At 60.3% G+C, this 57,671-nt stretch carries 42 protein-coding genes, 8 pseudogenes and 1 riboswitch (1 of these 51 cut by a window edge); of the genes and pseudogenes, 23 read left to right on the forward strand and 27 right to left on the reverse strand.

Going from position 1 to position 57,671, the window contains the following annotated elements; translation table 11 throughout:
• Nucleotides 1–32 precede the first annotated feature (32 nt).
• The 5 genes and pseudogenes from tnpC to HAP41_RS45015 all read left to right on the forward strand — a co-directional run bounded on the left by tnpC (nt 33) and on the right by HAP41_RS45015 (nt 6,092).
• Nucleotides 33–1,597: pseudogene (gene tnpC, locus HAP41_RS44995) on the forward strand (IS66 family transposase).
• Entirely contained in the window at nt 1,594–2,196 is a 603-nt protein-coding gene (locus tag HAP41_RS45000) for a plasmid pRiA4b ORF-3 family protein (protein WP_166055583.1), read from the forward strand. Before tnpC ends, HAP41_RS45000 begins: the two are co-directional and overlap by 4 nt.
• Nucleotides 2,197–2,272: 76 nt before the next feature.
• The gene (locus HAP41_RS45005; RefSeq protein WP_321576658.1) at nt 2,273–3,091 is read left to right on the forward strand and encodes a tyrosine-type recombinase/integrase; all 819 of its coding nucleotides are present in this window, start codon (nt 2,273–2,275) and stop codon (nt 3,089–3,091) included.
• Nucleotides 3,092–3,111: 20 nt separating this feature from the next.
• Nucleotides 3,112–4,338: an IS91 family transposase gene (locus tag HAP41_RS45010; protein WP_166061603.1), complete on the forward strand. Its 1,227-nt coding sequence runs from the start codon at nt 3,112–3,114 to the stop codon at nt 4,336–4,338.
• 407 nt (nt 4,339–4,745) lie between these two features.
• Nucleotides 4,746–6,092 carry an IS5 family transposase gene (locus tag HAP41_RS45015; protein ID WP_166053956.1) on the forward strand — a complete coding sequence of 449 codons (1,347 nt, stop codon included), beginning with the start codon at nt 4,746–4,748 and terminating at the stop codon, nt 6,090–6,092.
• A gap of 639 nt (nt 6,093–6,731) precedes the next feature.
• Here HAP41_RS45015 and HAP41_RS45020 read toward each other — a convergent pair.
• Nucleotides 6,732–7,322, reverse strand: a complete 591-nt coding sequence (locus HAP41_RS45020) for a hypothetical protein (RefSeq protein WP_166071931.1) — start codon at nt 7,320–7,322, stop codon at nt 6,732–6,734.
• Nucleotides 7,323–8,128: 806 nt separating this feature from the next.
• Between HAP41_RS45020 and HAP41_RS45025 the strand changes: the two genes are divergently transcribed.
• Entirely contained in the window at nt 8,129–9,472 is a 1,344-nt protein-coding gene (locus HAP41_RS45025; protein ID WP_166071930.1) for an IS1380 family transposase, read from the forward strand.
• Between the two features lie 583 nt (nt 9,473–10,055).
• On the opposite strand, the pseudogene HAP41_RS45030 reads toward HAP41_RS45025, so the two are convergent.
• The 5 genes and pseudogenes from HAP41_RS45030 to HAP41_RS45050 form a co-directional block, all read right to left on the reverse strand.
• Nucleotides 10,056–10,148: pseudogene (locus tag HAP41_RS45030) on the reverse strand (IS5/IS1182 family transposase); the annotation flags it as partial.
• Nucleotides 10,149–10,367: 219 nt separating this feature from the next.
• Nucleotides 10,368–10,904 (reverse strand): annotated as a pseudogene (locus tag HAP41_RS45035) (IS701 family transposase); the annotation flags it as partial.
• The gene (locus HAP41_RS45040; RefSeq protein ID WP_166060442.1) at nt 10,859–11,701 is read right to left on the reverse strand and encodes an IS5 family transposase; all 843 of its coding nucleotides are present in this window, start codon (nt 11,699–11,701) and stop codon (nt 10,859–10,861) included. The gene HAP41_RS45040 and the pseudogene HAP41_RS45035, both read right to left, overlap by 46 nt.
• Nucleotides 11,702–11,784: 83 nt before the next feature.
• Nucleotides 11,785–12,545: pseudogene (locus HAP41_RS45045) on the reverse strand (IS701 family transposase); the annotation flags it as partial.
• Nucleotides 12,546–12,661: 116 nt separating this feature from the next.
• A pseudogene (locus HAP41_RS45050) lies at nt 12,662–13,828 on the reverse strand (IS3 family transposase).
• 964 nt (nt 13,829–14,792) lie between these two features.
• Between HAP41_RS45050 and HAP41_RS45055 the strand changes: the two are divergent.
• The gene (locus tag HAP41_RS45055; protein WP_166071929.1) at nt 14,793–16,124 is read left to right on the forward strand and encodes an MFS transporter; all 1,332 of its coding nucleotides are present in this window, start codon (nt 14,793–14,795) and stop codon (nt 16,122–16,124) included.
• Between the two features lie 768 nt (nt 16,125–16,892).
• Here the strand turns inward: HAP41_RS45055 and HAP41_RS45060 are convergent.
• A complete protein-coding gene (locus HAP41_RS45060) occupies nt 16,893–19,994 on the reverse strand; it encodes an efflux RND transporter permease subunit (protein ID WP_166071928.1) in 3,102 nt (1,033 codons plus the stop codon).
• An 877-nt stretch (nt 19,995–20,871) separates the two neighbouring features.
• Between HAP41_RS45060 and HAP41_RS45065 the strand changes: the two genes are divergently transcribed.
• From HAP41_RS45065 to HAP41_RS45090, 6 genes and pseudogenes are all read left to right on the forward strand, one after another.
• Complete coding sequence (locus tag HAP41_RS45065; protein ID WP_321576400.1) at nt 20,872–21,189, forward strand: Dabb family protein; 318 nt, start codon at nt 20,872–20,874, stop codon at nt 21,187–21,189.
• Between the two features lie 227 nt (nt 21,190–21,416).
• Nucleotides 21,417–21,710, forward strand: a pseudogene (locus HAP41_RS45070) (IS21 family transposase); the annotation flags it as partial.
• A 554-nt stretch (nt 21,711–22,264) separates the two neighbouring features.
• The gene (locus tag HAP41_RS45075) at nt 22,265–22,870 is read left to right on the forward strand and encodes a hypothetical protein (RefSeq protein ID WP_175617978.1); all 606 of its coding nucleotides are present in this window, start codon (nt 22,265–22,267) and stop codon (nt 22,868–22,870) included.
• A 1,979-nt stretch (nt 22,871–24,849) separates the two neighbouring features.
• The gene (locus HAP41_RS45080; RefSeq protein ID WP_029083933.1) at nt 24,850–25,539 is read left to right on the forward strand and encodes a response regulator; all 690 of its coding nucleotides are present in this window, start codon (nt 24,850–24,852) and stop codon (nt 25,537–25,539) included.
• Between the two features lie 26 nt (nt 25,540–25,565).
• A pseudogene (locus HAP41_RS45085) lies at nt 25,566–27,019 on the forward strand (type II and III secretion system protein family protein).
• Nucleotides 27,020–27,029: 10 nt separating this feature from the next.
• On the forward strand, nt 27,030–27,692 hold the full coding sequence (locus tag HAP41_RS45090) for a CpaD family pilus assembly lipoprotein (RefSeq protein WP_166071926.1): 663 nt from the start codon (nt 27,030–27,032) through the stop codon (nt 27,690–27,692).
• A gap of 36 nt (nt 27,693–27,728) precedes the next feature.
• On the opposite strand, the gene HAP41_RS45095 is transcribed toward HAP41_RS45090, so the two are convergent.
• Genes HAP41_RS45095 through HAP41_RS45145 form a run of 11 tightly spaced genes read right to left on the reverse strand, consistent with a single transcriptional unit; the run spans nt 27,729 to nt 36,156 of the window.
• Nucleotides 27,729–28,766, reverse strand: coding sequence for an EscU/YscU/HrcU family type III secretion system export apparatus switch protein (locus HAP41_RS45095; RefSeq protein WP_166071925.1), 1,038 nt, complete (start codon nt 28,764–28,766; stop codon nt 27,729–27,731).
• Entirely contained in the window at nt 28,763–29,584 is an 822-nt protein-coding gene (sctT, locus tag HAP41_RS45100; RefSeq protein ID WP_166071924.1) for a type III secretion system export apparatus subunit SctT, read from the reverse strand. The genes HAP41_RS45095 and sctT overlap by 4 nt, the downstream gene beginning before the upstream one ends.
• 10 nt (nt 29,585–29,594) lie before the next feature.
• Nucleotides 29,595–29,870, reverse strand: coding sequence for an EscS/YscS/HrcS family type III secretion system export apparatus protein (locus tag HAP41_RS45105; RefSeq protein WP_166071923.1), 276 nt, complete (start codon nt 29,868–29,870; stop codon nt 29,595–29,597).
• Nucleotides 29,867–30,538 carry a type III secretion system export apparatus subunit SctR gene (gene sctR, locus HAP41_RS45110; RefSeq protein WP_166071922.1) on the reverse strand — a complete coding sequence of 224 codons (672 nt, stop codon included), beginning with the start codon at nt 30,536–30,538 and terminating at the stop codon, nt 29,867–29,869. Before sctR ends, HAP41_RS45105 begins: the two co-directional genes overlap by 4 nt.
• Complete coding sequence (sctQ, locus tag HAP41_RS45115) at nt 30,531–31,640, reverse strand: type III secretion system cytoplasmic ring protein SctQ (RefSeq protein ID WP_166071921.1); 1,110 nt, start codon at nt 31,638–31,640, stop codon at nt 30,531–30,533. Before sctQ ends, sctR begins: the two co-directional genes overlap by 8 nt.
• Complete coding sequence (locus HAP41_RS45120; protein WP_166071920.1) at nt 31,640–32,176, reverse strand: hypothetical protein; 537 nt, start codon at nt 32,174–32,176, stop codon at nt 31,640–31,642. Before HAP41_RS45120 ends, sctQ begins: the two co-directional genes overlap by 1 nt.
• Complete coding sequence (gene sctN, locus HAP41_RS45125) at nt 32,152–33,501, reverse strand: type III secretion system ATPase SctN (protein ID WP_173643973.1); 1,350 nt, start codon at nt 33,499–33,501, stop codon at nt 32,152–32,154. The genes HAP41_RS45120 and sctN overlap by 25 nt, the downstream gene beginning before the upstream one ends.
• Nucleotides 33,502–33,503: 2 nt before the next feature.
• Nucleotides 33,504–34,127, reverse strand: a complete 624-nt coding sequence (gene sctL, locus HAP41_RS45130; RefSeq protein WP_166071918.1) for a type III secretion system stator protein SctL — start codon at nt 34,125–34,127, stop codon at nt 33,504–33,506.
• Nucleotides 34,124–34,744, reverse strand: coding sequence for a nodulation protein NolU (locus HAP41_RS45135; RefSeq protein WP_224580563.1), 621 nt, complete (start codon nt 34,742–34,744; stop codon nt 34,124–34,126). Before HAP41_RS45135 ends, sctL begins: the two co-directional genes overlap by 4 nt.
• 23 nt (nt 34,745–34,767) lie before the next feature.
• A complete protein-coding gene (gene sctJ, locus HAP41_RS45140; protein WP_166071916.1) occupies nt 34,768–35,628 on the reverse strand; it encodes a type III secretion system inner membrane ring lipoprotein SctJ in 861 nt (286 codons plus the stop codon).
• Nucleotides 35,629–35,637: 9 nt separating this feature from the next.
• Complete coding sequence (locus tag HAP41_RS45145; protein ID WP_321576667.1) at nt 35,638–36,156, reverse strand: nodulation protein NolB; 519 nt, start codon at nt 36,154–36,156, stop codon at nt 35,638–35,640.
• A gap of 174 nt (nt 36,157–36,330) precedes the next feature.
• Between HAP41_RS45145 and HAP41_RS45150 the strand changes: the two genes are divergently transcribed.
• On the forward strand, nt 36,331–37,029 hold the full coding sequence (locus HAP41_RS45150; protein WP_166071915.1) for a nodulation protein NolW: 699 nt from the start codon (nt 36,331–36,333) through the stop codon (nt 37,027–37,029).
• Between the two features lie 953 nt (nt 37,030–37,982).
• Here HAP41_RS45150 and HAP41_RS45155 read toward each other — a convergent pair.
• Both HAP41_RS45155 and HAP41_RS45160 read right to left on the reverse strand, forming a co-directional pair.
• Nucleotides 37,983–39,056: a ribonucleotide-diphosphate reductase subunit beta gene (locus tag HAP41_RS45155; protein WP_175617977.1), complete on the reverse strand. Its 1,074-nt coding sequence runs from the start codon at nt 39,054–39,056 to the stop codon at nt 37,983–37,985.
• Nucleotides 39,047–40,840 (reverse strand): ribonucleoside-diphosphate reductase subunit alpha, encoded by a 1,794-nt coding sequence (locus HAP41_RS45160; protein WP_224580562.1) that lies wholly within the window; start codon nt 40,838–40,840, stop codon nt 39,047–39,049. Before HAP41_RS45160 ends, HAP41_RS45155 begins: the two co-directional genes overlap by 10 nt.
• Before the next feature lie 254 nt (nt 40,841–41,094).
• A riboswitch (cobalamin riboswitch) is annotated at nt 41,095–41,308 on the reverse strand.
• 680 nt (nt 41,309–41,988) lie between these two features.
• Between HAP41_RS45160 and HAP41_RS45165 the strand changes: the two genes are divergently transcribed.
• The 7 genes and pseudogenes from HAP41_RS45165 to istB (HAP41_RS45190) all read left to right on the forward strand — a co-directional run bounded on the left by HAP41_RS45165 (nt 41,989) and on the right by istB (HAP41_RS45190) (nt 48,636).
• Entirely contained in the window at nt 41,989–42,186 is a 198-nt protein-coding gene (locus tag HAP41_RS45165) for a hypothetical protein (protein WP_166071913.1), read from the forward strand.
• A gap of 95 nt (nt 42,187–42,281) precedes the next feature.
• Nucleotides 42,282–43,386, forward strand: a pseudogene (locus tag HAP41_RS45170) (IS3 family transposase).
• Between the two features lie 116 nt (nt 43,387–43,502).
• Nucleotides 43,503–43,625: a hypothetical protein gene (locus HAP41_RS50200; protein WP_256478490.1), complete on the forward strand. Its 123-nt coding sequence runs from the start codon at nt 43,503–43,505 to the stop codon at nt 43,623–43,625.
• Between the two features lie 369 nt (nt 43,626–43,994).
• Complete coding sequence (gene istA, locus HAP41_RS45175; protein WP_166065845.1) at nt 43,995–45,536, forward strand: IS21 family transposase; 1,542 nt, start codon at nt 43,995–43,997, stop codon at nt 45,534–45,536.
• A gap of 16 nt (nt 45,537–45,552) precedes the next feature.
• Nucleotides 45,553–46,314 carry an IS21-like element helper ATPase IstB gene (gene istB / locus HAP41_RS45180; RefSeq protein WP_166063422.1) on the forward strand — a complete coding sequence of 254 codons (762 nt, stop codon included), beginning with the start codon at nt 45,553–45,555 and terminating at the stop codon, nt 46,312–46,314.
• Nucleotides 46,315–46,408: 94 nt separating this feature from the next.
• The gene (istA, locus tag HAP41_RS45185; protein ID WP_166071912.1) at nt 46,409–47,869 is read left to right on the forward strand and encodes an IS21 family transposase; all 1,461 of its coding nucleotides are present in this window, start codon (nt 46,409–46,411) and stop codon (nt 47,867–47,869) included.
• A gap of 14 nt (nt 47,870–47,883) precedes the next feature.
• Nucleotides 47,884–48,636, forward strand: coding sequence for an IS21-like element helper ATPase IstB (gene istB / locus HAP41_RS45190; RefSeq protein ID WP_166057122.1), 753 nt, complete (start codon nt 47,884–47,886; stop codon nt 48,634–48,636).
• Nucleotides 48,637–48,700: 64 nt separating this feature from the next.
• Here the strand turns inward: istB (HAP41_RS45190) and HAP41_RS45195 are convergent, their stop codons facing one another.
• Nucleotides 48,701–48,943, reverse strand: coding sequence for a hypothetical protein (locus HAP41_RS45195; RefSeq protein ID WP_166071911.1), 243 nt, complete (start codon nt 48,941–48,943; stop codon nt 48,701–48,703).
• Between the two features lie 707 nt (nt 48,944–49,650).
• On the opposite strand from HAP41_RS45195, the gene HAP41_RS45200 reads away from it, so the two are divergent.
• A complete protein-coding gene (locus HAP41_RS45200) occupies nt 49,651–50,328 on the forward strand; it encodes a Crp/Fnr family transcriptional regulator (protein WP_166071910.1) in 678 nt (225 codons plus the stop codon).
• Nucleotides 50,329–50,516: 188 nt separating this feature from the next.
• Here the strand turns inward: HAP41_RS45200 and HAP41_RS45205 are convergent, their stop codons facing one another.
• The 3 genes from HAP41_RS45205 to HAP41_RS45215 all read right to left on the reverse strand — a co-directional run bounded on the left by HAP41_RS45205 (nt 50,517) and on the right by HAP41_RS45215 (nt 53,762).
• Nucleotides 50,517–51,671: an AI-2E family transporter gene (locus HAP41_RS45205; protein ID WP_166105378.1), complete on the reverse strand. Its 1,155-nt coding sequence runs from the start codon at nt 51,669–51,671 to the stop codon at nt 50,517–50,519.
• A gap of 570 nt (nt 51,672–52,241) precedes the next feature.
• Nucleotides 52,242–52,997: a DUF1236 domain-containing protein gene (locus HAP41_RS45210; protein WP_224580561.1), complete on the reverse strand. Its 756-nt coding sequence runs from the start codon at nt 52,995–52,997 to the stop codon at nt 52,242–52,244.
• A gap of 132 nt (nt 52,998–53,129) precedes the next feature.
• Entirely contained in the window at nt 53,130–53,762 is a 633-nt protein-coding gene (locus HAP41_RS45215) for a hypothetical protein (protein WP_224580560.1), read from the reverse strand.
• On the opposite strand from HAP41_RS45215, the gene HAP41_RS45220 reads away from it, so the two are divergent.
• Nucleotides 53,752–54,114, forward strand: coding sequence for a hypothetical protein (locus tag HAP41_RS45220; protein ID WP_166071909.1), 363 nt, complete (start codon nt 53,752–53,754; stop codon nt 54,112–54,114). The two genes, HAP41_RS45215 and HAP41_RS45220, sit on opposite strands and share 11 nt — an antisense overlap.
• A gap of 121 nt (nt 54,115–54,235) precedes the next feature.
• Here the strand turns inward: HAP41_RS45220 and HAP41_RS45225 are convergent, their stop codons facing one another.
• From HAP41_RS45225 to HAP41_RS45235, 3 genes are all read right to left on the reverse strand, one after another.
• On the reverse strand, nt 54,236–54,589 hold the full coding sequence (locus HAP41_RS45225) for a phasin family protein (protein ID WP_166071908.1): 354 nt from the start codon (nt 54,587–54,589) through the stop codon (nt 54,236–54,238).
• A gap of 771 nt (nt 54,590–55,360) precedes the next feature.
• Complete coding sequence (locus HAP41_RS45230) at nt 55,361–55,525, reverse strand: hypothetical protein (protein WP_166071907.1); 165 nt, start codon at nt 55,523–55,525, stop codon at nt 55,361–55,363.
• A 260-nt stretch (nt 55,526–55,785) separates the two neighbouring features.
• A protein-coding gene (locus HAP41_RS45235; RefSeq protein WP_166071906.1) for a glycosyltransferase crosses the window boundary here: on the reverse strand, nt 55,786–57,671 show its 3' portion. The gene runs 58 nt beyond the window's last position; 1,886 of the gene's 1,944 nt are visible here — the last part of the coding sequence; the start codon falls outside the window, past its right edge — the gene reads right to left on this strand; it ends in the stop codon at nt 55,786–55,788.

A 57,671-nucleotide genomic window follows, 5' to 3' on the forward strand; every position in this document is an offset into this window, starting at 1 on the left:
ATCGTGACGCGAAGCATGGCAAGCTCGGGCCAATGAGTGATTTGCCTGATGAGCTACCGAGCGATCCAGCCGAGTTGCGTGCCTTTGCCGCGGCTCTGCTGGATCGCTGCGCCCGGCTCGAGCGGTTGCTCAAGCTTGCGAAAGATGCGCAGTTCGGTCGGTCCTCGGAAAAGCTGGACGCTGATCAGCTGCAGCTTGTTCTGGAGGATATCGATCAGGCCGTTGCGGCTCTCGAAGCCGCCGAGAATCGTGCCAATCCCAAAACAGGCGAGAAGAGAGCTGCCGCGCGCAGAGCCAACCGTGGTCAGCTGCCGGAGCATTTGCCGCGCGTCATCGAGACTATGATGCCGGCCGAGAGCTGCTGCCCGTCTTGTAAGGGCAACCTCTTCGAGATTGGTCAGGATGAGAGCCAGAGGCTCGACGTCGTTCCGGCGCAGTATCGCGTCATCATCACCCGCCGTCCCAAGCTGGCCTGCCGCGCCTGTCATGGCGTCGTCCTGCAGCACGCGGCTCCCGAGCGATTGATCAGGGGAGGATTGCCCACCGAGCGGCTGGTCGCGCATGTGATCGATGCCAAGTATCACTGGCATTTGCCGCTTTACCGCCAGGCGCAGATGCTGGCGACGCACGGAATAGCGCTGGATCGTTCCACGCTCGCCTTCTGGGTCGGCTATGCCGCCCAGGAATTGAAGCCCGTGTGGCATCGTCTGCGCCAGCTTCTGCTCGCCTCCTCGAAGCTCTGTGTCGATGAGACCCCGGCGCCGGTGCTGGATCCGGGGCGCGGCAGAACAAAAACCGGCTACTTCTGGGCGCTGTCACGCGATGACAGGCCTTGGGCCGGACCTGATCCGCCTGGGGTAGTCTATGCCTATGCACCGGGCCGCGGCGCCGTTCATGGCTTGCGGCTGCTGGAGGGCTATCGCGGCATCATCCACTGCGACGGCTATCAGGCTTACAAGACCATGACCCGAGAGACGCGTGCGGACGCCCTGTCCGGGACGCTCGCCTTCTGCTGGTCGCATCTGCGGCGCCAGTTTGTGAAGATCGAGCGGGAGGCTGCGCCTGCGCCAGCTCCGGTTGCCCGCGAGGCTCTTGAGCGCATCGCCCAGCTTTACGCGGTCGAGAAGGCCTCCGCGGCCGATCTGCGGACGAGCGCCGTGCTGGCCGACAAGCGCATACCCGGCCTCTGGTTGCAGCCTTGAAGCAGTGGTTTGAGGCCAAGCTCGATCACCTTGCGCAGAAGAGCGACACGGCGAAGGCTTTGCGCTATGCACTACGTCATTGGGACGGCCTGACGCTCTATCTTGATGATGGGCGCATCGAAATGGACACGAATGCTGTCGAGCGTGCGATGCGACCGATCAAGCTCAACGCCAAGAACTCTCTTTTTGCCGGTTGCGACGAAGGCGCCGGGAATTGGGCATTGCTGGCTTCGCTCATTGAGACCTGTAAGCTCAATGGCGTCAGTGCCGAGCACTGGCTCGCTGACGTTCTCGCCAAGCTCGTCAATGGTTGGCCTGCAGCGCGACTGGACGAACTGCTTCCCTGGGCGTCGACCTATACGATGCATACACGCGATCCGAGGCTGGCGGCATGAGCCTGAACACGACCGCGGTCCGGATCAAGGTGACCCTCAAGGATGTGAAGCCGGAGGTGATGCGTCGCCTTGTCGTACCCGTCACCCTGCGCCTTGATCGGCTGCATCTGACGCTTCAGGAGGCATTCGGCTGGACGAACAGTCACCTCTTCGAGTTCTTTGCTGGTGAGGCACATTGGGGGATTCCCGACCCCGACAATGATTACGGTCACCAGCCCATGGATGCCCGCAAAGCGCGGCTGTGCGATATCGTTCGCGAGACCGGCGCCAAGACGATCCACTATCTCTATGACTTCGGCGACAGCTGGGACCATGTGATCAAGCTCGAAAAATGGTTCGAGAACACCACGACGGAGGGGCTTCCCTTCCTGCTCGAGGCCGCCGGTCGTTGTCCTCCGGAAGACGTCGGCGGTGCGCCAGGCTATGCCGAATACCTCGCCGCCATCAGCGACCCCGCCCATCCCGAGCACGGACACATGCGCCTCTGGGGCCCGGAGCGGTTCGATCCCAACGTCGTCGACCGGAAGGCACTCGAAGCCGCCGTCAACGCGTTGTCCGACACAAGGAAGCCGCGGCGACGCGCCACGCGAACAAAATAGGCGTCAAGCGCCATTCAAAAGGGCCGCAGAGCTACGCTTACATTTGAGCCCTCTTCGCCGCCGCATGATCGAAGACATGACCGTCCGCAATCTGTCGCCGGCGACGCAAAGATCCTACATCAGCGCGGTTTCGAAGTTCAGCCGCTATTTTGGCCGATCGCCTGACCGGTTAGAGCTGGAAGACGTCCGCGCCTTCCAGGTGCATTTGGTCTCGACCGGCATCTCATGGCCGGCGCTGAACCAGATCGTCTGTGCGCTACGGTTTTTCTACGGCGTCACGCTCGGCGAGGCGCTCATCCCAGAGCGCATTCCCTATGCGCGAGAACCGCGCAAGCTGCCGGTCGTTCTCAGCGCCGACGAAGTGGTTCAGTTTCTTGAAGCGGTATCGAGCCTGAAGAGCCGCGCCGCGCTCACCACCGCCTATGCGGCCGGGCTCAGGGCCTCGGAGGTTGCGGGACTGCGGATCGAAGACATCGACAGCGCCCGCGGCGTCATCCAGGTGCGCCACGGCAAGGGCGCGAAGGATCGCAACGTGATGCTGTCGCCCCAGCTGCTGGGCATCCTGCGCACCTACTGGCGGCTCGCCCGGCCGCGGCTTTATCTGTTCCCTGGTCGTGACGAAGATCATCCGATCGATCAGACCGTGCTGCATGCCGCCTGCCGGTCGGCGGTGAAGGCTGCGGGCCTGACCAAGCGCGTCACGCTGCACACGCTGCGCCACAGCTTCGCGACACATCTTCTCGAGAACGGAACCGATATCCGGATCATCCAGGTCTTGCTCGGGCACAATAATTTGTCGTCGACAGCGCGCTACACGCAGGTCGCCACCGATACGATCCGAGCGACGCAGAGCCCGCTCGATCGCCTGTCGCTGGAGGTGACGCCACCTGGATGACCCGCAGCGGGATGCGGGTCATGACCCGCTCCGACATCCGCTCCAACAGGCCCGCCATCGAGATTGCCGATATTCTGCGCCGGCATGGCGACGCCTATCGCCGTGTACATGCCGGTCATCTGGGGCGGGTCGAGCGGCGCGTGATGAGCGCGATCGTTGCGTGCCGGACCGAGGCGCTCGGCGGCCACATGCAGGCTTGCGACGACTGCGGCACGACACGCGTTGCCTATAATTCCTGCCGCAATCGGCACTGTCCGAAGTGTCAGGGGAGAGCCCGAGCCGCGTGGCTCGCCGCGCGTCAAGCCGACCTGCTTCCGGTTCCCTATTTCCACGTCGTCTTTACACTTCCCGCACCGATCGCCGCGATCGCTTTCCAGAACAAGGCCGTCGTCTATGCCATCCTGTTCAAGGCTGCCGCCGAGGCGATGACGACGCTCGCCGCCAATCCACGCCGGCTCGGCGGTGCGATCGGCGGCGTCGCCGTCCTCCACACCTGGGGACAGACGCTGATGCATCATCCCCACGTCCATTGCGTCGTTCCGGGTGGCGGCCTCTCGCCCGATGGCGCGCGCTGGACCGCTTGCCGACCGAACTTCTTCCTGGCCGTCAAACCGTTGTCCAGACTATTTCGCACACTTTTTCTCAAACGTCTGTCGGCAGCCTTCAACTCCGGTGCCTTGCGTTTCTTCGGCGATCTCGGAGCTCTGGCCGAGCCGGCTGCCTTTGCGGCCCACCTCGACGCCATGCGACGCATCAACTGGGTTGCTTACGCCAAGCGGCCCTTCGGCGGACCCGCACAGGTCCTGGCCTATCTCGGCCGCTACACCCATCGCGTCGCGATCGCCAACAGCCGGCTCGTCGCACTCGACGACGATCATGTCGCCTTCTCATGGAAGGACTATCGCCAAAACAGCGCGACAAAGATCATGAATCTCAAGCCCGATGAGTTCATTCGCCGTTTCCTGCTTCATACGCCGCCTGACGGCTTCCACCGCATCCGCCACTTCGGCTTCATGGCCAACCGCCATCGCGCTGCCAAGCTCGCCCTTTGCCGCGAACTTCTCGATCATGAGCGAACAGCCCCAAACGATGGCCAGCCGTCGCCTGTGGATTCGGAGGCTCAAACCTGGGCCGAGGTTCCTGCCTGTCCCGATTGTGGTGGCGTCATGCGCATCATTGAGCGCTTTCGACATAGCTTCAGACGCCCCAGCCCTCGAACATCACCGTTCCGATGCGACACATCGTGAGCCAAGTCATGTCGTGCACGACGATCATCATTCGTCATTTCGCTCCCAGCGTCTCGATCATCGCGGACGATGTCGAATCCGTGCTGTCACACTGCGCGACAACAACCGTCCGATGCAGCAAAAGGCCTATCGCGATCTCAGGCGAAGCGCGTCTGATCTCAACTCTTCCAGGATGCGCACTCCTGTGTCTCTGCCTCACGCGCCGAGCCAGCAGATCGGGCATGGCGATCTCGAACAATCCCCATAGCTGCAAAACCGCGAATAGCCTCCCGCGCCTTCGTTCAATCCGGCTTCAATGAGGTCGCGTCATAAGCGCCTGCCGCGCCCTCGCGTGAGCGCGACCTCACAGAACCCTCCAGATTCCCTTTCGCAGCGGACCATGATTCTGTGTTGCATCGGAGGGGACGATGCGACCGAAGAAGCACAAGACGACGGGATCGAACGACCTGTTCCGGGCGCGGCTGGACCAGATCATCAATCTGAAGCACGAGCTGGTTCTGTTGGCCGGCAAGATCGATTGGGACTGGATCGACGGCGAGATCGCGCCGCTCTACAGCGAGAACGGCCGGCCGGGGATCGAGACCCGCTTCATGATCGGGCTGCTGTTGCTCAAGCAGATTTACGGGCTGTCCGATGAGGGGATTTGCGAGCGCTGGGTCCACGACCCGTATTTCCAGTACTTCACCGGCGAAGAGTTCTTCCAGCACGCCTTCCCGCACGAGCGATCGGACCTGAGCCATTGGCGCAAGCGGCTCGGCGACAAGCTGGAACTGCTGCTGGCCGAGAGCCTGCGGGTGGCGCACGAGGCCGGCGCGTTACGCGGCCAGGACCTCAAGCGGGTCACGGTCGATACCACGGTGCAGCCAAAGGCCATCACCTTTCCGACCGACGCCAAGCTGCTGCATGCGGCCATCAAGGGGCTCAATCGCCTGGCGAGAAGGCACGGCGTCAGGCTGCGGCAGTCCTATTCTCGGATCGCCAAGGCCGCCGCGATGATGGCGGGCCGCTACGCCCATGCCAAACAATTCAGGCGGCATCAGCGGCAGTTGCGTATCCTGCGCTCAAGGCTCGGCCGGATCATCCGCGATATCCGCCGCAAGATCGACGGCCAGCCAGCCCTGGAGGAGGCGTTCGCCCTTCCGCTTGGCCGGGCCAGCCAGATCCGCTCGCAGCAGCAGCGCCAACGCGGCTGGAAGCTTTATTCTTTCCATGCCCCGGAGGTGGAGTGCATCGGCAAGGGCAAGGCCTCCGCGCCGTACGAGTTCGGCGTCAAGGCTTCCATCGTCACCAACAACCGCCGAGCTCCCGGCGGTCTGTTCGTGCTACACGTCAGGGCGCTGCCCGATAATCCGTATGACGGTCACACCCTGCGCGACGTCATCGACCGCACCGAGGCACTCACCGGCTGTCCGATCGAGCGGGCCTATGTCGACAAGGGGTATCGCGGCCACGACGCTCAAAATCCACGTCGCGTCTTCATCTCCGGCCAGAAGCGCGGCGTCTTCGGGATCATCAAGCGCGAGTTGCGCCGCCGATCCGCCATCGAGCCCATCATCGGACACCTGAAGGCCGAAGGTCACCTCGGGCGCTGCTACCTCAAAGGCCGCGCAGGAGACGCCGCCAACGTCGTCCTCTCCGCCGTAGGCCACAACTTCCGCCGCATCCTCGCCTGGCTGAGAGATTTCTTGGACCTGTTCCTGATCCGGATATGGCGCACGTTCACATGTCCCATCCCGCTCAATTCGGATTCTTAACGGACGACTACCAACGGCTGGCAAAACAGGATGAGACACTTATGCCATGGAACCACGCCGCCTGAACGGCCTCAGTTTGCCGCTTACCGCTGGGCTTCGCTGCGCATAAAGACGATCGCCCACTGGAGCCGCCGTGTCGGCTATTGGCGCCTCCATATTTGCTCGCGCGGGTGGGCTCCGGATCGACTAAAAAAGCTGTTCCGCCGTTGCCGGGAGAGCCCGCAAGTGCGCTTGAGCAACAGCAGCCCGATCATGAAGTGCGTCGCGAAATCCGGCCAACATTCTCGCGATAAGCGGCACGACTCGCTGTCGATCCAATCCCATCGATCTGGCCGGCGAGCAGAACCAATTCGCGCTTTGCTGATCCGGTCCAGCCTGGCCCAGAACAGATCGCCTGATCCCATCGTTGGGTACATCTTCGGCGCATCCCTCCTCGGACGTGGATAGGGAGACATGCTTCATCCGCGAAGGGCGTTTGGAAAGCGGAATTGCGAGGTTCTGAGGCTCAAAGCCTCAGACCCTCGCATTCTCAAAGCAGCCTGCAACAAGAATTGCCGCTCTAACCCGGTTGCTTAGCTCTGGCGACCATGTAACAGGCAGGACGCTAGCCACGGGCTGGTTCAGTCATCGTCTGCAGTCTCACCCTTGCCGCGTAAGTCTGACGAACCCTCCTTCGATTAATTCGGCTTTGTGCAGCTTGCCGTCGAGCGCGATGGTTGTTGGGTGGTTAGGGGTAGGCATGTAACCCGCCTCGCGCAGCTTCTCGATCAGGGCCAGCGGGGCCCACTGCTCCGGCAGCGGGACGTTGCGACGGCAGGTCTCCCGGAAGAATGCTCCGAAATCTGGTACGCCCTGCGGCCCCTCGCCCATCCTCTGGTCCTCCGGAGGATTGTGGATGAGACGAGTGCCGCTGGTCGGGTCCTGCGTGGCCGTATAGCGGTGACCCCGGATCTCGTAGGACATCGTCGGCTGGTCCGCGTCCGGCAAAAGACCGTGGTGGGACAGTCTCTCGATCATTCGTTGCGGGGCGGGTTGAGAACCATGGGAAAATCTCTCGGGAACCGCCCATGAGACATCATATGTTTCCTCAGGGGCAGCCGATGATGGCCCCGCCTCGTTCGTCCTTGCTTCATCCAGGAACTGACGAAGGTAATCTTCATCCTCTTGATTCCAGGCGTACTCCTCTGGGGACCTTGACGGCCCGGCACCGCCGATTCGGTTGAAGTCCATGCTGCTCTCCTTGTTGCCTTTGGGAACATGGTCTCTTGCAGGTCCGCCCAATGGATAGCTCAGCGTCAGCAGTTCCTTCGGCGAGAGACCCGATTGCTATCGTAGGAGAGTCGGCTGTCCAGAAGCTGACGAGCTGCCAGGAAAGCAGCTATGTCAACTCGCATGCTGTGGCCTGCCGCACCTAGGCACTGACGCTGATATCCGTCATATCGGATGTAGGAGAGGCGGCGGCTCTGCCGCGTTCGCGAGGTTCTCCCTCGACTTCGCTTGTCTGGCCTCGAGCCGCTTCATATCATCGATGATGGCTTTGATCTTCCCGCCGGCTTTGATGGCAGGCAACAGCTTTCCAAAGTTCCACACTTGATGCGCGTGGGCGGAAGCTTATCCTATCGAACGTTACCATCTCTGTTGAATGGTCAGAGGTGCGTCAGCGGTGAATAGCGATCGCAGCGCGAGAGGTTTCCATGTACCCGCGGCGGGGAATGTTGTGGCCTTCCGCAGATAAAGGCGCCTGCATAGCTGCCGGTTCTCAAGGATTGCCGTCACGGCGGATGCCGGCGCGGGCTGCAAGCATATCGTTATGGCGGCCGCGGTCATGATGCAGTTGACTATCCCGCACCTGTCGATTTGGATTTCCTTGTGAATCCGAGAGAACGCTTTTCGTCGGCCAGGCGGCCCATCTAGCCCGTCTTATTCGTCAGAGGGCGCCTGAGAGGCTGGCGAGCGTGGTGTAAAGCGCTGATGCGGCGTAGGATTCGGTTGCAAAGCCAACCCCATCACCTTCAGCCGCGAACACCACGCCCGCCATGACCGACGATACGATTCTGCCCTTCTCGTTTCCAGCCGTTCACGCCAAGAAAGTCACAGCTGCCTTCGATGGCGGTCGGCTGACCTCGAACGGGGGCGTGATGCTTCTGGCGATGGCCGAGCGGCGTCTCGGCTTGGCCGACAATTTGGCCCGGGTGTTCCCGGATCGGCGCGATCCGACGCGGGTCGTGCACAGCCTGGTCGATATGTTCCGCGCGCGCATGTTCGCGATCTGCTGCGGCTACGAGGACGCCGACGACCTCGATCATCTGCGGTCCGATCCCGCATTCAAGCTGGCCTGCGGACGGCTGCCGGACACGGGTCGCGATCTGTGTTCCCAACCGACGCTGTCGCGTCTGGAGAATGCTCCGCGCCTGCGCGACGTGATCCGACTGACCTACACTTTGGTCGACGCATGGATGGATAGCTACCCGCGCGAGCCGGCATCCGTCACGCTCGACATCGATGATACCTGCGATGTCGTCCACGGCCATCAGCAGCTCTCGCTGTTCAACGCTCATTATGACGAACGCTGCTTCCTGCCGATCCACGTCTACGACACGGAGAAGAGCCGGCCCGTGGCGGTCGTGCTGCGGCCCGGCAAGACGCCGGGCGGCGTCGAGGTGCGTGCCCATCTGCGCCGCCTGGTACGGCATATCCGGACGCGGTGGCACAACACGCGAATTACGTTCCGTGGCGACGGGCACTATGCCCGGCCGGAGGCAATGGCGTGGTGCGAGACCAACGGCATCGACTACATCTTCGGTCTGTCCGGCACCAAGCCGCTCGCCAGAAAAGTCGACGCGGTCGCCGACGACATCCGCACGCGACGCGCCATCGAGAACCTGCCGGTTCTGCGCGGCTATACCGAGACGCGCCACAAGGCAAAGTCCTGGGATCGCGAACGACGCACCGTCGCCCGTATTGAGGCGACGATGCTCGGCCTCCACATCCGCTTCGTCGTCACCAGCCTCGATGTCGGCTCGGCCGAGTGGATCTACGACAGCCTGTATTGCGCGCGCGGCCAAGCCGAGAATCTGATCAAGCTGCATAAGACGCAGCTCGCCTCCGATCGCACCAGTTGCCGTTCGGCGCTCGCCAATCAAGTCCGCCTCGTTCTCCATACCGCCGCTTATTGGCTGATGCTGACCGTGCGCGACGCCATTCCCAAAGTCCGGGAATTGGCCACTGCCGAGTTCGCGACGCTGCGTCTTCGGCTCTTGAAAATCGCCGCCCGGGTTGTCGAGACCAAGAGCCGCATTCGCCTTGCGTTCGCCGCGGCATGTCCCGAAGCCGACCTGATCCGCAGCTTGCCCGGCGCGCTGCTGCCGCTCGGTCCTTGACCGGTGGGCGTCCGCCCGCGTTCACCCAACCCATCCCTCAAGCGCGTTGCAAAGTACCGGTCGTCAGGCGGTGAAAAGCCGAAGGCAATCCTGTGCGCCTCGTCAGCGGAGGTGTGCGGATGCACCAGTCGGACCAAAATACCGCGCTCTCACGAATAGGGCGGGCTAGTAGGCTACACATTCTCACTGATCGGAGATGGAATATGACCGGCATTGGCCGACCAGATAAATCGCCCGTTGGGCCTACAGGAGCGGACAGCACGTGGAGATCGAGCGGTTCGCGCTCGCAGTACGATCTCGCCCCAGGGGAAGGTGGCCAATCGTTCGACTCCGTCGTCGAGCGTATGCGCTCCGGGCCTCAAGATAGAACGGCGCCGCTCGCCGGCCAACCGCGAACTTCGGGTGGCGCAGTCCCCATTTCCTCGAGTGGCGACGATGTCAATGCAGCAGAGCGAATGGATAGCCTGCTTAAGGAACTTGATGCTTGCCGCAATGCGGCTATGCAATGTCGGAACTCGTCTGAGGCGCAAGACTTGATCGATCAGCTCGTCAAGGCCGGCTCAACTGTCCTGGACTACTACGCATTGTCGCGCCCAGCGGAGCCCTTCTGGTCGGGGCGACCTATTATCAGCGGCGCCAGTTCCCAAGCAGCGTCGCTCAATGCCAAACGGTCCATCACACCCAAGACTGCCTCCCCAAAAGCAGCCTGGAATCTGATTTGCGCCTAAAAGGGAATCCCTAGAGTCCACACCACCTAGTCTTACTGCGTCATAAGCGCAGGCGACGATTGACGTTTTGCTGTCGGCGTCGACAACACGGGCATCGTTGCAAGGTCTTGATGATTGCGTCGGCCAGCCGCCTGCGCATGGTTGCGATCGAATTTGGAATGTGACGCTCAGGCCGCAATGGCGGATCCTCTGGGTCTGTAACCGTCGGGAACGGCAAGTTGCGAGAAGAGAGCGGTGCAGCGAGGTGCTGAGGGGGGAATCGTCTCTCGTTCGGAGATCAGGAATCCGTAGGCTGCGATGCAGAGCGTTGCGTGATGATGGAGGCCGCGCCAGCCGCGCCCCTCAAAGTGCCCGAGCCCGACCTCCTGCTTCAGCTCCTGATAATCGCGCTCGATGCGCCAGCGCAGTTTGGCCAGATCGACAAGACGGGCGAAGCCAATATTCTCCGGCAGAGTTGAGAGCCAGTATTTTGTCGGCTCCTGTTCTCCCTTCGGCCATTCGATCAACAGCCATTCTTCCGGCCAAGGTTCGCTGCGGTTGAAGTCGCGATGGGCAATGCGAATGCGCAGCCGCGCAAAACGCGACTTGAGGAGCACATTGCTTCCCTTGCGCCAAGTGATCGTCCGCCACGCCTTGGCCGGAAGGCTAAGAGCCTGACTCAAAATTGCATTGCTGTTTTTATCGCTGCGATGCGCCTTGTCATGAGTTGGACAGAGGCGAGGAAGAGCCAGGCAGTTGCGCTTTCGATGGTTCGCTCGAAGTCCTTGGCCAATCTGCGGTTGCGGCCGAGCCAGGCGAAGGTTCGTTCGACCACCCAGCGGCGCGGAAGCACCTCGAAGCCCTGTGCGGCATCGGAGCGCTTGATGATCTCGACAGTCCACCGGCCGATCTTTTCCAGCACCGCCTTGAGCTTTTCGCCGGCATAGCCGCCATCGGCGAAGATATGGCGCAGCCAGGGGAAGCGGTAGCGAATGCTGCACAGGACATCTGGCGTGCCGTCACGATCCTGGACGTCGGCAGCGTGAACGATCGCTCCGACCAGGAGCCCTTGGGTGTCGGTGACGATGTGGCGCTTTCGACCCTTGATCTTCTTTCCCGCGTCGTAGCCGCGAGGGCCGCCACTTTCCGTGGTCTTGACCGATTGGCTGTCGATCACGCCGGCCGTCGGCGAGGCCTCCCGGCCGATCGCCTCGCGCGCCAGCATCAGGAGTGCGTGGTTGATCGATTGCCACAATCCGCTGTCGCGCCATTGGTAGAAATAGTACTGCACCGTGGTCATTGGTGGAAACAGAGTGGGCGGCAGCATGCGCCACGGCAATCCGCCGCGCAGCAGATAGAGTACTGCCTCGACGATGTCGCGATAGCTCCATTTCGGGCGCCGCCCGCGCTTGGCCCGCACAGGAAGCAACCTCTCCAGCACGCCCCATTCCGCATCCGTCAAGTCGCTTGGCAAACGCAGCTCCTCTCGGGCAAACTGTGCCCGGGTGATATCAGTCCACATTCTCGATCCCTTTGATGCTTCGCAACACCTATGGAATCAGAACTCGCTGATATCACTCAACTTATTTTTCGGTCGGACACTAAGGCAAAATCCTTGACCTTGACCGGTTGGTGCTTGGCATCACGGCGTAGCTGTTTGGTCGGCTGGCCGCGGCCCCGGACGTAAGGTTTGGGCGGCAAAGGCCCGGTGCCGGGCGCCCACACGGTGGTGTTCGACAGGATGCCAGCGACGTAGGGCAGCCCCAGCGCCGTGACGGCTGTGCGCAGATCGATGTGCGCGCCATAGCCCGCATCCATCAGCACGACGCGCGCGGCAAGCCCGCCGCACAGGCCGCGCGGATCTGATCGAGCGCGATCTCCGGCTTGGTCTGAAAGCCGATCTTCTCGGGCACGCCTGCCTTCTGGCGGCGGGCAGTGTCAGAGGCCCAGCTCTCCGGCAAATACAAGCGATAGGCCACCGGCAGGCTCGCATGAGCATTGGCCAGCGACAGCGACACCGCGACCTGGCAATTGTCCTGCTTGCCGAGCTGGCCGCAATACTGCCGGGCCACGCCCACCGAATGCGTGCCCTTCTTGGGAAAGCCCGTGTCGTCGATGATCCAGGCCTCGATCGGCCCATGCCGCTCGATCGCCGGCAGAACCATCTGGCGAACTTTGGCCAGCACCCGCTCGTCCGACCAGCGCCCCTCACCGACAAAATGCAACAGAGACCGGTGCTGCGCCGCCGTTCGCTCTGGTGCCGTCACCGCAGCCATCGGCTCCACGCTCTTGCGCTCGCACGGCAGCATCAGGCCTTGACGGTAATCCCGCAATGGCTTGGCCCGGTCGGCGTGACCGATTGAAATGGACCCGCGGAGCGGGGCCGCTTGAGCCGGTTTGTTAGTTGGAAACTGACCGCTCCTGATTACTTCCTATCACGCTGCCAGAGACACTGTCTGCTGCTGTTGCTGTGGGCATGCGGTCAACGCGTCAGCGTTGTCCACCATTCCACAGCCTTCGCGGCCTGCATCCGTTCGCGCCAGACCGCCATCGGCGTGCGATAGCCGAGCGCCTGATGAAGGCGACGATCGTTGTAGAAGGCGATCAGCTCGCGATCCCTGCCTTGGCCTCGCGGCCGTCGGCATAGCCCTTGAGATAGATGTCCTCATGCTTTTAGCGACCGCCACAGCCGCTCGATGAAGACGTTGTCCATCCAACGACCGCGGCCATCCATGGAGATCTTGATCCCTGCGCCCGCCAACGCGCCGGTGAAGGCCGCGCTGGTGAACTGGCTGCCTTGGTCGGTATTGAAAATCTCCGGCCTGCCGTACTTCGCCAGCGCCCCTTCCAGAGCCGCCACGCAGAACGAGACGTCGATCGTGTTCGATAATCGCCACGCCAGAACCGCACGGCTCGCCCAGTCGATGATGGCGACGAGATAAAGAAAAGCCACGGCCGATGGGCAGATACGTGATGTCGGCGGCCCACACCTGGTTCGGCCGGTCGATCGTCATGTTGCGCAGCAGATAAGGATAGATCTTGTGGCCCGGCGCCGGCTTCGTCGTGTTCGGCTTCGGTCCCAGCGCCGCGATGCCCATCTTGCGCATCAACCGCTGCACGCGCTTGCGATTGACCTGAAGCCCCTCAGCCTTCAGCATTGCGGTCATTCGCCGCGAGCCCAGGAACGGCCAGGCGATGAAGAGCTCGTCGATCCGCCGCATCAGGGCAAGGTCGTTGTCGTTGGCCGGCCGGGGCGGCCGGTAGACCCCGGAGCGCGCGATGCCAAGCAACAGGCATTGCCAACGGATCGACAGCGCCTTGTCCGCGCGATCGAGCATTCCTCGACGGTCCGGCGTGCTCATCTTCCGGACCTCCGCGCTAAAAAATCGCGCTCGACCGTCAGTTGTCCAATCTTGGCGTGCAGCTTCTCGATCTCGCGTTCGCGCGTTTCCTCGCTCTCGCGCCCGACACCCGCATCAAAGGCCCGCGCCGCCTGGTCCAGCAGTTGCTTCTTCCAGGCATAGATCTGGTTCGGGTGAACCTCATAGCGCTGGGCCAGATCGGCCACCGTCGCCTGCTCCCGCACGGCTTCCAGCGCAATCTTTGCCTTCAGTGCCGCGTCGATCTTGCGTCTCGTCTTCGTCGTCATCATGCCCTCCGTCTATCAAACGGAGCGGCCCTTTTCCAACTAACCTCTGGTCCCAAAATCGGGGTCCATTTCAGCGAACCGACTTTTGATTGCAGGCGTGCTTTGCCATCGAGCTTCGAGCGTGCGCACGCAGATGCGTGAGCGGAGCGCGACCGCTATTGGTTACAGAGGCCGCACGCCTTTGCGGCCATAACCTGACGGCAGCGTCGCAATATGAAAGGAAGGCTATAATCCTAGGACGACATTGATGAATCCAATCCACCCACAGAGGCGCGTCGCCATCGCTGATGCCTTTGACTCCACTTTTCGGGGCTCAATTCTGGCGCATCACGCTTGTCATTTGCGGCCAGCTGAGCTGCAGCTCGCCATGACCGGATATCACCGCCTGATGCCTGCGGCGGCCGGCGCGATGTCGGCCGTTTTCAAGGTGCCATCAACAATGCAAGCTCCCATTACGTTTGATCGCACGAAGATCTTATTCTGCAGGGAACAATCTCGACAAAGCATGCAGTTTCGCGCAACTACCACGTGGTGGAGCAAAGAGCCGGGCCAATCGCCTGACACTTCCGCGCACGCGCAGCCAGCTGAACGCAGCATGCACGCATGGCGGCCCTTCTGTGTGAAAGCAGGCCTCCTGTTCGGTGGCTGCCAATGTTGTCGCAAACTCGCCATCGCGCAGGACCACAACGACTGCCCGCGCCCGATGGCTGCACCGGTTTCCTTTATTCATTTTTGCGGGCGATTGCCGCGATCAGTGCAAGGCTTGAATCGGGCTGCACGAAGCAGGCATCTTTATTGCAGGCGTTACGATGGGCTTCGTCGTGACATGCTACATCCACATCTGGGGAATCGGCGCGCGACCCGGCCGCCTCAAGATAGACGGCGCGTAGGTTAGATGGAGAGCAGCGCGCGCAACCTGGCTGGCCGAAGCCTTCGGACAGATCGCGACCGAGATGGATCGGGGATGGCCAGTCAATTCGCTCCGGAGCATCGAAAGCCGATTCTCGTTGCGCCGGACGAAAGCCTGACCGGCAGCGTCGTGTTGGGCGCAACGATCGGCAATATTCTCGAATTTTACGACTTCGGGACCTATACCTTTTTCGCAATCCAGATAGGTCAGGCGTTCTTCCCGGCGAGCGACCCGTTTGCCAGCCTCATGCTGTCGCTCGGGACGTTTGGCGCGGGTTTTGTAACCAGACCGATAGGGGCCATCGCGCTCGGCTCGTACTCGGATCGGGTCGGGCGCCGGCCCGCGATGACTGCCAGCTTTGCCATGATGAGCGCCGCGATCCTCGCGTTAGCTGTTACGCCATCGTACGAGACGATAGGAATTGGCGCTCCGTTGCTGGCCATTTTCGCACGTTTGGTGCAGGGCTTCGCTCTGGGAGGTGAGGTCGGTCCGACTACTGCCTATTTGATGGAAGCGGCCCCGGCCGAAGCCCGCGGTCTTGCTGTCTCGTTTCAGCCTGCCAGCCAACAGATAGCTGCAACCGCCGGAGCGCTGGTTGGAGAAATACTCTCCCTCGCGATGACAAGTGAGGCACTGGACGCGTACGGTTGGCGGATCGCGTTCTTGCTCGGCGCCGGCACGCTGCCGTTCGGACTTTGGCTGCGGAGCGCCCTGCCGGAGACATTACACCGCCCGGAAGCTTCGGCTCCCGTCGTCGAGAGTGCGAAGAGATTGCGTGCCGTCCGCCGTATGGCGAGCTTGGGACTCGTCATTTTGGCCAGTTGCACAATTTTTACCTACATCACGGAATATATGACCACCTATGCGCTGAATACCTTGCAAGTTTCTGCGCCTCTCGCCTTCGCCACCACGCTCGTCAGCAATGCAGTAGGAATTGGCGCCGCACTGCTGGGCGGTTGGCTTGCGGATCGTGCCGGACGCCGGCACATCATGATATGGCCGCAGGTCACCGCGCTGCTGATGACCTATCCGGTATTCTGGTGGATCGTAGAGAGCCGCAGTGCCATCGCACTTCTCGGAGGCCTCGGCGCGCTCACCTTCATCGGAACGGTCCCGTATAGCGCCTTCTATGTGAGCATGGCCGAAGGTTTACCCAAGAACATCCGCGGCGGCGCCTTCGCGACGATTTACGCTTTTGCGATAGCGATCTTCGGTGGCACAGCTCAACCCATCGTCACCTGGTTGATCCACGTTACCGGGAACGCACTGGCTCCCGCCTGGTACATGCTTGTCGCTAGCGCGGCCGGATTCTGTGCCATGCTGATGATGCCCGAGACGGCACCGCCGAGAATTCAGAGCGCTGCGCATAAGCGAAGCCCGTCGTAGCGCTGGACAACGTGATCACGGGTCCCTTCCGCTCATATCGCGCTCCCCGTCAAATCTTTGGGGAAGAAAGTAGATCGGCCCGAGAGATAGGAATTGTCTTGATGAACCATTCGATTTTTGCAGGAGGGGCCGGTGTTAGGGCCGCGCCTTCTTGTTGGGGTCGGGTAGGCTTTCGAGTTTTTCGCTTTTTCCTACTGGATGGTCATCGGCATTGGAACAAGCGATGGGCAATCCGCGTGATGATCGCTGCAACACGGCGGGTTTCTTGCTGCGCAGCGCTAGAGGCCCCCTTGCTAGCCAGAATAGGCTGCCTGTGCCCGACCAGTATCGAATCCATAGCTATGTTAATGAGATAGGCCTCAGACGCCCAGCCAGTTCCGACCCGCTCGCCTACGGGACGCAGACTGCAGCAAACCAGCGCTCGTCTGTTCTGCCGGCAAGACAAGCCCGAGCAAATCATTCCCTTCCAGAGCCGATGAAACAAGGCGGCACCACCACTGTTCGTCATCGGGAGTGCATGAATTCTCCCAGACAGGCAAGCATGCGAGTTGCGCTGCCGTGGATGTCCGGCAATTCACCCTGGCAGAGGCCAATAGCTACCGCCCCTTTCTGATCGGTCGGCAACAATACCGAGCCTGTCGGAGAAGAGAATGACGCGGACCGCGCCACCAATTGTAGCCAACCAGCGCGATCAAGTCACCGCGGTCGGCGATCAGCGCCCCCTGCTTTAGCACCAATTCAGCGAAGCTCAATTGATTGTGAGCGTCATCACTTGGCCAAGTGGGCATCAACAGCCCCGGCGTGTTCCAACTCAGCGGTGTTCTTGACGTGGACAGCATTCGCACCGGCGCGGTGATCGGACGCAATCGCGACATAGAGCGCCGGTAGCACGAAGAGCGTGAACAACGTTCCGATGGACATGCCCGCGACGAGCACGAGCCCAATCGAGAAGCGGCTCGCGGCGCCAGCGCCCGTTGCGGTCAACAAAGGTAAGAGACCAGTGACCATCGCCGCCGTGGTCATCAAGATCGGACGAAGTCGAACGCGCGCCGCCATCTCGATAGCTGAGCGGCGGTCGAGCCTCTCCTTGAGCTGCAGCTCATTGGCAAACTCAACCATTAAGATACCGTGCTTGGAAATCAGCCCGACCAGTGTCAACAGCCCAACCTGAGTGTAGATGTTCATCGTCGACAAGCCAAAGAATAGCGGGATCAAGGCCCCGACGACCGCCATCGGAACGCTGATCATGACGATGAGGGGATCGCGCAGGCTTTCGAACTGCGCCGCAAGCACCAGAAAAATGATGATGAGTGCAAACGCAAAGGTGATGGCGAGTTGATTACCCTCGCGCACATATTGGCGAGCGTCGGCAAGGAAGTCGTGGCTAAAGCCTGCGGGCAGCATCTTTGCCTCCTCGTCCAGGTAGTCCACAGCCTGACCGATCGTGACACCAGGCATCGGTACAGCCTGGAAGGTCGCGGAGTTGAGCTGGTTGTAGTGGGTGAGCGTGTTCGGATCGGTCGCAGTCTCGATGGAAACCACGGTCGACAGCGGCAGCATCGAGCCTCTCGCAGTCTTCACATAATAGCTTCCAAGTGATTCCGGCGTCAGGCGGTTTTCGCGCGCCAGTTGCGGGATCACCTGGTAGGAGCGCCCCTGCAAGTTGAAGCGGTTCACGTAGTTGCCGCCGAGCAGGGTCGCAAGCGCGCCACCGACGTTCTCCATGGTGATGCCGAGATCGCTTGCCTTGGATCGATCCACCTTGATTTGCACCACGGGCTGATTGAACTCAAGGTCAGAGTCACTGACCGCGAACAGACCGCTCTTGCGAGCGGCATCCTTCAGCTTCGACATCTGCTCATAGACGGACTGGAAACCTAGGGTCGAACTGATCACCATTTGCACCGGCAGGCCGCCCGAACCGCCCGGAAGAGGCGGCAAACCAAAGGCAAATGCGTTGATGCCTTCGATTTTGGACAGCTCGGCCTGAACGGACCACTTGAGCGCGATCGATGATCTCTTACGCTCGTCCCAAGGCTTCAGCAACATGCCGGCCATGCCGCCCTGCGGCCCGCTGCTGCCGTTGAGCACGAAGCGCAAATCGGTCTCGGGAAACTTCTGGAACGCTTTGTCGAGCTTGGCGCCGTAATAATCGAAGTAATCGATATTGGCGTATTTCGGCGCTTTAGTCAGCGCGAATATGATGCCCTGATCCTCCTCAGGTGCAAGTTCCTTGGACGTATGCATGTAGAGGAAGCCCGCAAGGCCCAGCATGGTCAGCGCAAACAGCCCGGTAATCGGACCATAGTCGAGCGAGCGGTCGAGGTTGCGACCGTACCAGCGGGTCGTGGCGCCGAACGCGCGGTTCACAACCCTTGCAAACCGCCCCTCCTCAGAGTTCTTCAGGAAGACCGAACACATCATCGGCGACAGCGTCAACGCAATTGCGCCCGAAACGATGACCGAGCCCGCCAGCGTGAACGCAAATTCGCGGAACAGCGCGCCAGTGAGGCCGCCGATAAAGGCGATTGGCGCGTACACGGCGGCCAGCGTGATCGTCATGGAGACGACGGGACCGACGATTTCGCGCGCCCCCTGGGTCGCGGCCAGCGCGGGCGGCGCGCCTTGTTCCAGATGGCGATGAATATTCTCCACGACGACGATTGCATCGTCGACCACGAGACCAATCGCAAGCACCATCGCGAGAAGGGTCAGAAGATTGAATGAAAACCCCAGCGCCAGCATCATGCTGCAGACGCCAACAAGCGACAGCGGAATGGTAACTACGGGAATGATGACCGACCGAAACGAAGCCAGGAACAGGAAGATCACGACCACCACGATCAAGACGGCCTCGACCAGCGTCTTCCCCACCTCATCGATCGATGATTGAATGAACTTCGTGGAGTCGTAGGCCACTTTCATCTTCAGCGAAGGCGGCAAGTTGCGCTCCATGTCTGGAAATAGCGTCCGTACGCCTCGTACGATGTTCAGTGGATTGCCTTGAGGGCTCGCCTGCACGCCGATGAAGACCGCGTGCTCGCCGTTCATGGAGACACTGGCGTCTGCGGTCTGCGCGGCAAGCTCGACCGTCGCAATGTCCTCCATGCGCACAAATCCGCCGTCATTGGCCTTGACGATCATGCGCTTGAAGTCATCGACACCGCGCAGATCAGTGTTGGCCGTGATGTCGGAGATGGTGAGATAGCCCTTGACCTGACCGGCCGCGGCCTGGAAGTTGTTGGCGGCAATTGCAGCCGAAGCGTCCGCCGGCGACACGCCATGCCCCGTCATTTTCACAGGATCGAGCCATAGCCGCATCGCAAAACTCTGGCCGCCCAGGATGTCCGCCGCTGCGACCCCCTCTACAGTCGACATAACCGGCTGCACCACGCGTGAAAGATAGTCGGAGATCGCGCTGGCCGTCAGTTCCTCGCTGGAGAAAGCGATATACATGACAGCCGTGCTCTGACCGGCTGACTTGGTGACGACCGGATCGTTTGATTCCTTCGGAATTTGAGACTTGACCGAGTTGACCTTGGAGAGCACTTCGGTAAGCGCCTCGTTGGGATCGAAATTGAGCTTGATGTAGACCTGGATCGTCGAGCTACCGAGCACCGATGAGGACGTGATGTAGTCGACGCCCTCGGCGGACGCCACTGCCTGCTCCAGGGGGGCCGTGATGAACCCCTGGATCATGTCGGCGGAGGCACCCGGGTAGGAGGTTGTGATATTGACGACCGTGTTTGACAGCTTCGGATACTGCCGGATCGGCAGAACGGCGGCCGCGCGAAGGCCGATCAATAGGATCAGCAGACTGATGACGACTGATAACACGGGACGTTTGAGGAAAAGATCGGCAAATGCCATCGAGGCTCTCGCATTCAGGAGGGTGACGCAAATTCGCTGGCACTGGCAAGTCGCGCTCCAGCTACGGTCATCAGCGCGGCTGACAGTGGCAAAGACCCGAGAAGGAAGCGGAATCGGCTGCTCTAACGGCTAGTTCCTTGGCAGAGGATCCGATCCTCCACTTCTTCATCACCATTCCTTGGATGAATCTTTGCCCTTTTGATCGCTGATCGTAAGTATGGACACACCTCTTCAGGATAAAGACCCATGTCATTCTGTGCGCAATCGGCCCGAGGTCCGACTCAGAATACGGAAGCGGGCTCACGCATTTCCATTCCGCTTCATCCTCACGCCTCAAGCAACGCCTTGCAGCAAGCGGATCAGTCGGCACTAACGGCTTCCGCGCCACTATCGAATGATCCAGCGGCGACGTCGAAAGTACAAACAACTCGACGAGTGACTCAACTCTACAAAGGCAAGCGCGCGATATAGAATGGGTTGCCAAACCTATACCAAGGTTTGTCGGCGCCTTACGCTGGCATGAGCCGCGCGAGACTTGCGACGCGCCCCCGGGGCCAAGATGGACCGGCGCACAAATGGATTCTAGAGATGCCCATGTTGGTCGCCGTGACGTCGGGCGGTTCCGGGTCGATGCGAACCTCGTCAATCTCCGGCGAATATGGGGTCGCCCGCTTGCAGGCGATAACGCTCGGGCACGATGCGACCGGATGGAAGACGGCAAAGGCGGGCGACACGCACAGCGTCGGTCCCGCTTCGAGGCCAACCTGGATCGGTTTCCAGAAATTCGCGCCGAGTGCTGCCAGCTTCCGTACAGCATTGCGTTGGGCTTGATGCCGATATAAGAACGCCACGTTGCAGCGTCACGATTGCGGCCACCATGATTCGTCACATCGCCTTCTTCACAGCCAACGATCAAGCCGGTATCGACCAGATCGTCGAAGGTCTGTCAGTTCTCACCGCAATCCCGTATGCACGCCGGCTCGGGATTGCGCGCAACCGCAAGAGCGATCAACTCGGCAATGAAGTCGACGTCGTGGTGTACGGTGAGTTCGACAGCGAGATGGATCTCGCTGCGTACAAAACGCACGATTTGTATCAAGAAGCGATCCGGTGCGTCCGGCCACTTCGGAACTGCGGTTTGCCGCTGACTACGAACTGTCAGCAGATGTCTATTTCGCTGGAACGTCGGGGTTGAGCCAAGTTGATCGACGCCCCCGACGAGCTAGTCGCAGCTAAGCATGATGATGATCAGCCTCGAGGCTTTGTACGTGTCGGACGGAAATTGCGCTTGTTCGCGCCAGGACAACGATCAGAGCCGGCTTTACCGCCTGCCGATCATCGGTAACCGATAGCCCTATGCACGTCCGCGAGTTGCAGTGGATCGAGCCTGTCAAGGCGATGCCTGTCATCCCGGTGACGTAGTCAGGCGGCTTCATCCTGCGGCGCGTGTTCTACACCGTGCCTTCAAGATTGATCGGCCATCGCCTGCGTGTGCGCATCTTCGACGACCGGCTCGAATGCTTCCTTGGCGTCACGCCGGTCGTGACGCTGCGGCGCGGTCGGCCTATGTCCGAGAGCCAGGGCGGTCATGTCGTGGATTACCGGCACGTCATCCATGCCCTGCGGCGCAAGCCGATGGCGCTCCTCAATCTCGTTTATCGCGACCAACTCTTCCCGCGTACAGCTTACAAACGTCTGTTCGAGACCTTGCGGGAGCATGGTACGGCGAAAAACAGCGCCGACTTTGCTCCACCGCTTTGCGCGGCTTCCGTTCGGCTGGCCGCTCGCCTTACTGGACTGAATTCATCCATCCGGCAACCCTCAGCGGATATCGTTTATTTCCCCGTCCGTCAGCTTCCTGAATGCTACATCTACGAAAATGTACACGAACGAGCAGTACTTGAAAGGCATCCAATAAATATTGATCCGCGGAATGCTGCAGAAACTCCGGTTGGCGTTCACGATGTCCTCCCGCAGCCGCACCGGGTGCCCCGGCAGCTCGATGAGTCGAACGCACAGACCAGCTCAAGGGCAGAACCGTCCGCTGATCAAGCAAGCTTCGAGCAGCATCTGGAGCCCTGCATCCGACTCCCCCAACGTCGGATTCAGTTCCTACCGCAACAAATTCCGCAACTTCCACGTCCTCGACTGGGCCGAACGAGGCCCGGCAAACCGTTCGCTATCCAGCCGCATCATTTGTGGGCGCGCGCGCTCAGCTTGCCGCAACGCTGACAGGCGCCCCCCTTGATGCGCTCAGAAATGAGATCGAATTGGCTGTGCAGCAATTGGCACGGTGGTCGCCATCGACCGCCGCTTTCGACGGCGGTGTCGATCGGGAGCGCGTTTTCGATGACGTGGTAGGATCGTCATATGTCACGCTGCGGCGCTTCCAGCACCAGGACAGCGATTGCAGGCCGCGCGTGGAAGACAACACGAGCGCAATATCGCATGTGCGCAACACGGCGCGGGATCATTCTTCCATGGGAGATCCTCTGGAGCGATATCCCATGGACCGGGCGCGCCAAGCCGGATGGCATATGCGCGGTCGAACAGCATTCCCCTTCGTGTCGCTGGTTGAGGATCCATCCAAACTCGTCGATTCGCGCGATCACTGGGCACGAGCGATCGCCCAAAGTACGAACGCGCTGCACACCTACACCGTACCGAGGTCCGCGGTCTGGACGCCCGACGACGTGCTGAGCAGCATTGGGCTCGGAATGAATGTTGAGGATCAGCACAACATCGATGCGGATGTGGACTTCATGTGCGCGCTGGGCAGAACGCCAACCCCAGAGACCGAGCGCCTTTTTCCGGGCGGCAATCTCGACGACTACCGTACCCGGCGACCCAAATCCGTACAAGCGCGATGGCAATGATTAGACGGCCTCCTGCGCGCCCTTTGTCGGTAAGTGCCTTCATGCTGAAACGCTAGGCACGTCCCCCAGGGAAGAAACGGAGGATGTGCCATGAGCGCAGGCTTTACAAACAACGTATCGAGCAGCCTCCGCATGCGGCCTTCGAGCGGGCCCTGCGAACGGGTCAGGCATCTGGAGCCGCCCGAATGGCTCTTTAACGCGTTCTTGGCGCGGCGCCCCAAGCGCATCTGGCATCCCCGCATCGATCCGATGGCTAGCGGTCACATTCGTCATCGAGCCCGGTGACGTGAAGCGCTGAAAGCCCGGCTTCTGTTCACGGCCGTCTCAGCCTGATTCTGGACGCGCGTTCGATCAAGGGACGGTCAGACCGATCGCACCACCAAGCGCAGTAAAGCGGCATCAACCGCGCATGCGGTGCATCGCGACAGAGTCCATTCGTCTTCTGAATGCGTTCCATCGAAACAATCGATTTTGCCGATCTTACGCGAAGACCCCATAGTCGGCGGAGCAATCTTGGGAGGCCGCATTCTACAACGTAGTGTGACAATCTTTCTCAGTCCCCTGCCGGTCAACTCGACTTGGGCAATCGCGCGTTTGCACCCAGGATGTAAATGACGCGGCAGGTCCAAGCATCCCACGACTAGCCATAGTTTGTCTGGCTGATTGCCACATCTGAGGCGATCAGCCAGCCGCCCGGTCAGACGCCGTGGACAGCGGTGACGCGTAGTGAGAACGACTGCCTCATAACACACTGCCATCGGCTACGGCTCACGCTGGACATCATAAGGTAATGCATACGACCTTGAAGTAAGGTGAGAGCGACCATGATTCGCATGTAGATGGCCGCATCTGTGTCGACGCCGCTCCAGGGCGCCCGCACATTTGACGGGACTCCGCTAAACCAAACGTTAAAGACACTTGAATCGCACCGTACGTGAGATTGTAGGATTTCCGACAGCCTCACCACAAAGAACCCCACTCGGGCGAACACTTCCTGATAGGTAGCAAGAATTGCGAACATCTTTAAAGCTTAATGCAGCCCCACTCCGCCCCGTCACGCGGGTCGACCACTCCTTTCGAAGGCGACTTTTCAACGCCGCCTACCTGCAGGACGGACGAATCAGCACAGCCTTAGCCGGAGCCGACTGTAGCAGGCGCGTAGAATGCGGCCCCCGCTTATCTCGCTCCGTGCCGACACAAAGGCACTTTAAGGTCGGGCATCGGTCATTCAGCCGTCGTTCATCCCAAGCGATGAGAGACAGCTGGCGTAACGACTTCAATCCGATGATGCCTCGTTGCGCGTGCCGCGCCTTTTCGGCCTCGTGCACTGCTGTCGAGGGGATGCCGCGTCCGGGACATCGGACGCGATTCAAAGTCGGGATCGCTGGCGTCTGCATGTCTATCACCGGCTACCGAACGGCTCTGTCGCTAGCCGGTAGGAGCATCGATAGCATCGTTACGCGCCGCGGCTTCTGAAGCATCGGTCGGTTGCGGGGCGTAAACTTCTTCAAGCGGAAAAGCGTGCTTTGTCATGACCTGGCGACGCCATAGGCGCAAGCATAGCAGTGCCGACCGCAGGACTTGAGCAAGGTGGCGGAGTTTCCAAATGTCGATTTTGCTAGACGGTTCAGATCCAGCTGTCTCCTGCGCTTGCGTATCGATCGCGCCGTCTGGCGCTAACGATATCGAACGAGGCGGCCCAGCGCGTGCACGCCTGGCCGCGATCAGCGCACCTAGGCATCCGCCTGCTGCTTCTATTTTGGGCCTCGTGAATGATTTTGGAGATCTTCCCAGTCCACGGCAGACCGCCGCTTTTTTGTGTTCGGTGACAAGTGAATGGCTCGACTTGCTCGCGCGCCGCCACGATCTGCTTCGTCGCTTTCGGGCTTTTTCAAAGTGCGCCTCTGTGAGTTTGGCCGACGCTCTTGGTCACCCGTAACGTACGCAGGTCTCGGCGTGGATGAACGAGAGGCGATGACATGCGAATTCTCTTGGTTGATCATCACGCGGACTTTGCCCGCGCTGTGAAGGAAGCGCTCCTCGGTTGCGGGTTCGCGGTTGACGTGACACGCACCCTGGATGAAGCGGCGGCAGCGCTGGATTGCGCCAGCTACCACATTCTCTTGCTCGAATCGGCTTTACCGGATGGAGACGGCTTGAACTGGCTGAAGCAATTGCGGCGCGACGGATGTTCAATGCCTACGATGATGATGAGCAACTTGAACGATCTCGCCCGGCGGATCGCGATCTTTAATGCGGGTGCGGATGATTTCCTGGCCAAGCCCGTCTCAATCGACGAACTCATCGCTCGCATGCGCGCTATACTGCGACGGTCAACGCAGATGACGGCGCCGGTCGTGACATTCGGCAACCTGCATTTCGACCCGATCGGAAGACAAGTCTCCGTCAGCGGCCGAGTACTGAGGATTGCGCGCCGGGAAGTGTGCATTCTTGAGCATCTGCTGAGCCGCGCCGGCCGCACCGTGCCTCGGTCGTCACTGGAGGATAGCCTGTATGCCTTCGACGACGAGGTCTCCACCAACGCGCTGGAAGTTGGGATCTATCGCTTGCGCGCGCATTTGAGCCAGGCGGGTGCAACCTTAAGAATCAAGACCGCGCGCGGCGTTGGTTACACCCTTGAGCTCGTTAGTGCGGCATCGGCCGCCTAATCGATCGAACTTGAAAGCACAATCCCTTGAAGGTCATTAACAATGCTGCCGGCGCTGACAAGTCGCCGATGGTTTCCACGGCGCCGCTCTTTGCCGGTCTGCCGCTTCTCTGCTACGCCCTCTGCGCGCTCGCAGTGCTATTTCCATTTGCTGCCGCGGCTCAGACAAAGCGGGACGGCAAAGGAGAACCGCCGCGAGCTGCGCCTGGCAGCGCGACCGGCACCCTCAACCTGTCCTCCTCACAGGGCAAGACAGTTCATCTGACCGCTCCTGCGGCCAGCATCTTTGTTGCAGATCCGGCGATCGCCGATTATCAGGCCCCCTCAAACACGACGATCTTCGTGTTTGGTAAAAAGCCTGGGCGGACCAGCCTGTTTGCCTTGAACGACGCCGGCGAGGCCCTCGCCGAGATGCGTGTTGTGGTCACGCAGCGATTGAGGATCTGCGTGCCACGCTGAGAGCCGAGGTCGGCGACTATCCGATTCAGGTCAGCTATACCCCGCGCGGAGCGATCCTTGGCGGGACCGCGCCCAATGCAGACGTCGTCGAGACCGCCAAGAAGGTGACCGAGCAGTTTCTCGGTGCGGGTGCGCTGGTCGTTAACAAGATCCAGGTCGCCGGCTCTTTGCAGGTGAATCTCAGCGTCCGCGTGGCGGAAGTCTCCCGCAGCGCCGTCAAGGATCTCAATATCAACCTCTCCGCCTCGGGCCAAAATGGCGCCTTCATTGTCACCGGAAAAAGTGCAGGTTCCGGCGCTGCGGGCGGCGGCGGCACGGTCGGTATCGGATTTAGCGCCGGCAGTATCAACCTGAGCGCTGTTCTCGACGCGCTCGCCAGCGAGCACCTCGCTTCAATCCTGGCTGAGCCCAACTTGACGGCGATGTCCGGGGAAGCTGCGAGCTTCCTGGCCGGCGGCGAATTTCCCATTCCGGTCATGCAGGATAACCGGCAGGTTTCGGTCCAATTCCGTCAGTTCGGCGTGAGCCTGGAGTTTGTCCCCACGGTCCTCAGCAACAACCAGATCAACGTGCGCGTGAAGCCCGAAGTCAGTGAATTGTCCACAGAAGGTGAAGTCAAAATCAATGGCATGGCCGTGCCCGCCCTCTCGACGCGGCGTGCTAGCACCGTTGTCGAGCTCGCCAGCGGTCAGAGCTTTGCAATCGGGGGGCTCATCCGGCGCAACTTCAACACTGACATCGGCGAGTTTCCTTGGCTCGGCGACGTGCCGATTCTTGGCGCGCTTTTTCGCTCCTCATCGTTTCAAAAGCGCGAAACCGAGCTCGTCATTGTCGTCACACCCTACATCGTTCGGCCGGGATCGAACCCGACTCGGATGAGTGCGCCGAACGATCGCATCGCGCCGCCCTCAGATGCGGGCCGCGTTCTGACGAACACGCTGGCACGGCCGTCCCGAGATCGCGATGGGCACCGCACGAGCGCACCAGGGTTGACTGGCAGTGCCGGCTTTATCATCGAGTGAGGATCGTCAAATGCCCCTACGACATTTGTGCCATTTGATCGCTGTTGCGGCAGCATTAGGCGGATGCGCAAACAATGCTTCGACCCATTCTGGATCGGCTCAACAAGCGATTGAGGTGGAGCAGAAGAACAGCGTGTTGGTCCTGCAGAGCCTTCGCGGCTCCGAAAGGCGCCGGCTGCACAGTTTCATTGCAGCTGCGAGTGGCGGCCGGCGGGATGCACTTCATATCGAGGTCACCGGCTCGCCCCGTCTCATCGCCCAGGTGACGCACGAGGCCCGTGCCATGGGCGTTGCCCCTTACAACATCCGCCTGTCGGCCTCCCCGCTCGATCTGCCTGCCCGTTTCGGGGTGAGGATCGAGGCAATCACCTATCAAGTCCATCCTCCTGTCTGTCCGTCGCTTTCCATCGTCGGGCCTGCAGTTGACGATAATTCGTTTGACCCGACGCTCGGCTGCTCGACCAGAAGCAATCTGGCAGCCATGGTCAACGATCCGCTCGATTTGCTGGACAATCGATCGGTTATGCCAAGCAATGGCGATCGTGCCGCCGGTCCCGTTGCGAACTACGGGACATTTACCGCGCGCAACAAGAGCAATGGCGACGATGGAGCCAACAGGGCAGCGCCGGAAGCCCCAGCGGGCGGAACGAGGGACATACAGCCGCCTCGATGACGGCCTTTCGCAATCGCAGCCCCCGATCAAAACGATCTAGACCAGTCCGGCAGCGTAAAGCGCTTTTGCGACCGGCTCGAAATACTCTGTAGGAACCGGGTTGCCCAGCCTTGCTTTGCCGAGGAGCTGGTGCGCCAGGATGTCGTCATCTACAATACGGAGGCGGAGCGCGCGCGCCTCATGAAGCAGCTGTGACGCAGCGTCGCCTTCGCCACGGCAGACCAGGATCGGCACGCCGGTTTCGCCGCGAACATAGCGCAACCCAATCAAGGTTGCCGCTCCCCTCAATATCAAAGTGGCGCGATGGACGCCGAGCGGAGCCTCGTTCGCCGCCTCCTGCCGCAGACGGCGGTGCTCACGCTTTATCTGCGGATTGCCTTGCTGTTCCTTGTTCTCGCGCTTGGCCTCGGTTTCCGTCATGCGCATGTCCTGCAGAAACAACCAGCGCTGGATCAGAAGGTCGGCCAATCCGCCGACCAGAAAAGCCGCAGCGGCAATTCCGGTTAGCAGTTTGACCTCGGTGAAGACGAAGCCAAGACAGCCCATGCCGCAGACCGGCAGGTACACCAGCGTCTTCCAGCTTGCCATCACGGTGAGGAACAAACTCGTCCCGAGGACCACCACCTTGACCAGCGTCTTGCCAAGTTCGATCAACGAACGTTTCGATGCGATCCGCTTCAGGCCCTTGACGGGATCCAATTTCTCCAGCTTCGGCTTGAGTGGCTCCGAGGCAAACATAAAGCCGCCATTGGCCAGGATATTCGCCAACAGGGCCGCTGCCACGGCACAGGCGAGCAATGGCGCGACGGCTGCCAGCGAAAGCTCCAGCAAGCCACTGAGCGCTTGCGGGACCGCGCTCGTGAACGGCTGCTCCTGCACTTTGTCGATCAGCCGGACCGTTTCGTGCCACTTGTCTTCGATCGGCCCGGCTCTCCACCACAGACAGCCGAAACCGGCGCATGCGCTGACACCGCTCACCAAATCGGAGCTGCGCGCGCTCTGCCCCTTCTTGCGCGCATCGCGCAGCTTCTTGGGAGTTGGAGGTAGCTTTTTCTCCTCGCTCGAGCCGCTCATTTCAAGAGCTTCTTCAGATATTCCAGCACGTTGTCCGACGTGAGGATCTCAGCTCCCGCGTATTCAAGAAGATAGACGGTGTAGCTGACCATGATGAGACCGAAGGCGACATTCTTGATCGTCGGAGAGAGATCGTTCAACTTGAGCTGCGATGCAAAGCGCCCCAGCATCATGACCGATACATCGATCAGCAGCAGCAGGACCAGCACCGGCCCGGCGACCAGAAGCGTCGTCAGCATAATGTGATCGAGTAGGCTCAGACATTGCATTGCCCCTTGCGCCGTCACCGCGGGCAGAAGCTGATACACGGGCCAGATCCGGTAGCTGCCATAAAGGCTTCTCACCATGGTCTGCAGGCCGCCCACCAGAACGAAAATCGTGACCGCCGTGATGCCGAGAAAAAGCCCGGTTCCCGACGCTTGGCTATGCGTTGCGGGATCCTCCGCCGCCACCTGGCTCGAAATTCCCCGTTGAGTATCGATGATGTCGCCGACCGCCTGGATACTCCATAATGGGATACTGAGCAGGATTCCGAGCAGAAGGCCGACGAACACCTCTTTCAGACCGAGCATGGTGACGCTGACCAGTCGCGTGTTTGGATCCAGCGCCTCCAGGCCGAGCTTGATCTGCGCCAGACACGGCAGTCCGATCGCAATCGTCATGCTTCCTCGAACCAAGCCACTTATACGTGGCCTCGTAAAGACGGGAAGGACCAGCATGATTCCCAAGGCACGGGCCGCACCAAGACCCGTTGCGGCGACAAGTTCGATCGCGCCCTGGACCAGAGCTTGCGCATCTGTGGGGGACAGTCCAGCCATCCAGGCTCTGCTAGTATCTGCCGGTGAGTGCGGGAAAGTCGCTGAAGATGCGCTCGGCCTGCTCGATGAGGGGAGCACTGAGCACCGGAGAAAACCCAGCGAGGACGGCGACGACGACCAGAAGCTTCACCGTCAGGGGCAAGGTTTGATCCTGGAGCTGCGTCGCCGCCTGGATGAGGCCGATAATCAATCCGGAGACCAAGGCTGCGAGGAGCGGTGGCAGAACCCAGATCATGAACAGGACGAGCGATTCGCTCAGATGCGTGAGGATACCGGCTTCATTCATTGTCCGCCTCCCGGCGTTGTGTAGCTCAATACCAGCCCGTGCATGAGACGTGACCAGCCATCGATGGTGACGAACAGAAAGAGCTTGAAGGGAACAGATATCACCGTCGGGGACACCATCGACATGCCCATGGCCATCAGAATCGTCGTGACGATCAGGTCGATGGTAATAAAGGGAAGATAGAGAAGAAACCCGATCTCGAAACCACGCTTGAGTTCGGAGATCAGGAAGGACGGAACCAGAATCACAAAATCATCGGCCGTAGCGCTGCCGCGCATCTCTTCCGACCAGACATGTTCAGTCGAGGACAAGAAAAACCGGCGCTGCTCTTCATTGGTGAATTTCTTCAGATGGGCGCGCAGCGGCTCCTGTCCTTCCTTGGCGGCGGTCATCCAGTCATCGAAGGTTTGGTAGCGAAGTTGGGGATCAGTCAATCGGTTGTAGGTCTGCTCAAAGACCGGAGCGCTGATGAAGACGGTCAGAATCAGTGCCGCGCCGTACAGGACAATGTTCGGCGGTATCGATTGGGTCCCGAGCGCATTGCGAACCAGGAAGAGAACAACGGAGACCTTTATGAAGGCGGTGGTTGTGACGACGGCGAACGCGAGCAGGCCGAGGCCGACTGTCACCGCCAGAAGCGCGAGGATGCTGGGTTGAATCTCAGTCATTGACCGCCAACCTGCCGCGTAACCTGACGGCAAGTTTCTCGCCAATCCGCACGAGGTCGCCGCGTCCAATGCGTTGGCCGTTGGCAAGGATATCGACCGGACCATCAAGCGGCCGGCCAAGTTCGAACACATGACCTTCGTTGATAGTTCGCAAGGTTCCCAGCGGCAGCGGCCAGCGGCCGCATTCAAATACAAGTGTGATCTCAAGGCTGTCGATGTCGGCTTCAGAGGGAAGCTGCTGCGCTTCTGGTTGTGTCGTCATATGTCCACTCTTCAGGGGGTGGGATTGCAAGCGGAATGGCCCCCGCAGGACCAGCCTGTCGCGGGCAATCTCGGCAGGAGCCCATAATTGGTCAGCGGCAAGGATGATCTGGCCGCAAGCGAGGGGAATTGCGTCCGGCAGCAGCGCGTCACCTTGCTGTGCTTGACGAACAAGCCCAATCGTGACGCGGAGCGAGCCAATCTGGCCTGCAACGATGACAGGCAGCTCAGAACGAAGCTTGGGCCGCTGTCGCGGCAATCGGCCAAGCAGTTCGCCGAGGGCGCTGAACGCAGGTGGAACGGGACCGTCGAGAGACGGGAATAGAAGCAGGCGAGCCTTCGCTGTAAGCGGACCATAGGAGACGTCGAACTCAATATATGGACCCGACATCACTGCTTTATGGGTGCGGATAAGCTGCAACGGCCGTCGGATCAATCTCTCCAGTGGAGCGAGCAATTGTTCAAGCGCGAGTTCAAGGATCAGCGAACGACTTGGCTCGGAAGGTAAGGTCAAACCACTCTGCACGTTCGCAATCAACGCTTCCACAAGCGAACCAGGCAAGGACAAGACGACCGTTTCGCCGCCGGCGTCAAAGACGCAGTCAAGCATCGATGCCGCAGCCGGCTCGGCCTGCCAGACCAGCCGGTTATGATCCAGCGACAGCGGTTTATCTCCTAGATGGCTTTGCAGAGCGACGCGGAACGCTGCGATTTCATTGAGCCATGAGACCACAGCATGAGAGAGGATCAGCGCTGGTCTGAACGGTGCGGGTTCCCCCGACGATCGCGACGCAACCCTCCCTTCCACATCAGGGCGTCCTGGCGTTGGAGAAGTGGCCATCAGGTCGGCTCGCCTCCCACTTGGCGATCTGATCCCCTCCGGTACCGAAGCACGACCTCATCATCGGCTTCAATTTCGGCCGCAGCTTCGCAATGCGCGTCGGTCATGCGCTGAACGTCGCGCTCGATCTCTTGCCATTTTTGGCTCGCCGTTGAACGTTTGGCCCAGAGGGTCCGCGCCTCAAGAACGGCAGCCTCGGCCTGGTCTTGAGCGGAACGTGCCTCATCAAACGCCCGTTGCGTCGCTGCGATCTCCTCTGTGAGCCGCCCAATGATGAGATGGTGGCGCCGCTCGAGGTCGGCGACCGATATCGCATCGGCCGACAACATTTCCCGATAAAGCTCGGCTTCAACCCTTGCGCGGCGTCGTTCGGCATTTGCAAGATGCGTGGAAGCCTGTTCGACGGCATCAACCGCGATGTGGCGCCTGGTTTCCATGTTGGACAGTTCACGAAGGGCGCTTCGCTCCCTCATGTCCTTGACGAGCCGCAGTTTAGACGCATGAACGCCATTCAGGCGGTCAGACGTGACATCCATGCCACCGTCTCCTCAAAACTGCATGCCTGGTCCTGACCCTGGCGCAAAAATGCCCGCAACTCATCAATCGAGGCGATCGCCCGGTCCGTCAACGGATCGGAGCCTTGCTTGTATTCGCCGACCTTGATCAAAAACTCCGCCTCGGCGTAACGCGAGAGCAGATCACGGAAGAAGGATGCCGACTTGCGATGCGGCACAGACACGATTGCGTCCATGACGCGGCTTCGGCTCGACAACACGTCGATGGCCGGAAACTGCTCTCGCGAGGCAAGCGCGCGTGAGAGAATGATATGGCCGTCAAGAATGCCGCGCGATTCTTCGGCGATGGGATCGCCCGTGCCGTCACCTTCGACGAGCACGGTATAGAAAGCCGTGATTGAACCGTGCTCGCCCATGCCAGCACGCTCCAATAGGCCTGGCAACAGCGCGAAAACCGAGGGTGGAAATCCGCGTCGAGTCGGAGGCTCTCCTGCGGCAAGGCCGATTTCACGCATGGCGCGGCTAAAGCGCGTCAATGAATCCATCATCAGAACGACGCGCAATCCTTGATCACGAAAATATTCGGCCAGCGCGGTTGCCATATGGGCGCATTGCGCCCGCTCCATGGCCGAACTGTCGGAGGTTTCAACGACGACGACCGAACGGTGCATGGCCTCGCAAAGATGGCGCTCGATGAATTCACGCACCTCCCGGCCACGTTCGCCGATCAGCGCGACGATGGTGACATCGGCGGCCGCGCCTTTGACGATCTGCGACATCAGCGTCGACTTGCCGCAACCAGCGTCACCATAGATTCCGATCCGCTGGCCTTCTCCACATGTCAGAAGCCCGTCCAGGACGCGAACGCCAAGCGGAAAAGGCTGTTCGATGCCGCGTCGCTTCATGGGGTTGGGCGCCCTGCCGCGCAGCGGACGAACTTCGCCAGTCTTTATCGGGCCCCCGCCATCGAGTGGACGGCCGAAGCTGTCGATTACGCGGCCGAGCAAATTGGGACCGACTGGCACTTCCTGCATTCGCCCGGTCGTGACCACTTCTGCACGGCTGGACAATCCGACCATGTCGCCGATCGGGGTGAGTAACACCCCGTCCGGCAATAGACCGATCACCTCGGCCTCTAGTGACCATCCGCTGCGAGGATCTTGCAGGAGGCACAGTTCCCCAACACGGGCCTCCGGCAGAACGGCGTGGAGCAGCGTGCCTATTGCCCGCGTGACCCGACCACGAACGGCGCGGGTGTCGATATGCTTTGCGGAAGATCTTAAGGACGAGAGCGCGGCGTGAACATTCCCTTCCCCTGCCGCAGCCTCATGGGCTGGTCGTTGCATGGTCACGGCTCGCTCTCCTGCGAGGACAAACCAAGGCCAAGACGAAGCGCGCGGACCTGCGCGGCAAGTCCAAGGTCGACATTGCCAAACTCGCTCCACAAAACGCACTGGTCCGCCGTCAGCGCAGGATCCGGCTCAATCCTGACCTTAGGTCGGTCGTCAAGTCCATCGTAGGCCGCGAACTCACTGGCCAGCAGATCGGCTTTCAGGGGCGATACGTGAAGGCACACTTCCGTGTTCTTATACTTTTGCTCGATGGCGTGACGAACGGCCCGCACCAGCATCTCGCTCGGCTCAAAGGCACCCAGCAAATTGCTCACGATCTCAATGACCAACTGCGGCAATTCCTGATCCAGAGCGGCCTTTCGCTGCGCCAGTTCGCAAACAGCCTGCGCGATCAGCCGTGTCATTTCCTCCGCTCCCGTCTTTTTGCCCTCGGCATGGCCGCGCATCCGTTCCAGCTCAAAAGCTTTGCGTCCCCAGCTACGAACGCGCTGCAGATGTCGCTCGGCAGCGGCGAGCGCTTGCACGGCATCGTGCCAAACCTTGAGTTCGGCTGCCCGTATCAGGGGCCCGAGCGGGCGAATCCGCGGCGCCACCGGCAATGCTGGGACATCGGCGGTCATCCCCTGGCAACCTCCGTCCTCAAATGAGCCATGACCAAGGAAAGCAGCGGGCCTGCGGCACCACGGTAGTCGGCGGCCGGATTGTCCGCGGCGGTCCCAACGGGCAAGCGTAGAAGCACGCGGATACGCTCAAGCGCTGGAGCCTCGTCGAGCCAGGTGCCGAGACAGACGTGCCCATCATGTTCAATCTGTCGCGATAGTTGCTCCGGGTCGGCAATGGGCGTCGTTGCGACCGCGCTTGATAAATGCCGGATCCCAAAAGCATGCGCTTCGGCACCGATCAGTTCGACCAAAATTGATAGATCGTGCCTTGAAACCAGCTTCAGGACCGAGCGCGCATGCCAGATACTACCTGCGAGCAGGGCAGCTCGACGCGGATCATGCCCGAGCAGCAGGTCTTCGTTCCAGTTGGCTCCGCTCACCTCGACTTCGCCGCCAAGCAGCAGCCCGGCCAGTTTTGGCTGCAGTCTGGAACTCTGCTGTAGCCGCAGCAACGTGGGAGGCGACAGCAGCGGATCAAGGCGCGCAGCAAAGTGGCTCGGATGAATGGAGGCAACAAGCTCGCGCAGCCGATCGGAGGCCAACATGGACGAACGATTGGATTCGGTGAATGACATCGATGCCGACATAAGCGTCCTGACTACGTCGCATCAGAAGTGGTCTTCTTGTCAGCAGCCCGGACGGCCGGCACGCTCGAACCTCCGCCAAACATGGTCAGCTTACGCGACGATTGTCCGAATTGACGAATACGCGCGCCCAACAACACGTAAGAGGCGATGCCGAATGCGGCGCCGGCACCGCCCACCCCGAACGCAAGCAACGGCGTTGAAGCAAATTTTGCTGGTTGAGGGGAACTGACTGCCCGTGACGACTCAAGCGGCGCCCGCTCAACCGGCACAAAGACGACCGCCACCTTGTCGTAGGAGAGCCCCTCGATGCTGTTGGCGACCAGCATCTTGATCTGCGGTAAGAGCGCCGAGAGCTTCGCGCTAGAGCCATGTCGAATGAAGACCGACGCCGAGGATGGGGTCGCATCCTGCCGCAACAGATCGTTCTTCGGCAGAACGACATGAACACGCGCTGAAAGGACGCCATCGATGTTACTGATCGTGCGGGATAATTCTTCGCTTAGCGCATAGATGTAACGAGCGCGCTCCTCGATCGGTGAGGCAACCAGTCCCGACCCCTTGAACACCTCGCCAAGATTCTTAAAGGATTGGCGAGGCAACCCCTCGACATTCAGCAAGTCAATCGAATACGCAAGCTGCTTTTCCTCGACCTGGATTGCGCTGGTTCCATCCTTGGCGACAACACGGACCGCATCGACACCCTTACCAAGAAGAAGCGCGAGCATCTCATTAGCCTCACGCTCCTGAATCTTGGTATAGAGATCGGTCTTACAGCCAATCAAAGCAAGAAGGAGCGGCAGGGCAAGACAAATGCGAAGCCGCCGCCACGATCGATGGCCGCCACCGCCACGCCTCTGGACCACGTCAGTCATCATCCTCACTCAGCCGGCCGATAGCAGCTTGTTCAGCGACGAACTGACGGCGCTGGTGCTCTTGGAGACAAGTGAAACCTGAACGACGTCTCTGTAGACATCGCGCAGACCAACCATCATCGAATCGAAATCCGAACCTATCGGCTTAACCGCCGCATGTGCGCCGACATCATCCACATGCACAAGCAGCTGCGCAGCCGACCCCCCTTGCACGCCATTCGGAGCAGGCGCGCCGCTGACTGCGGGAGAAACGGCATGACTCCGGTACATAGTGGAAAGTGCATGAAGGACGCGATCGCCCGGCGGACTTGCGAACGCACTCGCACGCTGAACCTCTGATACCGGCGGAGCGACTGCCGCTCTAGCTGAGACTGACGAGGCAACGACCTCATTGGAAGACGCTTGCGCAAGGGACTGCTCAAAGTGGGCCTGCTCGCCAGTGGCGGCCGGCGAGCAGGCACTGGAAACACAGTCAGCTGAATGGGGAGAGATCGGCGTCGCGCCTACCATCATAATATAAGGAGTCATTGTGCTCGTGTGATGAGATCAGGCATGGTTAAACGACGAACGGATCATGAGCGTAGATTGGCGAGCTGACGAAAACCTGACGAAGATGCCGCTGGTTACGTCATCTAAAGATCACGTTTGGCCTTCACGTTGGAATGAAATTCTAGGTTTTTTTCAGGCGGAAGGCCTTCGGGAATGCTCATCCGATCCACAACGGTTAACATTTTGAGGAGAGTTCTCCATGTCGGAGTTTTTGTCTATCTGGGATCGGTAAGCGCGCTCGGCGCATCCCTCTCACTGCCGTCGGCTCCTTACAGCTACACGGTTCTGGATCAGGACCTTTCCGCCGCGCTGCAGGAGTTCGGCAACAATCACAATATCAGGGTCAATGTCAGCGCCGAGGTAAAGGGCCGGATTCGTGGGCGAATGCCGGACCAGCCACCGCGAGAGTTCCTCGAGCGCTTGACCAATCTGTACAATCTTCAATGGTATTACGACGGTCTCGTGCTTTACATATCCGCGGCTCAAGAGGCGCAAAGCCGTCTCATTGTGTTGAACCCGATCAGCTTCGATGCGTTCAGGACCGCGCTCGATGTGCTCAACATCTCCGATGAGCGCTATATCGTGAAGCCGGCTCCAGGAGATGGCCTCGTCCTGGCTTCGGGCCCGCCACGCTTCATCGCGCTCGTGGACCAAACGCTCAAGGGCCTTGTGGCGGAGGCGCAGGCGCGGCGGAATCCAACCGCTGCCGAAAAGCCGCCACTGGGGTCGGTTTTGATGTTGTTTCGTGGCTCCTCGAGCACGGTCATTCGCGACGGACGACCTGAAAGCCACTATTCCTCAGAAGCGCAGCATCAGGACGGCATCGCGCGCGAAGCTGCAGGCCAGAAGTGACTTAACAATACGAGAGAGCTCGAGCCGAGGATCCGAACTGCATTCGCTTAAATCCTCTGATCGTCAGCTTTTCGAAAGCCGCCTTACCCAGGATGAGCCTGTCTGGATGGCGGCGCCTCGCATCGACCGCGCCAGACGTGTGCATCCAGGAGAGCTTGAAGATCAACGCGAACCTCCGAAACAGCTGCTTCGGTCTCGCAGGACAGGAGCCTTCGCATTGCTCGAGCTGCTCCATCATGCGGGAATGACAGATGGATTTCAACGAATTCGGACCATCGAACACGAGCCCGGACACCAATTCACCGCTACCGCCCACGGACGCTACCGGCTTTGAGCAGCAGCTCAACGGCGCTCAGGGTGGTGCTGCGCCACATCGTACCGCCTCGCCCGCGCTGCCGGGGGAGCCCTATTCGCCATATCTGGACGCAGGCCGTCACTATTCGCCGTACTTGGATGCTCGGCACCCTTATTCGCCATACCTGGATATAGCGCAACCCTATTCGCCAGGCTTGCGTTTGGAGGATGATTCGCATGCGCCGGCTGCGCTCGGTGCAGATCCAGCACCAGAACCGTCCCCGCATCACCTCTCGCAGCAGACGATCGCTCAGGCGATCGAGGCGCATCCGGCCTTCGCACGCCGGACCATCTCAGGCTGGGCCTTCCGAAGTTGTACCGCCAGACCTTTCCGAGTTCCGTATGCGGGACGGACGTCTCGCCAATCTGCAAATTGCAACGATTGTGATCGCCTTTTCGAAGTCTGCCGCACCGAAGCAACTCAGCACAAGATCAGACTTCACTTTCGTACATCAGCCCCGTGGGCGGGTGTTCCCCCATTATGATTTTCGAGCGGCGTGGATGATGCCGCTTGAGGTCCGCTGTGCCGCCGGAAGCCGCAGCAGAGGACTTCCGCGAACCTCCAAGATGTATGAACGGACGCATGCTGTTCCGGCTGCCTACATACGGCCGAAAGCCGCCCACACCCCGTCCTCGCCGTCCCAGCTGCCTCGGCTCGCCGCCTTGGAGTACTCCGTGGCGCGCTGCTCGAAGAAATTGGCGTGCTCGACGCCATTGAGGATCTCGACGAGCCAAGGCAGCGGATGCGGCTTGAGCTGCGTGAACCCATCCTCCTCGGCCTTGAAGAAGCCGAAAACCGGGGCAATCCGGAGTTGGGTCAGTCGCCAGTCGGCGACAAAACGGACGTAGGCGTGGATCTGCTCAGGGCGCATGCCCTCGATCTTGCCCAGGCCAAAGGCGAGATCGACGAAGTTCTCCTCCAGCTTTACCATCGTTCTGGCGACATCGACGATGTCGTCACGGACCGAGCGCGTCACGGCGCCGGTCTCGCGGTGCCATTCGTGAAACAGCTTGATGACGCCCTCGCAGTGGAGACTCTCGTCGCGCACCGACCAGCTTACGATCTGTCCCATGCCGTTCATCTTGTTGTGGCGCGGAAAATTGAGCAGCATAGCGAAGCTCGCGAACAACGCCATGCCTTCGGTAAAGGCGCCGAACATAGCCAGGGTGCGCGCGACATCGGCCACGGTGTCAACGCCGAACTCGTGCATGTAGTCCGCCTTGGCGCGCATTTGCGCATAGCTGCGAAATGCCTCGAACTCGGTCTTGGGCAAGCCGAGCGTCTTGAGCAGCAGCGCATAGGCGTCGATGTGGACCGTCTCCATGTTCGTGAAGGCCGCCATCATCATCTGGACGGTGAGCGGCTGGAAAATCGGGATGTATCGCTTGAGATAATTGTCACCGACCTCGATGTCCGACTGAGTAAAGAAGCGAAAGATCTGGGTGAGCAGCGCGCGCTCGCTGGCGGTGACGCGGTCCGACGCCCAGTCCTTGAGGTCGTTGCCGAGCGGCACCTCCTCGGCCATCCAATGCGTCTGCTGCTGACGCTTCCAGAACTCGTAGGCCCAAGCGTAGCGATCAACGTCATAGCTGCCCATCGAGTCAAGGAGACCAACGCGTCCCTTGCCGATCAGCGTGCGCGGATCGACAGACGAGAGATCGATCATTGACATGCGAGGCACTCCTCATAATCGGTGCGCTGCGCAGGCGGCTGCCGCGGCGCGGCCTCGTCATCGTCGACGATCTTGCCGGCGAACGCCGCGCGCGAGATCGATTTTGAACGGCAGTAATAAAGGCTCTTCACCCCACGCTTCCACGCCGTCCAGTGCAGCATGTGGAGATCCCACTTATCGACCTCGGCCGGCAGATAGAGGTTGATTGACTGACTCTGGCAGATGAATGCGGCCCGGTCGCCTGCAAGCTCGACGATCCAGCGCTGGTCGACCTCGAAGGCGGTGCGAAACACCGCTTTCTCGTGTTCCGACAGAATGTCGAGATGGGCGACCGAACCCTCCTGCGCAATGATCGACTGCCAGGTCACCGGGGTGTCGGCGCCCTTGGCGATCAGTACCCTGGTCAGATGAGGATTACGTACCGAGATGGCACCAGACAACGTCTTGTGGGTGTAGATGTTGGCCGGGATCGGCTCGATGCATGCGCTGGTGCCGCCGCAGATGATGCTGATCGAAGCAGTCGGCGCGATCGCGATCTTCTGGCTGAAGCGCTCCATCACGCCACGTTCCAGGGCGTCCGCGCACGGGCCACGCTCGCGAGCAAGGGCGACGGATGCCGCGTCGGCATCACCCCGGATCTTCCGAAACATCTTTAGATTGAATGATTTCGCCAAGCCACTCTCCATTGGAATGCCATTCGCCTGGAGGAACGAGTGGAAGCCCATGACGCCAAGTCCGACCGAGCGCTCGCGCAGGGCGGCGTAGCGGGCCCGCTTCATACCCTCCGGCGCCGTCGTGATGAAGTGGGTGAGCACGTTGTCGAGGAAGCGCATGACGTCCTCGATGAAGCCGGGTTCCTCATTCCATTGGTCCCAAGTCTCGAGGTTGAGCGATGACAGACAGCACACCGCGGTGCGCTCCTCGCCGCGATGGTCGATGCCGGTCGGGAGCGTAATCTCGCTGCACAGGTTGGAGGTCGAGACCTTGAGACCGAGCTCGCGCTGGTGCTTGGGAAGCGCGCGATTCACAGTGTCGATGAACAAGAGATAAGGCTCGCCTGTCTGCAACCGGTTCTCAAGAATGCGTTGCCATAGCTGTCGCGCGTCGATCTCGCGGACGACCTCGTTCGTCTTCGGGCTGCGCAGAGCGAACGCGGTGCCGGCGCCCACGGCACGCATGAACTCGTCGGTGAGGTTGATGCCGTGATGCAGGTTGAGGCTCTTGCGGTTGAAGTCGCCGGACGCCTTGCGGATCTCGAGAAACTCCTCGATCTCGGGATGCTGGATATCGAGATAGACCGCCGCCGAGCCGCGCCGCAACGAGCCCTGGCTGATCGCCAGCGTCAGGCCGTCCATGACGTGGATGAACGGGATGACGCCTGAGCTGACGCCGCCCTTCACCTTCTCTCCGATCGAGCGAACATTGCCCCAGTACGTGCCGATACCGCCCCCGTTGGAGGCAAGCCACACGTTTTCGTCCCAGGTGCCAACGATGCCTTCGAGCGAGTCCGACACCGAGTTAAGGAAGCACGAGATTGGCAGGCCGCGCGTGGTGCCGCCATTGGACAGCACCGGCGTGGCTGGCATGAACCACAGCCGAGACATCGCGTCATAGAGACGTTGGGCGTGCGCAACATCGTCCGCGAAGGCACAGGACACCCGCGCGAACATGTCCTGGACGCTTTCGCCGACGAGCAGATAACGATCGGTCAGCGTTAGCTTGCCGAACGCGGTCAGCAGGCCGTCGCGCGATCGATCGAGCGTGAGATCGGACGGCTTTGGCAATGGCGCGAGAGGCCGCGGCAGCGGAGGCGATGACGGCGGCGGCACAACACACCGCTGAGGCGCGGCAGACTTTGGCCGCGCCGGCCACGGCCGCACACTCGGCCACTCAATTAGATGACCATGCTGATTGAAATCGTAAGACGGCGACATCGGCAACCCCGCGATGTTAGGGGGTGAAGCCACGCGCACGACTTGCGAGGAGACGGGTCAAACGTCCCAGGCTGCAAGCGACGCACGGGGCACCCCGCCCGAGGACGTTCTATTCTGTCGCGGCAGGTCTCCTGGCTCGCGGGTCGCTGCGGCTGTCGGCCTTCCCGGTGCTGTCGCGGCCAGTGACCATTATGACAACCGCTCGCCGCTTACAGTTGCGGGGGCAGCCCCGGAATAGCCGTTACCGGCGCACCGGGTTCTCTCTTAGCTTCCACCCTACTAGATGCAGAATGGAAGACCGTGGCAGATCTACATACAGACGCCGCGCGTCGAGATTCGTCAAGGCTTGTGGCAGGGGAGTCGAGACGCAGGACGCCACGTCCGCTCCGGGTCCGGGCCCGCAACGCTGTGTTCGAGCAAATGCCCCCCCTGCTTCGGCCCATTCCGTGAAAAGAGTGGCAGCATTTTGATTTCGATGCTCCGTCGCGATGACGGGTGCCTATGCGAGTCCGCGTTGGATAGGAATCCGTTCGGCGAAGGTTCTGGGCGATGCTGGCGAGGGATAATCTCGTGACGCGCAACGTTTGGCTTGAAATTCAAAGCGGTCGAGAATGCGATCGAGCTGCGCCAGCAAGGTGTTGCTCTTCTTGTGGAACTGGCGTGAGGTGCGTCCCTGCCATGATCGTGCGATCTCGGTGGCTTGCCGCGCGCGCCAGATCGAGCGCGATAGCTCCACAAATGCTTGTGGTACCACTGAGCCTTCAACGCGCAACAGTCGCCGTCGCGCTTGCTGACGTGGCCAAGTGTTTTGGCGCCATGATTTACCAGAGCTCCGATCGCAGTAATGACCGTGCCGGCACAACGGTTGTCCTCACTTGCGTGGTCATGGATGAAGCCGCCAAGGAGGCTCGATCTTAGTCAGCTTTTCGCAAGCTGTCCCTGCTAGCATGAAGCGGATAGGTCATCTCGCGGCGACGCCGCTATCCGGGTGTTACGACATGAACGCAGCCGATATTAATGCAACAGCGCCGCAGGTTGGCGCCCCCTCCGACACCGCCGAGAGCGGCGGCGATGACACGCGTGCAGCGCTACTGCGCCGAGCATTCGAAAAGGCTCTCGTTTCCGTCGCCACGCAAGTCATAAGCGATTCCCAGTCGGATATGGATGAGGCCATGAGCGAGCTTGATGATGGGTGAGCCGATGCTCGGCGCCACATAGAGATACAGCCCGCTGAGCTGCTGCCGGTTTGATGGACACCGAGATTAGGTGTTTCATGAAGCCGGAGGTGGCGATGAAAAGACGGAAGTTCAGCCGCGAGTTCAAGGTCGAGGCGGTCAAGCTGGTGCGGGACCGTGGGGTGCCGGTGGCGCAAGCCGGCCGTGACCTGGATGTTCATGAGAATGTTCTCCGCAAATGGGTGAAGGAGTTGGGCTCCGACCCGGCGCAAGCCTTTCCCGGCCACGGGCAGATGAAGCCGGAGCAGCAGGAGATCGAGCGGCTGCGCCGTGAGGTCGCCAAGCTGAAGGCCGAGCGGGATATCCTAAAAAAGGCCGCAGCCTACTTCGCGAAGGAAGCGACATGAAGTTCGCCTTCGTCGCGAAGCACCGGACGATCTGGCCGGTGGCATGGCTATGCGATGCGCTGGGAGTGTCGCGGTCGGGCTTCCATGCCTGGCTGAATCGCTCTCCCAGCACCAGATCCCGCAGCGACGAGGAGCTCGGCGGCAAGGTCAAGGCCAGCTTCGCCGCCAGCGACCGCACCTATGGCGCACGCCGGGTGTGGCGTGACCTGCTCGCCGACGGGGCGGATTGCGGCCTGCACCGGATTGAGCGGCTGATGCGCCTGCAAGGCTTGCGGGCGCGGCCGCGACGTCGGCGCTTGCCGAAGGACAGCGGCGATCGACAGCTCGAGACCGTACCGGCGAACCTCCTTGACCGGCAGTTCGCCGCCGAGCGGCCGAACCAGAAGTGGATCGCCGACTTCACCTATCTCTGGACGGCCGAAGGCTGGCTCTATGTCGCAGCGGTGATCGACCTGTTCTCACGCCGCGTGGTGGGCTGGTCGATGAGTGCCGCCATGACGGCACAGCTCGTGACGGACGCATTGTTGATGGCCGTCTGGCGGCGCGGCAAGCCGGATGCACTGTTGCATCACTCCGACCAGGGCAGCCAGTACACCAGCGAGCAGTTCCAGCGCCTGATGGCCGACCACGGCATCGTTTGCAGCATGAGCTGGAGAGCTTCTTCTCCTCGCTCAAGACCGAGCGTACGGCCAACAAGATTTATCGAACCAGAGATGAGGCACGCGCCGATGTGTTCGACTACATCGAACGATTTTACAACCGCGCATCAGAACACCCATCTGTCTATGTTGTTGAAGAGAAGAGACTTTGCTGATTGGGATGCGATCCCGTGGGGTATCTTGGGTTCTGTCGCGCTCGTTCGGCGATAGATTGAGCGGCAGTTGTTATCAGCGAGGCGCGGGCGAAGATCCACGGGCCGTCCGACAGCGGATGGAAGGCTTCGATTTCGCCGGCTTCAGCGGCCAGCTGCGGATTCCGATTTATTCCGGCCGGGTATTCCGACTTGAAGCCGGCCATCGTTCCGATTTGAAGCCGGCCACGATTCCGAAATGAAACCGGCCGGCATTCCGATTTGAAGCCGGCCGGGTTTTGGAAGTCGGCGTTTTCGTTTGGGTCAGTCCTTCAGGCATCAAGTCCCTCGTTGATCCACGAGGGGAAGCGGATGCCGGCCAAGAGAGAACTGACCATGCGACAGATACGACAGATGCTGCGGCTTGCCCGTGATGGGGTGAGCGCCCGGGAGATCGGGTGCATGTTTCGCGGGATCGTGAGCACGGATTTCAGGGGATCGTGAGCAGAGATTTCAGACGATCGTGAGCACGGATTTCGCGGGATCGTGAGCAGCTTTTCAGCAACTCAGCCCGCTTCGGCCGACAACTCAACCGGCTTAGGAACTGCCTCGTCAGTGAACGAGGAAGGCCGATGCCCACCCAGAGATTGTCGATGCGCCGGATCAAAGAGGTTCTCCGCTTAAAACATGTTCAAGGCTTGCCGGAGCGAGCCATCGCGCGCACCTTGGGCATCAGCAACGGCGCCGTGCACAGCTATCTACGCCGAGCCGGGGCTGCCGGGCTGAACTGGCCGTTGCCGGCCGGAATGAGCGACGAGGACCTGGAGCTGCTGCTTTTCCCGGCGCCGAGGCCTGCGTCGCAGAGCCCCCAGCGGGCCGTTCCCGACTGGGGCTATGTCGACAAGGAGCTGCGCCGACGCAACGTGACCCGTCGGCTGCTGTGGGACGAGTATCGCGCCACCCATCCCGATGGCTTCGGCTACACCTGGTTCTGCACGACGTACGAGGCCTGGAAGGGGCGAGCCCGGCCTTCGATGCGGCAGACGCATCTGGGCGGCGAGAAGGTTTTCGTGGATTTCGCCGGCGACACCATCGACGTCATCGATCCCTCAAACGGGGAAGTGCAGTCGATGAAGCTGTTCGTCGCGGCGATGGGCGCCTCCAACTATACCTATGCCGAGGCCTGTCCAAGCGAGGGGCTCGCCGACTGGATCCGGGTCCACATCAATCTTTTCGCCTTCCTCGGCGGCGTGCCGACATTCGTAGTCTGCGACAATCTCAAGGCCGCCGTCACCAATCCCGACCGCCACGATCCCGGCCTCAACCGAACCTATGCCGAGATGGCGAGCCATTACGGCACGGCCATTCTCGCAGCCCGGCCGCGGCGCCCAAAAGATAAGGCAAAGGTCGAAGTTGCGGTGCAAGTCGCCCAGCGATGGATTCTGGCGCGGCTGCGCAACCAACGCTTCTTTTCGTTGGCGGAGCTGAACGCAGCCATCAAAACACTCGTCGTCGAACTCAATGCAAGGCAGATGCGCGACTTTGGCGCCAGTCGCGCCGAACTGTTCGCCGAGCTCGACAAGCCCAAGCTTACAAAGCTGCCGGACCAGGCTTACGCTTTCGCACGCTGGAAGCGATGCCGGATCGGCCCCGACTATCATATCGAGATCGATGGACACTGGTATTCCGCGCCGTATCGGCTCATCCGTGAGCTTGTCGACGCACGCATCGATGACAGAACGGTCGAGATCTTCCACAACGGCCGCAGGATCGCCAGCCACGCCCGCGCGCCCAACCGGCGGGGCCACACCACCATCGCCGACCATATGCCCAGCGCCCATCGGCGCTACGGTCAATGGACGCCCGCCGGAGTGATCGTCGCCGGCGAGCGGATCGGTCCGTCGACCGCCGCCTTCTTCCAGGCCGTGATCGCGGCCCGGCCGCATCCCGAGCAAGGCTTTCGCACCTGCCTCGGCATTCTGTCACTGGTCAAAAGCTACAGCGCGGAGCGCGTCGAAGCGGCCTGCCGGCGCGGCATTCTGATCAAGGCGCGATCCGTCGCCTCGATCCGCTCCATCCTCCAGAACGGTCTGGATCGTACCTTTCTCGACGAGCCCTCCGAACACCAACCCCTGCGCCACGGCAACATCCGCGGCCGCGATTATTTTCACTGAAGCCAAGGAGACCTGTATGCTCAACCATCCCACCCACGAACGCCTGATCGAGCTCGGCTTGAGCGGCATGGCCAAGGCCTTCGAGGAGCAGCGACGATCGCCTGATCTCGAAGCCTTGCCGTTCGAAGATCGCATCGGCCTGCTGGTCGACCGGGAAGCGGCGGAACGCGACACCAGGCGGCTCACCACGCGCCTCAAGCTGGCCTCGCTCCGCCAGAATGCCTGCGTGGAGGACGTCGATTTGCGCACGCCGCGGGGTATCGACCGGGCCGTCTTCGCCAAGCTCGCCAGCGGCGACTGGATCGATCGCCACGAGAATTTGCTCATAACCGGGGCGACCGGATTGGGCAAAAGTTGGTTAGCCTGTGCCCTCGGCCACAAGGCCTGCCGAGATAATCGCTCGGTCCTCTATCACCGCGTCCCAAGATTGTTCGAAGCGTTGGGGCTCGCGCGGGGCGATGGACGTTATGCCCGCTTGCTCAAAACCCTTGGCCGCGCCCAGGTTCTGATTTTGGATGATTGGGGATTGTCGGTGCTCACCGCTGCCGAGCGGCGCGATCTACTGGAAATCCTTGACGATCGCCATGGCCGCTCCTCCACCATCGTAACCAGCCAACTCCCTGTGGACACATGGCACGAAGTTATCGGAGATCCCACGCTAGGCGACGCGATTCTGGATCGCCTCGTCCACAACGCTCACCGCCTCCAGCTTGCTGGCGAAAGCATGCGAAAACGCAACGCCAAAACCATCACCCTTGACGAGCAGCCAGAACGCTGACCCTATCACCGCCTCGGCCGGAGCGAGGCTGCTCACGATCGTCTGAATTCGGCGCTCATGATCGCGCGAAATCGCTGCTCACGATCACTGAAATATGCAGATCGGGCGCACGCTCGGGGTGGCGCGCAGCACGATCCAGGACAATCTCAAGCGTGCCTCGACTGCCGGGCTGGCGTGGCCTTTGGCGGGCGATCTGACCGACGCCGTTCTTGAACAACGTCTGTTTGCCCATGCCGGCGTCAGGCGCGGCTTCCGCCGGCGCCGGGAGCCGGATTGGGCCTCGCTGGCCTGTGAGCTGAAGCGGCCTGGCGTCAATCTGATGGTGCTGTGGGAGGAGTACCGGGCGGTCCATCCGGAAGGTTATGGCTACAGCCGGTTCTGCGATTTATTCCGGGAATTCGAGCGGCGGCTGTCTCCGACGATGCGGCAGGACCATCCGGCCGGCGACAAGGTCTTTGTCGATTACTCCGGCAAGAAGATCATGATCGTTGATCGCGCAACCGGGGTTGTGCGCGACGCGGAGATCTTCGTCGCCGTGCTTGGCGCCTCGAATTACACCTACGCCGAGGCGACCTGGACGCAGACACTTCCGGACTGGATCGAGGCTCATGTCCGAATGTTCCGGTTCTTTGGCGGGGTGCCACGCCTCGTCGTCCCTGACAATCTGAAGTCCGGCGTGCACCGGGCGTCGTTCTACGACCCCGAAATCAATCGCAGCTACGGGATGATGGCGTCCCATTACGGCGTTGGCATCCTTCCGGCACGGCCAAGAAAGCCCCGGGATAAGGCAAAAGTGGAAGCCGGAGTGCGTTTTGCCCAGACCTATATCCTCGGGCGGCTTCGCCGGCAGACCTTCTTCTCGCTGGCTGAGGCGAATGCGGCAATCGCCGCCGCGCTGGAGCGCATCAACGCCCACGTCATGCGCCGGATCGGCGTCAGCCGCCGACAATTGTTCGAGACCGTCGAGATGCCTGTCCTGGCGCCGTTGCCGGATGCCGACTATCAGTTCGCGGAATGGCTCCTGGCCCGCGTCTCGCTCGATTATCACGTCGAGGTCGACGGCTTCTTCTACTCAGTTCCACACGGCCTGATCCGGGAGCAGGTCGACGTTCGCGCCACCACCCGGACCATCGAGTTGTTCCATCGGGGTTTGCGTGTTGCTGCTCACCAGCGCCGTTATGGCGGCCGCCGGCACGGCACTGATCCCGATCACATGCCCAGTGCGCATCGGCGTTACGCCGAGTGGACTCCCGATCGATTCCGGCGCTGGGGGCGGTCGATCGGGCCCAACACCGAGGGGCTCGTTCTCGCCATCCTGGCCAATCGGCCTCATCCCGAACAGGGATTCCGGACCTGTCTCGGCGTGCTTCGGCTGTTCAAGGATATTGATCCCGAACGCGCCGAGCTGATCGCGGCCCGCGCGGTCGCGGTCAGCGCACTGACCTACAAGAGCATCGCCTCCATCATCGCCAACAAGCTCGAACGCAGTTCTCGCGATACCGAGGACGCGATCATCGAACATCCCAATCTGCGCGGCCCCGGTTACTTCCATTGAAAGGATTATCCAGCATGCTCACCCATCCCACCCTCGACCTGCTGCATAGCCTTGGTCTCCACGGTATGGCCAAAGGCTTCAAGGACCTCGATGCCCAGTCCGAAGCGCGCAGCCTCGAACACGCCGAATGGCTGGCGTTGCTCCTGGAACACGAGAAAACGCTGCGCCAGCAAAAGCGGTTCGAAAGCAGAGCTCGAGCCGCCAAGCTGCGTCATGCCGCCTGCGTCGAGGATGTCGATTACCGCGCTATCCGCGGCCTCGACCGCACGCTCTTTCTAAAACTCGCCGCTGGCGACTGGATCCGGGCACGACATAATCTCCTTGTTACCGGGCCGTGCGGCGTCGGCAAGAGCTGGCTCGCTTGTGCCCTCGGCAACAAGGCTTGCCGAGACGACTTCTCAGTTGCCTACCATCGTGTGCCGCGTCTCTTCGCCGCTCTCGCACTCGGCCGCGCCGATGGCCGCTATACCAAGATGCTGCGGGCGATCGCACGACTTGATCTGCTGATCCTGGACGACTGGGGACCAGAACCTCTCGACGCCGACCAGCGCCGTGATTTGCTCGAAATCGTCGAGGATCGATACGAAGCCCGCTCGATTATCGTCACCAGCCAGCTGCCCGTCGATCGCTGGTACGAAATCATCGGCAACCCCACCATCGCCGACGCGATTCTCGATCGCCTCGTCCACAATGCCTACCGCATCGAACTCAAAGGAGAGAGCCTCAGGAAGCAGAAGCAACCCGCTCAAGATCAACCGGTCTCTTGACCTTCCCAGCCCTCGACGACATCATGAAATTGACCCATGCGAACGACGCCACGGGTGGCCGGCTTCAGATCGGAATACCCGGCCGGCTTCGAATTGGAATGCATGGCCGGCTTCGTCGGAATCCGCACACTGCATTGTCATACTCGTCCGCCAGTCCCTGCTCGTTATCGGCGAGCGAGGCAAATCGGTGCTGCAGCTTTTGAAATCCATGGACCTCATCCGGGTCGGTCGAACGCTTAATCAGTTCGTCGTACTCGGCTGCTTTTGCACGATACTGCTGAGATTTAAACATGCCGGGCCCTTTCATTTGAAGTCTCGGCCCATCTCCGACCATCCTCGATGGTCGCACTTGCCTGAATATGGGGATCAAAGGTTCGAATAACGAGCCCCGGCGTACAAATAAGATGGCACAAGAGTGAGCAATATTGACCAGGGGGCTGGGGTGCCGAGCCAGCATACTGCCGCATCACCGCACGATCTTCGGCATCCATGAACACCGGAGAGTTCGATCGTGCTTCCGTCTCATCCCGATTCACGACGCAGCGGCTTGAGAGCCAAAGTAACAAGGATGACATGACAGAATCACCGCCCAATCATCTCGATCGTGACGATTGGGCTGCCCGGGCATCTGAGGCTTTGGCACAGGCAGAGAAGTTGCCGCCCGGCTTGATGCGATGCAAAGCCACAACTTCGCTTCGCCGCAGACATGAAGAAATGGCTGATACCGAAACAGCCAACAGTGCGCCGAAGGCGACAGGCTGACGGCGAGCCACTCCCATAAGACACAAACTGCCTCGCTCCGCCGATCTGAGGCGAGCATTCTGTCGCCGGCGGCCAGCGAACTGACGCGCTCAAAAAATCGGGCTTTTTCCCGTAGAACTGCTGATAATCAGCAGGTAATATCTGAGAACGGGGCAAGCCCCCGCAAGTGATTAGCTGGCTAAAACAGCACGCGCGCTGGGCGCTTGGCAGTTAACCGACATCGGGCAGGCTTGCGAGTCAAAGGAGGCTGCCGTGGCAAAGCCAATCAAGGACATCTTTGACCCCCAAAAATTCCTCGCCAAAGTGGGCGCAGGGAAAACGATCCTCGAGCTTCCGAAGAACAGGCATGTGTTCGAGCAAGGCGACGTCGCAGACTCGGTGTTTTACATTCAAAAAGGCAGGGTCAAGCTAACGGTCGTGTCTGAGCAGGGCAAGGAAGCGGTCGTCGCAATTCTGGAGCCCGGCCAATTCTTTGGCGAAGGATGCATGAATGGTCATCCGTTACGCATCGCGACAACAACAGCGATGGAAGATTGCGTTATCACGTCGATCACCAAAGAGGCGATGATGGCGGCTATTCGCGACGAACCGAAATTTTCACAGCTCTTCATGTCCTATCTTCTGACCCGGAACAGTCGGATTGAGGAGGACCTGATCGACCAGCTCTTCAATTCGAGCGAGCGGCGGCTTGCTCGACTGCTGTTGCTGCTCGCGAATTTTGGCAAGGAGGGCAGTCCGCAGCCGATCAGCGCGACTATCAGTCAGGAGACATTGGCCGAAATGATCGGGACGACGCGATCCCGCGTGAGCTATTTCATGAACAAGTTTCGCAGGCTGGGCCTCATCAGCTATAATGGACACATCGAGGTCCACAATTCGCTGTTGAGCGCGGTTTTGCATGAGAAGCCCCTGCTGAGAGAGCGCGATTAGCAGGGCGGTCCCAAGGAACGACCCCAGGGCGTGGGGGCGCGCTGAGGCCGTCATTTCATCGGATGCTTGGGGGGCATATGCATCCGGTCGCCCCTCACCAAGTCGCGCCGACGGTGTTCGTTCCGCCAGGGATGCGAGGTCGAGATCCGGCACACCAAAAAGGTGCGTGAAATCGTTGGCCGACGTCACTATTCCCCTTCGAGGAAATGCCCCAGCGCCTTTAGTGGGCGCAACCTGTCACAGATGATCTTCAGAATAGCCAGCATCGGCACAGCCAAGATCGCACCAAGCACGCCCCACATCCAGAACCAGAAGACCAGCGACAGGATAATCAGCACCGGGTTCAGCGTGAAGCGCCGCGCAAGCAACATGGGCGTTAGTGTTTCGCCCTCAACGAGATGAATGCCAAGGTAGAGCACCGGCGGCAGCAAGGACCACCACAAGCTCTCGAAGCTCAGCATTCCGACCAGCACGAAGATGCAGACCCCGAAAAGCGGCCCCAAAATCGGAATGTAGTTGAGCAGGAAGGCAGTGGCGCCCCACAACAAAGGGTCTCCCAGGCCGCACAGATACATCGCGGCCGCCGTCGCCATACCCACAGCCGCGTTCATGGCCGTGATGGTCAGGAGATATCCTGATATGTCCTCTTGGATCTGCTGAGAGATATCGACGGCTTGTCGCTTGTTGCTGAACGTCGGCAGGATTTCGACGACACGTCGGAGGAATATGTTGCCCGCGACCAAAAGAAAATAGAGCACCAAGACCGTCGTAAACAGGCCATCGAGTACGGAGCGCGTGCCTGCGAAAAGGACACCCGTTATGCCCAGATCGCGGCGAACCGACACAATTGACCCCCTGCCAGGCGGAGCATCTGCAGCCTGCTCGGCCTGTTGGATGACCTTTTGCAACGCTTGGATCGGCCCGCTGACAAGCCGTAGGTGTGCCTCCAGGCGCGGGATGCCCTCGGGCAGCCGCTCAGCCCAGGTGGTGGCCGGTACCGATAACGCCGCCACCAGCCCTACAAGCGCTCCAATGACCAGAAACACGGTGAAGAGCGCTCCGACAGCCTTGGGGAGATGCAAACGCCCCAAGAGGCGGACAGCGGGTTGAAGCAGGAGATTCAGAACGAGGGCAAGCATGACCGGAAGAATGATCGAGCTTGCGACGTAAAGCGCCGCCAGGACACCTAATCCGAACAGGCCACCGAGAAAGAACGTCCGCGGATCGGACGGAAGCGGCATCTCCGTCTCATTGGCAGCCTCGATTGCCGCGGCGTGTGGCTCTGCCGGATCGATATCCAGCGGGACGGAAGGACTCTGCGGCGGCGGTATGACGGCAACCATGGTTTTCCCTCTGGAGATGAGCGGATCATCTCCTCGGTGCCAATCACCCCCCTTCAGCTTCAGGCTTCGCAAGAGCACAGGCGTGAAGCCCTTGCTCCGCTCTTCAGGCAGCCAAACAAGCGGATTACGAAGCCCGCCTAAATTGCGAAGAGAAGCACTTCGTCGTGACCGCACCTTGCGCATTTAAAGGTGCGCAGATCAAAACCGGGTTTGTCCGGTTCGATGCAGACCAACGTCATCGGTGTGCGGCATCTCGAGCAGCCATGAATTCTGAAGTCTGCAGCACTAAGCCTCGGATTGGATTGACTAGACAGCATGATACTCCCCTTGAGAACCAGGCGGGAGCGCGACACTCTCAGTCACCGATTGTTGCCTATGGTAGGGCGGTGATCCAAACAACCTAGCTTTTTGGGTTCCCTCTGCGCTGGTCAATATTGCTCGCTTTCGCAACAAGACACGCAGAGGAGAAAACAGCACCACGCGCGCAGCGCCCGGTTCAGATGTTGAGGGCGGCTCTTGAGCCGCCCTCTCGCGTTTTGAAGCTGCTTGTCATGTGGTTGCCGAGCTCGCCTACCCCTCAATGATGTAAACGATCTCATGCGTGCGCGGGCGAAGGACAAAATACTTGCCGTGCACGAGGATGAAGTCGTATCCACGCCATTCCGGATAGATTTCCACGATCCGTGACGGCATCGGGTAATACCGGACACCGGCTGGGACAGCCGTTCCGATCGAGAGATTGAAATTCACGTTCGTGACTTCCTCGACCTTCTCTTGCCTGATCGCCGAGGTTATCTGGGTGCGCTTCTCGGCGGGAGGGGCTGCCGTCGCCGAAGTTGCGGCATTTCCCGTCGTCTTGCTGTCCGGGGCCGAGGGCCTGGTCTCGGCAGTCGGCGTTTTCAAGTCCTTTGAGGTGGCGGTCGAATCAACGGCCTTTGCCTTGCTGTCGGCTTTCAGCTCGCTTGCTGTCTTGCTGTCAGAAAGTGGCTTCGATTCAGCGGTCGGATTCTTCATGTCCTTCGAAGTGGCGGTCGGAGCAGTCGAGTCCGAAGCCTTCGACTGGCCCTCGGCTTTCATGTCGCCGGTCGTTTTTGCGTCCGGCTTGACCTGCGCATGTTGAGGCTTACCCTCTTTTGACGCAGCGCCCGGCGTTGCTGTCTCGGCTCCCTTCGCCGCTGGTCCGTTCATCGGCACCGCGCTATCGCCTTTAGGCGAGGCGGCAGCCGGTGCTTCCTTCGCTGCTCCTTGAGCGCCTTGCGCTGTCGCAAGCCCGGTCGTGGCCAATAGGGAGGCAACGGCCGCAGACACCATTAAGGACTTCTTCATCTGATATTTTCCAATTCAAACCGAGTCTATGCCGACGAGCGTCGGCCATAGGGTGGAACGGTCTCAACAGACTATAGTTCCGCTGCTGCCTTCGGTTGGGAGATAGGCGCCGTCAATTGACGACAATTACATTCAGCCCTTCGTTCGGGCTCCCGCACGCGCTCTCGCGTCCGGCTGAATCACTCGCGTAAATAACTGCGCTGTGCCATCTAAGCCCAAACCGCCTATTGGCTCTCGAACAGACACTAAGCGCGCTCGCAAAAAAAGCCTCTTTTGCTTCTGCGCGGTCTTAAATTCGAGGACGTAGTTTTGAATAGCGTGCTTGGCAAGCGCACTTAAGCGGCGCGTGAGTTGCCATGTCCGCAAAGTGGCGACCCAATCCTGGGCTTGACAGAACTTGTCGTAGCACCAAGCGAAAGCAGGAATTGATATAAGTTTCTCGCGGCTAAGTTTGAAAAGCCGCTCAACAAGCAAGAATTTGAGGAGCTCGCCAAAGATGAGGACCATAAGTCCCTCAACGATGTGGCCTGTCGCCGTCAGGTAAGCTGCGACTGGCTTGACAGGCTCCAGCAAAATAACCGGCACAATGAACAACGCCAAGGTCGGATACGGCCGAAGCGACACAATCCACGCCCGCACGCTCTCAAACACCCAGCAATCCGCCAGCCAGCGAAGTACAGGCTTGGCGAGAGCGAAAAGCACGACATCCACCAAGAAGTAGACGGCGGCCATCAGAAATACAGAGGATTTGAATATGCGGCGCAAGCTGGTTCTCCAACGAACCAAAGCGCGAACCCATCATAAGTTCACCGGCGGAAGCGGCGAATTACAAAACCACCATGGAACCTTTGTTCGGCCAGCTGTCGGAGCTTCGCTGCCGGTCGGTCGATCGGTCGGGCCTTTAGGTGCTATGCTGCCGATAGTCGAGCGCGGTCAGTCCATGGATGGCACGCTCGCACAGCTTGTCGGCATCGCGTTCGCCGTCGCCTGCTGCCTGCACAATTCTCCTGGCAATGATTTCCCGATCTACCTCCAGCTGGCCGATGTGTTGAAGCGTTCGACATGCCAGGTCGTACGCTGCGTTCACGGCGGTTACCTGCTCTGGATCAACGGATAAGCTTTCGAAAATCGGATTGACACTGGCCATAATGCTCCTCACGGCAAGCTCGTTTGCCAAGCTCAGTCCCGCCTCGCGATGAACCAGAGCCACTTTGCTCCGGCACCGCGGGACAGACATGTTAGCGATTTGTCGGGGTCATCTTTGCAACAAGCTCTGCGAATGGCTTGTACGACTGCTTGGCAAGATCGCCGTAAAGCGCGCCGATCTTCGGCGACTCCGCAACGAACGTGTCATAAGTTGCCTTGGCGAAGTCGGCCTGAACTTCAATCGCATTGTCGAGCGACTTTACGCCCGAGAGCTTCTCAACAAACAGTTTCGTGTCCTCAAACGACTTCTTCGTGTAGTCCCCGTAAGCACTGGCAATCGCAAGGAAGCCCCCAGGCAAGGCGCTGGACGAAGCTCCTGTATTGAGTTGATCATTGCCATTCGATTGGTGCGGTAAATTCTGGTCTGTCCGGATCTGATCTGACATTCATGTTTCCTTGTTCGTTTGGTGGTGGATCAACGTTGCGCGCCACCAAGTTTTGCTTCAGAGCCCTCAGTTCTCGCGGGTCCGTTCCGCGGCGTGTGTTCGCACGACGAACAGCCCGCTGTGTGTGCGCGCAGCGAATTTCTCATCGGCCGGTCGGCTAGCCATTTGCCGGCGGCGCGTCGGCGCGGACAGGCCAGCCAGGGCCGGTAGGACGCCCATCCATGGGAGCGATCTGACAATTGCGCATTCAAAAATGAGTCGAATCGTGAAAGCGCGTGTTTGGGATAACCCACGTTAGTTCGGGAGGTGATCAATATTGGTCAGCGGCGGCAGCATCCATAGTTTCACGATGGTGCATCACCGCTCCCAGTGGCATCCACCGGTGACCGGGAGTTTCGCGCTCCCGCCCTGATCAAGGCTAGCTCCATGATCATCCAGCGACCGATGTGTCCCAAATGCCAGATAAGCATGATGCTGGCGCGCATTACGCCCGGTCACGCCGGCTTTTGCATTCAGACCTTCGAATGTCCCGCTTGTGATCTCATCCACCAGCTCCTCGACGAGGCAGTCGACCCGATGAAATGCGCAAATACTTTAGCTTGGTTTCGAGGCGAGCTGCGCGCGCCGACATAGCACGCGCGCAACCGAAGCGATCAAGCGCTGAAAGCATCGATGTGGGCATTGCGGCGACGAAGCCGAGTGCGACGCCTGGCTTCGCAACGGCCGTGACCTGCTCAACGAACATCTGGCTCAGCGCATCGTTGCGCGAACTCAGTGCCGCCCTTCGACATATCGAAGGATGGTCTCCGAAAGGCGCACGACCAGCTCTTTCAGCTCTATATTCTCTTTTTCGAGAGAGCGAAGGGCGCCAATCATTCGCATGTCGTCGTCCTGATTCTGGGGCCAAAAGGTGGGCGGCTTTCGCTCGGCGATCATTCCTTCCTCCCAACAGCCCTACCCCCCAAGGATACATACACTTAGAGACACCGATTCGGTGGTCGATATTGCTCAGTTTCAACGGCGAGCGCTTGGTTATCAAATGGCCCTGATCTGCCGCGACGCTCTCCGTTGCGGCTTGCTCTTGCCGCCAATCAGCACGACATCATGCTGGGAGAGCCATGCTGCCCCAACCCGCTCCGCACAGCCGCCCGAGCCGCGGCCACGCCCTGAGCCAACCATACCGCCGGCAGACGTAGTCACCCGAAAATCCGCATCATGATTGCTTTGCCGAGAGGGACGGCGCGTATTCCGGTGAATGCGGTGACGTAGTCACCGGAATAGAAAGCTCGAATGAGATCAACGCGCGTGTTGAGGGTCTCATCGAACCGGATCGCAAATCCATCCCCAGTGCGCCGCACGACCAGAGCCGCGACAGTTCTCTCCCGAAGAGTGCAATGGACGGCAGTGCCAACAGGTGGGGGATTGTTGCTCACGAAGCGGGCACCCGTGATCGACATATCGGCCAAACGGTAGATACCGGACCGCCCACCGATACTGAAAAGAACCGGCTCAGTTCGCTCGAACCGCTCGGCCTTTCGCCGCCGCGGCTGTTCGATGGACACCAAGCAGACGATCGTCAGGATGACCGCATTGTATAAACTCCAGGCCAACGCCAGGCCGCCATAGGCGATAACATCGCCTTGCGCATGAAGCACGAAGGCATAGACAATTCCGGCGAGCGTAATCGCCAACGCGGAGCCGTAGAGCCTGAGGAGCGGCCATTCGATGAAACTTTGATCGCGATCCCCGCCTTTTGCGGTGACTTCGAATTTGTGCCCCAGTGGCTTGAGCAGTCCCCTCGCGACTGCTTTGAGAACCGCCGGCAAAGCAATGTATTGAGCGACGTCGGACATCACCGCCATTGACCGTCCACGGGAAATCCAGGCCATGGCGAGCGAATACCAGATATAGAACGGCAGGAAATATCCGAGGAATACGGAAAGATCCGCCTGAATGGCTTTGATTCCGAACAGAAGATAAAGGCTCGGGACGACAAGACCGAATACCTTGACGACATAGGTCGAGGTCCAACTCATGAATGCCTCGACCAGGGACAGCCTGTCGACAACATCCAGCCGCGATCTTCCGGAAAAGGGGCCGCTGCGCCCACGAAAGATCTGCATGAAGCCAAGACACCATCGGCTGCGCTGAGTGATGTACTCCTTGAGTCCCTCGGGGGCCAACCCCAAGGTCAGCCGCTCGTTCAGGTACACCGTGCGCGCGCCAATTTCCTTCAGCCGCAGCGTCAGTAGATAATCCTCCGTCACGGAATCGGTCGGAAAGCCGCCAATTTTCACAAGTGACGAGTATCTGATGACCGACGACGTGCCGCAACAGAAAGCCACGCCCCACGCGTCCTTCGCTGGCATTAGAATATCGAAGAAGAAGCGCTGCTCGTCCGGCCAAACCTTGGTCGCAGCCAGGTTGGTTTGGATCGGATCCGCATTGATGAAATGCTGAGGCGTTTGCACCACGCCTACGCCAGAATCGCGGAACAGGCACATCGCGCGAGCGAGAAATTCGGGCATGGGAACGAAATCGGCGTCGAGGATCGAAATGAAGTCGGGAGGATCGGCGAGCCCCGTCACATGCCGCAGAGCGTGGTTGATGTTGCCGGCCTTGGCGTCCTTGTTGTCGGGCCGAGCCAGATAGCGGCAGCCGAGCTCGCCTGCAAGCTTTTCGAGCCAGCGGCGCCGCCCATCGTCCAGCACCCAAACTCGATAGTTAGGATAGTTCATTCCAGTTGCGCCGACGATCGTGCGCTCAAGAATCGAAACTTCCTCGTTGTAGGTGCAAATGAACACGTCGATCAGGGGAGAGACCTGTCCGGCAAGCCACCGTCTGTTGGCTTCGACTTGCGGCGTTCGGTCGGTTGTGCGGCTGAGAAACAGCAGCGACAGTGCGCTCGCCGCGAGTGATGCAGCCTCGACGACGAGGAACAGGACTCCCACGACGAAATCGGCGGTCCAGCCGACGGGCGGGACCGTGGATGTAAGACGCCATCCAAAATAGCGGATCATGAGCAGCAATACGATTGCGATCATCAGCGAACGCGCCGCAAAGCTCCCAAGCCGGAGCCAGG

The organism is Bradyrhizobium barranii subsp. apii (genome assembly GCF_011516635.5).
GTDB classification, from domain to species: Bacteria; Pseudomonadota; Alphaproteobacteria; order Rhizobiales; family Xanthobacteraceae; genus Bradyrhizobium; species Bradyrhizobium barranii.

Excerpts from the sequence above, each read along its gene's own strand:
- istB (WP_166057122.1), top strand. The coding sequence starts at position 47,884 with ATGCTCACCCATCCCACCCTCGACCTGCTGCATAGCCTTGGTCTCCAC.
- HAP41_RS45145 (WP_321576667.1), bottom strand. The coding sequence starts at position 36,156 with ATGACTCCTTATATTATGATGGTAGGCGCGACGCCGATCTCTCCCCAT.
- istA (WP_166071912.1), top strand. The coding sequence starts at position 46,409 with ATGCAGATCGGGCGCACGCTCGGGGTGGCGCGCAGCACGATCCAGGAC.
- HAP41_RS45155 (WP_175617977.1), bottom strand. The coding sequence starts at position 39,056 with ATGTCAATGATCGATCTCTCGTCTGTCGATCCGCGCACGCTGATCGGC.
- HAP41_RS45025 (WP_166071930.1), top strand. The coding sequence starts at position 8,129 with ATGACCGACGATACGATTCTGCCCTTCTCGTTTCCAGCCGTTCACGCC.
- sctT (WP_166071924.1), bottom strand. The coding sequence starts at position 29,584 with ATGGCTGGACTGTCCCCCACAGATGCGCAAGCTCTGGTCCAGGGCGCG.
- HAP41_RS45195 (WP_166071911.1), bottom strand. The coding sequence starts at position 48,943 with ATGAAAGGGCCCGGCATGTTTAAATCTCAGCAGTATCGTGCAAAAGCA.
- HAP41_RS45225 (WP_166071908.1), bottom strand. The coding sequence starts at position 54,589 with ATGTCAGATCAGATCCGGACAGACCAGAATTTACCGCACCAATCGAAT.
- HAP41_RS45065 (WP_321576400.1), top strand. The coding sequence starts at position 20,872 with ATGATTCGTCACATCGCCTTCTTCACAGCCAACGATCAAGCCGGTATC.
- HAP41_RS45220 (WP_166071909.1), top strand. The coding sequence starts at position 53,752 with ATGCGGCGCAAGCTGGTTCTCCAACGAACCAAAGCGCGAACCCATCAT.
- HAP41_RS50200 (WP_256478490.1), top strand. The coding sequence starts at position 43,503 with ATGGAAGGCTTCGATTTCGCCGGCTTCAGCGGCCAGCTGCGGATTCCG.
- HAP41_RS45005 (WP_321576658.1), top strand. The coding sequence starts at position 2,273 with ATGACCGTCCGCAATCTGTCGCCGGCGACGCAAAGATCCTACATCAGC.
- HAP41_RS45000 (WP_166055583.1), top strand. The coding sequence starts at position 1,594 with ATGAGCCTGAACACGACCGCGGTCCGGATCAAGGTGACCCTCAAGGAT.
- HAP41_RS45205 (WP_166105378.1), bottom strand. The coding sequence starts at position 51,671 with ATGGTTGCCGTCATACCGCCGCCGCAGAGTCCTTCCGTCCCGCTGGAT.
- HAP41_RS45135 (WP_224580563.1), bottom strand. The coding sequence starts at position 34,744 with ATGTCATTCACCGAATCCAATCGTTCGTCCATGTTGGCCTCCGATCGG.
- HAP41_RS45010 (WP_166061603.1), top strand. The coding sequence starts at position 3,112 with ATGACCCGCTCCGACATCCGCTCCAACAGGCCCGCCATCGAGATTGCC.
- HAP41_RS45080 (WP_029083933.1), top strand. The coding sequence starts at position 24,850 with ATGCGAATTCTCTTGGTTGATCATCACGCGGACTTTGCCCGCGCTGTG.
- HAP41_RS45020 (WP_166071931.1), bottom strand. The coding sequence starts at position 7,322 with ATGGACTTCAACCGAATCGGCGGTGCCGGGCCGTCAAGGTCCCCAGAG.
- HAP41_RS45105 (WP_166071923.1), bottom strand. The coding sequence starts at position 29,870 with ATGAATGAAGCCGGTATCCTCACGCATCTGAGCGAATCGCTCGTCCTG.
- sctJ (WP_166071916.1), bottom strand. The coding sequence starts at position 35,628 with ATGACTGACGTGGTCCAGAGGCGTGGCGGTGGCGGCCATCGATCGTGG.
- sctN (WP_173643973.1), bottom strand. The coding sequence starts at position 33,501 with ATGCAACGACCAGCCCATGAGGCTGCGGCAGGGGAAGGGAATGTTCAC.
- HAP41_RS45060 (WP_166071928.1), bottom strand. The coding sequence starts at position 19,994 with ATGGCATTTGCCGATCTTTTCCTCAAACGTCCCGTGTTATCAGTCGTC.
- HAP41_RS45015 (WP_166053956.1), top strand. The coding sequence starts at position 4,746 with ATGCGACCGAAGAAGCACAAGACGACGGGATCGAACGACCTGTTCCGG.
- HAP41_RS45150 (WP_166071915.1), top strand. The coding sequence starts at position 36,331 with ATGCTCATCCGATCCACAACGGTTAACATTTTGAGGAGAGTTCTCCAT.
- HAP41_RS45055 (WP_166071929.1), top strand. The coding sequence starts at position 14,793 with ATGGCCAGTCAATTCGCTCCGGAGCATCGAAAGCCGATTCTCGTTGCG.
- HAP41_RS45090 (WP_166071926.1), top strand. The coding sequence starts at position 27,030 with ATGCCCCTACGACATTTGTGCCATTTGATCGCTGTTGCGGCAGCATTA.
- HAP41_RS45120 (WP_166071920.1), bottom strand. The coding sequence starts at position 32,176 with ATGGATGTCACGTCTGACCGCCTGAATGGCGTTCATGCGTCTAAACTG.
- istB (WP_166063422.1), top strand. The coding sequence starts at position 45,553 with ATGCTCAACCATCCCACCCACGAACGCCTGATCGAGCTCGGCTTGAGC.
- sctR (WP_166071922.1), bottom strand. The coding sequence starts at position 30,538 with ATGACTGAGATTCAACCCAGCATCCTCGCGCTTCTGGCGGTGACAGTC.
- sctL (WP_166071918.1), bottom strand. The coding sequence starts at position 34,127 with ATGACCGCCGATGTCCCAGCATTGCCGGTGGCGCCGCGGATTCGCCCG.
- HAP41_RS45040 (WP_166060442.1), bottom strand. The coding sequence starts at position 11,701 with ATGTGGACTGATATCACCCGGGCACAGTTTGCCCGAGAGGAGCTGCGT.
- sctQ (WP_166071921.1), bottom strand. The coding sequence starts at position 31,640 with ATGGCCACTTCTCCAACGCCAGGACGCCCTGATGTGGAAGGGAGGGTT.
- HAP41_RS45230 (WP_166071907.1), bottom strand. The coding sequence starts at position 55,525 with ATGATCGCCGAGCGAAAGCCGCCCACCTTTTGGCCCCAGAATCAGGAC.
- istA (WP_166065845.1), top strand. The coding sequence starts at position 43,995 with ATGCCCACCCAGAGATTGTCGATGCGCCGGATCAAAGAGGTTCTCCGC.
- HAP41_RS45165 (WP_166071913.1), top strand. The coding sequence starts at position 41,989 with ATGAACGCAGCCGATATTAATGCAACAGCGCCGCAGGTTGGCGCCCCC.
- HAP41_RS45210 (WP_224580561.1), bottom strand. The coding sequence starts at position 52,997 with ATGAAGAAGTCCTTAATGGTGTCTGCGGCCGTTGCCTCCCTATTGGCC.
- HAP41_RS45095 (WP_166071925.1), bottom strand. The coding sequence starts at position 28,766 with ATGAGCGGCTCGAGCGAGGAGAAAAAGCTACCTCCAACTCCCAAGAAG.